Origin of the sequence: Paenibacillus tyrphae (assembly GCF_000722545.1) — a bacterium.
Taxonomy (GTDB): domain Bacteria; phylum Bacillota; class Bacilli; order Paenibacillales; family NBRC-103111; genus Paenibacillus_G; species Paenibacillus_G tyrfis.
Genome location: NZ_JNVM01000041.1, coordinates 115,344 through 159,285 on the forward strand (window position 1 = coordinate 115,344; position 43,942 = coordinate 159,285).

Consider the following 43,942-nt stretch of genomic DNA (forward strand, 5'->3'; position numbering starts at 1 on the left):
TAGAATCTTGCTTCAACAACGCAAACATCCGTTTGGGGCATGGGGAATCCCCGGAGGTCTCATGGAGTTAGGGGAAACCGCGGAGGATACGGCTCGTCGTGAACTGCTAGAGGAAGCGGGTATCACGATCGGGGAGCTAGAACTCATTGATGTGTTTTCGGGACCGCAAAATTTTATCAAGGCTCCGAATGGGGACGAATTTTATGTCGTAACCATTGCGTATTCAACCAGAAGCTTTACGGGTCAGCCTTTTATTAACGATGCGGAATCGTTGGATCTTAAATTTTTCGATCTTCAAGAGGTTCCCGAACTGGTTAAAAGCCATCGTGTCATACTCGAACGCTTTCTCGCAAAAAACAATACCTTATTGCGCTAGCCGCTACGTTCTGTCCATTCGTACTTTTGATTAAAACATAAATGACCCGCAGGAGGGCCACTTTTTTGAAGTGTTCCATCCTACGGGTCACCGTTCAGAGTTGAGGTTATTGTACTCCTATTAACCTCATGCGCCTTGACTTGCTATTTCTTCAATGGTGTTTCAGTTTTGTGTTCAATAACCTGTAATACTTTTGGTTCAACAGCTTTCATCATTTGTTCCTTGGCACGATTGCTTAGAGTTGCTCCATTTTGTTCACCTTGAAACTGCTTCTCAACCTGTGTTTTTGCAATCACATCAATCACTTGTTGTTTAGAGACATTTTTAGATGCTGCAACCTCCACAACAGATTTACCTTTTGCTAATTCTTGTTTTAAATCGGTCGGGCTCATTTTTAGTAACGAAAACAGCTTTTCATCGTTTAAAAAGTCATCAGCAAAATAATCAGGCTTGCCATTTTTGGAGAAATAACCTTCTACTTTATTGAATGAAGGTGTAGTCTCACCTCCGACCACCCCAACACTGATTGTATTGCCCTGAACAAATACCTGGTAGAACGGTGTTTTTGATCCCTTCTTGGTGTAATTCAACATAAACGTTTTTTGATCCGGGTTCTCCATTTGCTCCATAGCAACATCGTACTCTTTGAGGTGGCCATACATTTTATCAATGAGAGAATTTACCTTCGCCTTGATTTGCTGATCGGTTAAAGTAATGAGCGGCTTCTCCCTAGGCTCCCAATTCTCTTGAGTCAAGTCTTCAATCTCACCCATAATACCGTTGGTATGAAGGGTAATCTTTTTGCCGGTTCCTCCTTTTTCCTGCAGTACGATGCTTTGTTGGATCGTTTTCGTATTGGTTGAATTCGTGGAGTCTCCAAGGTAGCTTGCATCGATAATCTCAAACGATTTTGTTTCGGGAAGTGCGCTATACAGCTTCTCAAGCGTTGCTTTGCCAACCTCGTCCACCTTGACTTGTTCAGCAGTCATTGGTTTTCTAGTAAGCATGTCAATCAGGGGAGGGGCCGCAAATGCTGCGGTCGGAATCAAAATCGCAGCAGCAACTATTCCGCCAATTAATCGTTTTTTCATGGTTTTTTCGCTCCTTTTTCGTTGCAAATATTGAGAATACGATTGTTCTATTCGTTTGGAAATGGCCGGCGGGCACTCCATCGTTTCTGCCTCTTTGAGTAGATGTTCACGGATTTTTCGTTCAATAGGCATTGTTCTTTTCCATCCTTTCCATGGGGAGATTCCCTATGTTTTTTCGAAGCGCCTGGAGGCCAGCATGATATCTGGACTTGACTGTACCCAGCGGAATACCGAGCAATGTCGCGATTTCCTCAAGAGTATAGTCGTGAAAAAAGCGGAGGATAATCACTGTTCGCTGTTTGTCGGTCAGTTTTTGGATTGCCTGCGATATCTCTTGGTTCGTCCCCTCCATGATCACAGTGGGCTCATCCCAATGATGCTCTTCCCGAGAGAAGATACGGATGCGTTCAAAAATTCGGAATCTCCTCCAGCTCTTGACCCGAAATCTCTGCACCTGGCGGATGACCAAGCCGTGCAGCCAGAAGTGGAAAGGACGGTTCGTATCGTAGTTGGCAAGTGAGTTCCACATTTGCATATAGATTTCGTTCATGACATCTTCCCGATCCTGCTGATGATCCACCAGAAAGGAGACGGTCCGGTAAACGTCCCGATAGGTGGCATCATACATCGTTTGAAACGCCTGTTGATCACCATCTTTCATTTTTATGAGTAGGTGGTACATATATTCACTTTGCATTCAGAGGGCCCTCCTGAGTAAGCAGCTTACACCCTATATTGTCTCTGTATCGAAAAAAGGTTCGGTTCTTTATTTTTTTGCAAACGGCTGAGTGTCGGCGGCCATCGATCAGGAAGACTACAATCATTACGTCCACTACGAGAATAAAACAAAAGCCGGATTCCTTAGAGTAGGAAAACCCGGCTTTTTAACTATTTCGGTAATACACATTCAGTCTTTCTGGGCATTTTAGAATGGCTGCCGTCTATCTTTCCATTCGTCAACCTCTCGCGGATCGATCTCAAGAACTTCGCAAATATGCAAAGCTATGGTGACAGTTGGTATCGTAATGCCGTACTCAATGTTTTGATAGTGCTTCAATGATACATTTATGATCCGGCTTATTTTTTCTTGGGATAATTGCTTTTGTTTCCGCGCGTCGACTAATTTCATTTCAATGGTTTGAAGCTCCCTTATCGGCATTTATTCTTATGATAAACACTTTGAGAACCAAATAAAAGGGGGGGACTTTGGATAGATTCACCAAAGGTTAATTTTTTCGTGTTGATGCCCCTTTCGTAACCTCCATCCTATGCAAAAACAGCTAGATCTTTCAAGAGTGGCCGAAGGGTATAGAAGGATCGAGTTTTACTATATGTAAACAACAATCTTGTCATTTTAACAAATGTAATTTTTTTATTTTATTATTATGGAATATTGTGGTAATATTGTTTTATATTCTTAGGGGAGGTTGGTTTTTTCGTGCGGGTCGTTAATCGCTCTTTGCGTTGGGAAATTGAAGACCAAATGAAGCTGCATGGTTATAATATCAATCAATTGGCGGAGCTCTCTGGGATTAACACAGGTAATCTAAGCATGGCCTTGAATGGCATTTCCCGATCAATGACGATCAACCAACTGGATGCCCTGGCCAAAGTTTTCGGAAAGGTGCCCGGATGGTTGTATGAGCTGTACACGGAAGAATGTATCTCCGAAGATAAATTGTCCCGGCCGCGGTTAGTTCCGTATTTGGTACGATGTGCCGAGGTTGGTAGAAACGATTGTATTGATGCGGTCGTATCTAAAATTCTTGATAACCCAAAAAACGTGCAAATCATCTTTGCTGCGGCAGAGAAGCTATTCAATAAGGGAAAACATAAAGAATCGGAACGCTTTTATGAAATTGTTGTGGAGAACGTCAAAGACAGCTTTTCCGAAATGCTGGCGATGAGTCACTACCGGTTATTTACGGTCACGCAAGGTACGGATGCGGAGAAGAATTGGAAGGCTGTTATCCGGTTTGATCTGTTTCGAAACCGGTTGCCGGAGGGCTATCGTTTGGATGCGTTGTTTCAATTAGCGAGAGTTTGTTACTCGTTGAAAAAGTGGAGCGAGGTTGAAGAATATGCGGGCGAGCTGGTGGAGCTAAGTACTGTTCTATGCGGTGATGATGAGGTAGCGCCTAAACGGCATCCCGTGTATTATTACGGTAAGGGACTCTTGTATAAAGGAGCTGTGCTGGAAAGACGAGGGGTATATGATCGAGCGAAAGAATATGTGCTTAACTACATGAATTTAGAATGGCCAGATCCTCTCGATGAATCTGGCCAAAAAGAAGTGGAACAGTTTAAGATTTGGGGGAAAGCGAATTTATACACGCTTGAAGTATTGTCTGGAAACAAAGGCATTATTAATGAATATGCCGACTATCTAGCAGGCCTTAACCGGTTAAATGACGTTGTGGCCGGATTGAATGCTATCATTACGTCAGCGAATACATATGAGTACAATGTTGATCATGTGCTGGCGCGTTTTTCCGGCTCTATTGAACGTTTCGATTTATTTAATCATGATCCGATTCTTTCAGAACGACATCTTCGATACAGGTATCACAAAGCTATTTATGAGTTCAGGCATGGCCGAATTCGAGAGGGACTTGATGAGACATTACATTGTCTTTCCTTAGCCAACGATATGAAAAAGTATGAAGATGGTTTTCAATGTGTCACGTTATTTGAATCTTATCGAGAACGGGCCTCAGTTCAGCAATTGAAAATGTATCGGTCAGCCATGGGCGTGAGAGAGGAGGTGTATTTAGAATGAAGGCTTATTTCCTGGCCCTGGTTATCGCCTTGGGGCTATTTGGTACAGTCGGGTCTTTTGTGCCAGGTCCAAGTGCTGGCGCGGTAATCAAGCTGCTTGACCATGGAACAGAATAACATTTTGAATAATTAACACCCATACCTTGAGGCATTCTGCACAAAGCAGAATGCTTTTTTTATGTCAATAAAATTCTTCATAAACTCCATGCGCCCATTATTTGTAAGTTTGGAAAGTGAGCGAATAATTCGTTTTCTGGAAGGTAGTTAACCAACATGGCGGCCGATGTAGATTGTCCAAGTCGCCATGTTGGTCCAGATAGCTTAATTGAAATGTTCCAATACGATTTTGCCGATGGCTTGTCCGGATTCGATCTTGGCATGGGCAAGCTTCAAGTTCGCAGCGTTAATTGGCGACATTCGCTCAGTAACCGCGGTGCGAATTTTTCCCTCATCGACAAGCTCCGCTAACCGATTCAGCAAACGATGCTGTTCTTCGATGTCCTCGGTCTGAAAAGTCGACCTCGTAAACATCGTCTCCCAGACCACCGTAACACTCTTGCTCTTCAACAAGCCCAGTGCAATGGGTGCTTCATTTTCCACGATAAGACAGATTTTCCCTTGCGGTGAAATAACTTCCTTCATGTTGTTCCAATGTTGATCCGTATTGTTCATGCAGAAGATATAATCGACATGGTCGAAGCCGATCTTCTGCAATTGCGGGAGAAAGGGCTCGTAATGATTGATCACAAAATCCGCTCCCAGCTCCTTGACCCATTGAATCGATTCAGGTCGGGAAGCCGTTCCGATGACGGTAAGTCCAGCCAGCTTGGCAAGCTGCAAGGCGATAGACCCTACGCCTCCCGCGGCGCCGATCATCAGAATCGATTTGTTCCGGTTTGCTTCAGGATTCTGGGAAATGAGAAGCCGATCAAAAAGACTCTCCCAAGCCGTAATCGTTGTTAACGGCAAGGATGCGGCATTGGCAAAATCCAGTGTCGACGGCTTTCTTCCGACGATCCGCTCGTCCACCACATGAAATTCGCTGTTGCCTCCCGGCCGAATGAGGCTCCCTGCATAAAATACCCCATCTCCCGGCCGAAACAGCGTGCATTCCGGCCCGACTTGCACGACGACTCCAGCTACATCCCAACCAAGGATATACGGAGGCTCTCCAACTTTATTATCGTAGGCGCGTACGATCGGATCGGCCGGGTTGACCGAGATGGCTTTTACTTCAACGAGAATATCGCGTCCTTGTGGGGAAGGCTTGAGCACCTCAAGATCTAACAGACTCTCCGGATGTTCGATTGGCAGATACTTATAATAACCGACCGCTTTCATCGTTTCAGGCGTTTTACTCAAATCATATCATCCCTTCTTGTATTAATTCCTGCCAGCCATTTCATTATATTTTAATAAGTAATATACTAAAAGTATGCAAATAAATAATATTAAGTATCAGAAACCATACCTAGAAGGGATGTTCTACATGTTAAATCCAATAAAAAAATGTCCGGTTGAAACAACCTTGGGTGTTATCGGCGGAAAATGGAAGGGGGTCATTATTTATCATCTGCTGAGCGGGACCAAGCGGTTCAACGAGCTCCGAAGGATCTACCCCCAAGTCACTCACCATACCCTTACGCTCCAATTGAGAGATCTTGAACGAGAAGGGATTGTTTCACGAAAGATATATAATCAAGTACCGCCTAAGATAGAGTATTCGTTAACGGAGTTTGGGAGAACGCTGGAACCGATTATTTTGCTAATGAAAGAATGGGGAGATCAATACGAGGTAAGAGTAAATTCAAGTGATCATTTGGAAATGAATGCGGCTGAACAATCGGACTTATGAGGAGATGTAACCGAACTGTGATTGGGGTGCTTCCTATGGGGGGAGCATCCTTTTTCTTTTTCTCGGATCGCGCCTTATTAGCAATAATTCACTTAAAATAAACTATGTTTTAACTAATAAATGAAAAAGAGCATAAAATTACAAAATTGACATAAATCTACTACATTTGCTATATACACCTCCTGCTGCTAAAGCTATAATGCAAATAGAAAAAATTGGAGGGTGATTCCAAGGATGGAAAAGGTGTGGAATGTCGTATGGAAAAAAGATAACTACGCATTGGAGAAAGTAAGGTACAACAAGGCGCTGAAAAAATTTGATATATACGAAAACCTGGGAGTCAACTTTCATAAATATAAAAAAGTCGGAGATTTCGGGGCAGGCGGGGGCTATATGACGTTGGAATTGATCAACCGGTACCCCAGTATTGAAAGCGTGAGATTGTACGATTATTCGGAAGATGCGCTACTCAAGTCCAAGGAAAATCTGGCGAATTACAGCCGTGTCAGCTTTAAACAGCACGACTTGAACGCTCCGATGACAGATCATGCCGAACAACATGATTTTATTATGGCGTTCAGTGTGCTGGAGCATGTTCACAATTATGAGACAGGCTTGCAGACGTTGTTCGACCATTTGGAAAGCTCCGGGGAAGCCATCATGGTCTGGTCCCATGCGAATTCGATTTTTAAGTGGCAGCGTCAATGGTACGAGAAGCTAAACCTCTGGAACTATGGCTTTCAGAAGGAGATGTCCGTAAAGGAAATCTATGAATTTCTGGACGGCAAATTTGATGTGCTGTGCTGCAAAGTCGTTCCATGCGTCGGAGATAAGGGCGTCTGGACCTTGCTGGATAATGTGATCCACAAATTCAATAAACAGAGCGGCAGATATCTATTTCTTCACCTGAAGAAGAAGCACTAGGGGAATGCTTGATGCTCGCTTAAAAACGATAAGAAGGTGAAGGTCATGATGATCGACGACATGGAAATTCATTACAACCAATGCCCTGAGAGCTATCAGTATGTTTTGGTTGTTTTATATTATAAGGATCAATTTGTTTTCGTGAAAAACAAAAAAAGAAAGTGGGAATTTACAGGGGGGAAAAAGGAAGACGGCGAAACGATTCTGGAGGTTGCCAAGAGGGAAGCTTGGGAAGAAGCCGGAGCCGTGATCGAAAATATACAGGTGGTAGGCTACTATACATTAACCAACCATGAGAATGTGATTATTTCCGCCGCGGAAGTCTTGTATTTCGAGGATATTCCCGCATTCTCCGAAACGACGGAAGTCCGATTATCGACAACGCTGCCAAGCGAAGAGGAATTGTCGTTTACGGACGGAATTTACAAATCGATCTTCAGCCATATCAAGGAACATGGTTATGAAAGTTAAAGGCGTTCTACTCAGCGTTGCTTCTGTTCTGGTGATGAGCCTCTCGCCGCTGACCAATATGTTCTCTCTGTCGTCGATCGACCCGATGGTCGCCAGCTTTTACAGCAGTCTATTTTCCGCTTTATTCTGCCTATTGTTTTTAGGGGTCAGAAAAAAAAGCCTGACGTTCGTCAATGATAAAAGAATTTATCTGCTGGGGGTCACCAACTCCATCGGCGTCGTATGCCAATATTTCAGCTTGTTTATGCTGGGACCGATCGCTTTTGGCTTAATCGGCCGGTTTTATATTATTTTTTCGCTGGCCTTGGCCGTATTCATCCTCCGTGAGAAAATTAAATCGTCGAGTTATTTTCCGATCGTCATTTGTATCTTAGGTTCCTTTCTGGTTGTGAACACGGGATCGTCGAACAATAATATGATGGGGATTATGTTGGGGCTGCTGTATACCTTTTTGTTTGCGTTAACCAATTTGCTGGCGAAGAAACTGGTGGATCGGATCGATTCCTCTATTATTTTATTTTACAACCAGATTATTTCTACCTTATTGATCGGCGCGTTTATATGGATGACTCGGGGAGATTACAAAGTTTTTTTCGCCGGAGAAAGCTTGTTGTTCATTGTGATTGCGGCATTTTGCAGCGGTTTTCTTGGCATTATCTTGTTCTACGAAAGCATTAAATACATCAAATTTTCGGTAGCCAATCTGATCCGCTCGTTGAATCCTGTCATTGTTTTCGTGTATTCGTATCCTTTCTTCCCGATTGAGATTACGGCTAAATTTATCGCAGGCAGCGTGATGATTGTCGTTTCGGTCATCTGGTTGAACCTGAAGCAAGAGTAGCTAATGCCTTTCCAAAATGTGCTATGATATGGGGGAGCTCATATCTCACATGGAGGTGAAGCGGTTGAAATACGTTTACGGTATTTTAGCTGTACTCGGAATCATACTGCCCTATTCCCAGTTCATACCGTGGGTTGGCGAGCATGGTCCTAACCTTTCTATATTGATAGGAGAAGCAAGTCAGACCCGTATCGGCGCATTCGCATGGCTGGATGTCGCGGTTTCGGCAGCGGTCTTAATCGCCTTCATATGGTGTGAAGGGAGTCGCAAAGGAATGAAATGGTTATGGGTACCGATCCTTGGGACAATAACCGTTGGCGTTTCGTTGGGACTTCCGTTGTTTTTATTGCAACGAGAAATTCATCTGGAGAAAAAACGTGGATAAAAAAGCGAAAAAAATACTCATGAACACCTTCTGGTCATCCGGCGGTTGGAAGGATCGGCCGTATACCTTTGCCGGCGAGGATTTCCTTATGCCAAAAGCAAAGGGTTAATGTTCGATCCCATCACGATTACGCATGATGAATTGGTCGAACGGCTGCATCAATTGCATCAGACGGTGACCAAGGAACGGGTAGCCGCTGCGTTCCTGCACAGTCTGTCTACGAAAAAAGTTTATCTGCGAAGCGCCCTGTCGAGCTGGGCCCTGACGTCCCAGCTGCCTCGGCATACCTACGGACAGCGGAGTGCGGTGCGGCCGAATTATAGCAGCTGCGGAGATTGCAATTTCCATGGCCTCATGTCAGACCGGGATTGTGTCAATGCGGATTTGAACGTGCTGAATTTCGAGCGGGTCAAATGGGGAGGCGTCCGCTTGAGCCAGCTTCTGTATTGCTGGCTGGATCTCGAATTGTTCAGCAAGGAAGAAGAAGCGTTCGAGGTTACCGGTGAGGATGTTGCCATGCTCCACCGAATGACCGAAGCGATTCAGGACTGCGCTGAGCATGAAGGCGCTCGGCAGTTGGAGAAGCGCTGGAAGGATGCATTTCCTTCAAGCAAGCAGGAGCGGGATGTAGTGATGGAAATATGGGGATATGCCGGATTGCTGACCCAGCAGGATACGCCCCGCAAGCTCCGGGGAGGGAGTCACGATTTTAACTCCGTTGCGGGGTGGCAGGGAAGCGACCGGTACTCCCGGGAGGCGCTGGAATTTTACTTCGGCGCTTTTCTGTAAGCAGGGCCGATTTAGAGGCCAGGGGGGGCTTGCGCGTTCCCCTCGGCAATTTAGGAAAAGCCATTTATACGCCTCTGTATATCAGTTCAGCCCGTTTATTTTGGGTACTGATGATAGGGGCTTTTTTGTATGCGCCGGACTTGTTCAGAAATTGTTCAGATTTGTCACCTATAATATTGCTGGTGTCTCGTCATTTTGCACAATCAGACAAATAGCGAGAAGTTTCAACAAAGTTGGGACGATCGGATTAAACGTACGATAATAGCAAACCCGTTGAAAGATGGGGACGCAAAGCTTCAGGGGCTAATGAATTTGCCGAAGACGCAAATGCCGATGCCAGCCAGCTGCCGATACGACGGAAGCCTCCGTCTTTTAGCGAATTCTCGCTCTGGGATGGGGGCTTTTTCATTCCACTCTTTGTTCGTTTTAACGTACAATGGCTTGCCCGGGAGCCTTAGTTTGAAAAAGGGTGAGGTTTATTGCCGACAAACGCTTTCGGCTTCCTGAAATTCTTGCTGTTTTCTCACATATTCAATATATAAGGAGGATGAAAATGACGCCAACGAAGGAAAATCGGTTGTTTTGGAAAAAGAGGCTCGCCCTGCTACTCACTTTCGTTCTGGTGGCAAGCGGTCTGCCAGTCACGATGGCACCACAGACAGCGAAAGCAGCGACGGCCAATCCGGGAGGAGTAGACGGTACGGTATTATGGCTTCGGCCGGATGAAGGGATTGCCGCTGCGAGCGGACAAGCCGTGTCTGCTTGGATCGACCAAAGCGACAGCCAAAATACGGCGACACAAAGTACATACGCCAACCAGCCGACATACTGGAATAATGCCGATTATAATGTGAACTTTAACCCTATTTTAAGGTTTGACGGAAACGATCTGCTTAATCTGGATGTCAATAAACTGCCTACAGGAAAAACGCCAAGAACCATCGTTTCTGTTGCGGCAACAGAGGTAAACGACGGAAATCATTACATCATTTCATGGGGGCAAAATAACCAGTACAAACTTATGGGAATGATGCAAATTGGTACAGCGGGAGCTCTGACCGGCTATACGAACGAATTCATGAGCAGCAGCGGATTCTGGCAGCCGAAAATACCCAACGAGCTATTCGGTACTTATGATGGTGCGAACGGTGCCTTATATAGCAAAATGAAACAAATAGCCAAACAATCTAGATTGTGGGATACCGGTAATGTTGGAGCTGCTGTCGGGTCTATTTTAGGCGGCGGCCAGTATTGGACAGGAACGATCGGCGATTTAATTGTATTCAACCGTGTTCTTAGTGATAGTGAGCGTCAACGTATTAGCACTTACTTGGCGATCAAATATGGCTATACCATGGATAGCAGCGATTACTTAGCTTCCGATGGATCAAAGGTATGGAATGCGAGCGAGAACACAGGCTATCGCTTCAATATTGCCGGAATTAGCCGCGATGATAACGGCGCGTTGCTTCAAAAGCAAAGCCACAGTACAAATGCCGGCAAACAAGTGACTATCGGTTTAAATGAAATTGCAGAAATGAACTCAGTCAATAACTCAGTGTTTGACGCTGCCATGCAATATTTGGTTTGGGGAGACAATGGAAAAGCGTTAACGTTCAATAAGCAACTGGGCGCAACGAATCAATACTATGCCGAGCGTCTCTGGAAAGTACAGAACGCCGGAGCAGTCGGCAAAGTTCAAATTGCCATTCCGAAAGGCGCAATGCCACCTAACGCTTCACTGCTTGTAAGTGATAGCGATAGTGACTTTTCCAGTGCGGCGCAGCTTCCGTTAACGGAGATCACGTTGAATGGCGTGCCTCATTACGCTGCGAAGATGACGTTACATGACGGGCAGTATTTTACCTATGCTGCCAAAGCTCCATTATTAGAAAGTGCCGCGCTTGAACAAACGGTAGCGAACGGGAATCAAGTGACTCTTACATTCGACCAAGATGTGCAGGTGACGGATTTAACCGGCTTTACAATCAAAGTCGGTAATGATGTGGTAACGATAGGCCCTGGGGACTTCAAAATTGACCCTGCCAACGCCAAGAAGTTAATTCTCACTTTACCGGCTGGGTCAGATGTCTCCGGCAAATCAGTGAACGTATCCTATGATGGATTGGGTAACTTGAAAAGTCCATACGGTACTCCTGTCCATTCCTTTGCTATGGATGCTGTCGATTCGTTTGTCGCTGCTTTGAATATCACGCAGCCTAGTGTTAATCCAGTAACCGCTGGCAAGCCAACGATTGAAGGCACGGTCGAACCGGGCTCTGCGGTGAAGATAGTGATCAAAGATTCCAACGGCAATCCGATAACAGGCGCAGGTGGGGCTGCAGTTGTTGATGGCAACGGCAACTGGACTTTTACTCCCAATGCGGGCTTAACGGACGGTAAGTACACGATTGAAGCAACTGCCACAAAAGACAACAGAATAGCAACAAAAACAAAAGAGATCAACGTAGCCATAGCAGCACCGGCCTTAACCATCGCTGAACCAAGCGGCAATACGGTTTCCGTGTCCAAGCCTGAAATTAAAGGGACCACGGATGCAGGCGCAACCGTTACCGTTGCGATTAAGGACAAAGACGGCAACGTCGTAGGTACTCAAGCCGTTACAGTCAATCCGGACGGTACATGGAATTTCACGCCGGATAAAGATTTGGCCGATGGCAAGTATACGTTTGAAGTAACCGCAGCAAAAAACGGTAAGTCTACTCAAGTGACGAAGACGGTTACCGTAGACACTTCGCTGCCTGCATTAACGATCACCGAACCAAGCGGCAGCACGGTTTCTGTGCCGAAGCCGGAGTTCAAAGGAACAGCAGATGCCGGCGCGACTGTTACCGTTGCGATTAAGGACAAGGATGGCAACGTCGTAGGCACTCAAGCCGTTACTGTCAATCCGGACGGTACATGGAATTTCACGCCGGATTCCAATTTGGTTGATGGTAATTATACGTTTGAAGTAACCGCAACAAAAGACGGCAAATCTACTCAAGTGACGAAGACGGTTACCGTAGACACTTCGCTGCCTGCGTTAACCATCATCGAACCAAGCGGCAGTACAGTTTCCGTGTCCAAACCGGAATTTAAAGGAACCACGGATGTCGGAGCGATCGTTACCGTTGCGATTAAGGACAAAGACGGCAACGTCGTAGGTACGCCAACGGTCACAGTGAATGCATACGGCGTATGGAGCTTCACGCCGGATAAAGCTTTGGCGGATGGTAATTATACGATTGAAGTAACTTCAACCAAAGACGGCAAGTCTACTCAAGCGACGAAGACGGTGATCGTGGCGACCACGAACGATTCCAAGTTGGCAGGGTTACAGCTCAATAGCTGGAACGGAACGCCGATCGGGTTGTCGCCAGCGTTCGATGGAAGCACGACCAAGTATACGGCTTCCGTAACGAATAGCGTCTACAGCGTGACGGTAAGCTCGTTGCCGCTTGATCCAAACGCCAAGATTGAAGTCTCGGTCAATAATGGTCCTTGGCAGCAAGTTGCTAATGGTACGGCAAGCGGTAACTTGCCTTTAAATGTAGGAACGAACACGATTGTTGTAAAGGTTACGGACGCCAAAGGCCACGTAACGGAATATACGTTGACGATTACAAGGGAATCTAGCGACAGCGGAGACTCGGATAGCAGCAGCGGCGGAAGCACTACGACGCCTTCAACCTCTACAGGTTCGTCTTCGTCCGGAGGTTCGACAACACCGAATGGCTCGGGAATCGAAACCTCGGTGAACGGCAAAGACGATGCATTTGCAACAGGGAAAGAATCCACCTCGGGAGATCGCAAGGTGACTTCGGTTCAAGTGGATTTGGACAAGCTGAACAAAGCCTTATCGCAAGGGAACGGACAGAAGCTTGCGATTCATTCTTCGAAAGATGGCGATATGAAGGTAGACGGATTGACGGCAGGAACCGTAAAACAGCTTGCCGACAAAGGAACCAGCCTCGAAATCAGCAACCCGCTGGCGATCTACCCAGTTCCAGGCGGGAAAATGGATTTGAGCGCGGTGTCCAAGCAGTTGGGCAACGCGGCGCTCGGCGATATTGCCGTTCATATCGATATCGCCCGTGCTTCGGACACGTTGATTAATAACGCCAAGAACAAAGCGGCAGCGGAAGGCTACGAGCTGTTGGTCAATCCGGTCGATCTGGATATGACCTTCTCGCATGACGGCAAGATGGTAAGAGCGGGGCAATTGAGCGGATATGCGGCGAAGTACATCGCGTTGCCGGAAGGCATCGATCCGAACCGCATTACGACAGGCGTTATCGTTAATCCGGACGGCAGCGTGTTCCATGTGCCGACGGTTGTAACGAAAATCAACAGCCGTTATTATGCATTGATTAAAGACTTGCGCAGCAACGGCTCCTATTCGGTCATCTGGAATCCGCAAGATTTCGATGACGTAAAGAGCCATTGGGGCAAAGCGGACGTGAACAATATTGCGGCGAGACTCGACCTTGCCGGAACCGGGAACAATACGTTTTCGCCGGATCGCAACGTAACGCGCTCCGAGTTCTCGGAGATTGTCGTGGCCGGTCTCGGTTTGAAGCGTCAAAATGCACCGCAGAACAAGTTCCCTGACGTTTCGGATTCCGCTTGGTACCGCAGCCCCGTAGCGATTGCGAACGAGTTCGATATCGTCCGCGGCTACGAGGACGGCAACTTCTACGGCGACCGTCAAATCACGAGAGAGCAGGGCATGGCGATGATTGCCCGGGCTTACAAATTGATCGAGACGAAAACCGCACTGAGTCAGGAGCAGACGGATGCGCTGCTGGCGAAGTATGAAGATGCGAAAAAGGTATCTGCTTGGGCGAGAGAGGATATCGCTCTGATGATTGAGGCGGGAATCGTGCAAGGCAACGGGCCGCAGCTTCTGAGCCCGCAGTCGAATATGACACGCGCCGAAGTAACGGCATTGATCGCAAGATTGCTCAAGACCACCAATCTGATCGACAAGTAAGCAAGCTATCCTGATAACCATTGGCGACGATCCATGTCGTCGATGGTTGTTTTTTACTTAATGAGCAAAGCCGGTTCTGGAAACACCTTGCCAACGGCGGTAAAGTTCGCTAGTCTGGTAATGTAGCTAGGCAAAGCGGCGCTAGAGCATGTCAACGAAAAGAGGGAAAATATGGACAAAAACCTATTAGAGCAGCTAGACCTCTGGCATGAAGAAGATGAATTTGAACAAATCATCGCTCGGATTCTGGAAATTCCAGAACAGGACCGCGATTATGATGTAATCAGTCATTTGGCGAGAGCCATGAACAATCTGGAACGTTACGAGGAAGCGCTGCAGCAGCTTTTGACGATTGAGAAGCAAGGCGGGAACGACCCTTTGTGGCATTTCCGCGCGGGGTATGCCTACTACTATCTGGAACAATACGAGGACGCCGTAAGAGAATTCGAAATCGCGGATCAACTAGCCCCCAAGGACCGGGCCACGCTGTCGTTTTTAGTAGAGAGCCGTCATGGTCTCGCCGTAATGAACCGCAAACGAAAGCAGTCGCTGGCCCTACAGGCCCGGAACGAGCAAAGAAGAAAGCGCGGGGAGGGAAAAATTCCCTTTGAAGGGTTTGACTTGACGAGCTTTTGGAACGATAGCGACTACGCGTTAAAACATTATGTCAGCGAGCCGCCTACGGATGAGCTTATTGCTTCGATCGAACAAGAGCTCGGCTATACATTGCCGGCCTCTTACATTGCAATGATGAAATTGCATAACGGCGGGGAGCCAGTCAACACTTGCTTCCCTTCAGAGGAAGCAACGTCTTGGGCGGAAGACCATATTGCGATTATGGGAATCATGGGGATCGGGCGCGAAAAGCCTTATTCGCTCTGCGCAGAATTTGGCAGCCAGTTTATTATTGAAGAATGGGGCTATCCCGATATTGGCGTGGTCATTTGCGATTGCCCTTCGGCAGGTCACGATGTCGTGATGCTGGATTATCGGAAATGCGGCAGGCATGGAGAGCCTGAGGTGGTCCACGTCGATCAGTCATGCGATTATGCAATTACGTTTTTGGCCGAAAACTTCGAGGTCTTTGTCCGGAGCTTGGTGCATCGCGATGTCTATGATACCTCGGAGGAAGGGAAGTATGAGGCTTTGCGGAAGGTGGCCCATGAGGAATTTTCCCCACTGCTTTCGGAGCTGTGTGCCCGCGTCACCGAGGTCGACAACATGGAGGAGATCATCCGTGCGATTTGTACCCGAATTGTAGAGGAAAAAGGGTACTTTGCTTTCCATACGGACGAACTTTCGACGTTGATGTATGACCTGCAGTTTTGGCTGTACACCAAGTCTTACCCCGATACAAGCCGTGAACAATATTTGAAGGATTATAGCAAAATGATCGCTTTTAGCGGGTCGTTCAGCACGGGTGGGTATGCGCCCGGCTTTCTCGCGGACTGGCTGGACGATCGAATCCGGCAAAGCATGATTATCGGGACAAGCGATGCGCTTACATTCACGGATACGGCAACGAAGCAATTGCTGGAGAAGCTGAACGTATTCGCTTCTGCAACTTAAAATTCATCAAAGCCCTCCGGACCGAAATCTGCGCGGCGCCGGGGGGCTTCCATGCGAAACTCGAAGTGGCTGATTTAGGAAGTAAGGCTCACGAACTTCCAACGTGTATACCAATCCGTAATGTCAGGACTAATCGGCGTTTCCCAATCCCGTTCCATTTTCGTTCTCAAGAGCAAATATTGTTCTTCCACACCGATCCTGTCGCCAATCCCATCATAAAGCCTCATCAGCGAGAAATAGCTTTCCTCTTCGTCCGGAAGCAATTGTTGAATACGGAGATGGACTTGAATGGCTTTTTTCGGTTTTTTTTGTTGCTCGTAGAACTCACATAACTTTCGCATAAGGTATAACCACAGCAATCGAAACCGTTCCCGTTCATGTTCGGCCCATAGGTAATCGTATTTTCCCAGATAGTCCCCCTTGTACAAATTCAACACATGCTCATAGGCGTCAACTGTACCTGCATCCAGGACACCCAATTGCCTCATGGCGTATTCCCATTCCTCCGTGTCTACCCTGGCCTCCCCCAAGTCAAGCTTGTACCCCGCCTCCAAATTGCCGCTGTTTATGGAAATAGTATCCATGTCGGAGTTTTTCAAGGTTTGACGTACATAATAAATCGTTGTATAGAGATGCTGCGCTGCCTTAGCCTCTTCCAGCTCTGGCCACAGCAGTTCAAGCAAAACGCTTCGATTGATGGTTCGGTCCCGATGATGGAGCAAATAGGCAAACAATTCTTGCGCCTTGCTTGTACGCCATTTCACGTTCTGGGCGTCCATGCCGGGAAGCTTGTACTGGAGTTGATTAAAACAGCAAATCAAGGGCGAATTCGCGTCCTGTGTCTTCTTGGCCCCTTTGATTGCCAATTTCTCTTTTATCCGCTGGATCGTTTGGCGCAGACGGTCCTTGTGCAACGGCTTCATAATATAATCCAAGGCGTAAAGCTCGAAAGCTTGCACGGCATATTGGTCGTAACCGGTCACAAATACGATTTCGGTACCGGGAACGACCGTCTGGATCTGCTTCCCCAGATTCAGACCGTTAATTTCCGGCATATGGATATCAAGAAACACCACATCGGGGCGATGAGCCAATACGCCTGCCATGACCTCGGTGGAATCGGAATAGGTGGCAACGATCTCGACTTCGCTTGCTTCACGCTCAATCGCTTTTTTAAGTCCTATTAACGCCAAATGTTCATCGTCAACCAATATGGCTTTCACAGGAGCGTCCTCCTTGACAGTTGGTGCTTGTAATTGCTTTCACAATTCTTATATCGGCTTTCATGCGAATATATTGAACAGACCCAGGAGGAGTTGTCTAGGTTTTGTTTAGGTCGGGTTGGTAAACTAGTACGTAAGGGGAGATGTGGGATTTTAACGTATGTCATTCTCCTGCAAATGCCAGATCAAAGAGAGTGAAAAGGGGAGATAGGAGGTTTTGGTGGCACGCAAGAGTAAGTTTTATTGAAAGAAGTAGTTGATCATGCTGCTCACGTTCGTTATAACGAATAGTTTGCCTGCTTCATTCGCGGCACAGATAGCGAGAGCGGCCTTTTTGTCGTGTTCGCCCTGATTAAGCGTAAACAAAAGGAGATGATGAAATGTTGATTGCGAGTAAAGGAAAGACAAATTGGAAAAAACCGCTCAAGCTGCTGCTAATTGGCGCCTTGGCGGCAAGCTCATGGTCTGCGGCGTTAGCCCCGCATACAGCCAAAGCAGCGCCAGATCCCGTGAGTCCGGGCGGGGTAACCACCAATCCGCACCTATGGCTGCGTGCTGATAATGGTGTCACGGCGGCGGACGGTAAAGTAGCGGAATGGAAGGATCTGAGCGGTAATAACCGAGATTTCTCTCAAACGGATGTTACCAAACAACCTGTTTATAATGATGAAAGCAATCGGCTTAACTTTAATAAGGGAGTAACCTTTGACGGGGTCGATGATTTTTTATTAAATGCGAATGGCGTTCTAGGAAATGGTACCTACAATAATTTTAATGCGTTTGTAGTATCGGGTATAGGAAATAACACGAATTCTTTATTTTGGGAAGTGACGTCTAGCGGAGGCAGATTAAATGTTCATCTGCCTTGGGGTGGAAGCGTCTACTGGGATGCAGGGCTTCAAGGGACTGAGCGAGTGGCTACTCCGGAATCTGTGGCATTGGGAAAATATTATGTTTGGAACTTTAATTATGGAATTAACGGTTCCGGAGACGAAGGTCAATCCATTTATCGTGATGGGAAGCTGAGTGTTTCTCAGGCCAGCCGAACGAATCCTGTAAAAGGTACTAATAGTCAAATAACTCTTGGCTCACAGACCCAGACCGATAGCTTTTATAAAGGTCAAGTTGGCGAAGTAATTTTCTATTCGGCTCCGTTGACGGCAATCGACAGACAAAAAATCAACTCCTATTTAGCGGTAAAATACGGAATCTCTTTAAACAATGTGAATTATTTGGATTCCAAAGCTAACGTAATTTGGCAAGCGGATGCAAAATATAACAGCAACATTACAGGTATTGCCCGTGATGATGCCCAAGCTTTGTATCAGAAACAAAGTCGTTCCACTAATGATGCTTCCAAGCTGACCATTGGCCTTGGCTCATTTGCGGAAAAAAATGAAGAAGTTGTCGGAGTGCTTAACGATAAACAGTCCTTAATCTGGGGCGACAATGGTCAGTCTTTAGCGTTCAAGACGCCAATCGGTACGACGAAGAAAAACTATACGGACCGTATTTGGAAAGTGCAGAACACCAATAATGTCGATGTGGTACAGCTAACGATTGCAAAAAGTGCTGTCATTCCATCAGATGCAACCTTATTGGTAAGCAACAGTGAGACAGATTTCACGGGTGCAACGGAGTATGCCTTAACGGAAATTTCGTCGAACGGTGTTTCTTACTATACGACTGCAACGAAAGTTGCGCTGTCTGAAGGGCAATATTTCGCCTTCGCCGCTCCGGCGCCGGTACTAGAGAGCGCTGCGCTTGAGCAAATGGTAGCGAACCGGAATCAAATTATACTTAAATTCGATCAGGATTTGGATAGTTTGACGAATTTGAATGGCTTTGAAATTAAAGTCGGCAGCGATAAAGTAACGATTGGTGCGGGGGATTATAAGGTTGATCCAGCCGACCCGAAAAAGTTAATTCTCACTTTACCCAATGGAACGGATGTCACCGGTAAAACAGTGAGCGTATCCTATGATGGATCGGGTACCTTGAAAGGCAAAAACAGTGTACCTGCGAGAAATTTTACCGAGAATGCTAAAGATGCATTTGCGGCTTCATTGACAATCACTGCACCTAATGGTGATCCAGCGCAAGTAACCGAGGATAAGCCAACGATCGAAGGTAAAGTCGAAGTTGGTTCGACAGTGAAAGTAGAGATTAAGGATAAAAATGGTAAGCCGGTAACTGGTGCAGGCGGAACTGCAACGGTTGACGGGAATGGCAACTGGACGTTTACTCCGGGTGTGAATTTGACCGACGGCAGCTACACTATTGAAGTAACGGCTACAAAAGAGGGCAAGGCAGCAGCAAAGACGAAAGAGTTAAACGTGGCTACTCCAGCGCCAACGTTAAAAATCACGGAGCCATCCAGCGGGACCGTAACGGTATCCAAGCCTGTATTTAAAGGAACAGCAACGCCAGGCTCCAAGGTTACAGTCAACATCGCGGATGGGATTACAGGTACGGTTACAGCGGATACGTACGGTAACTGGAGTTATACGCCGCAAGTCAATATGCCTGATGGAAACTACACGATAAAAGTAACGGCTGAGAAAGACGGGAAGTCTTCGTCTCCCGAAACGATCAGCTTGAAAGTAGACACAGCCGTCGCGCCGGTATTGGAAATCACGGAGCCGGCCAGCGGGACTGTAACGATGTCCAAGCCTGTATTCAAGGGAACAGCAACGCCGGGCTCCAAGGTTATAGTCAACATCGCAGGTGGGATAACAGGGACGGTTACTGCCGACACGTATGGCAACTGGAGCTACACACCGGCAGCCAATTTGGCCGATGGCAACTACACGGTGAAAGTAACGGCTGAAAAAGACGGCAAGCTCTCGTCCCCCAAAACGATCGACTTGAAAGTAGACACAGCCGTTGCCCCGGCATTGGAAATCACGGAGCCGGCCAGCGGGGCCGTAACGGTGTCCAAGCCTGCATTCAAGGGAACAGCGACGCCAGGCTCTAAAGTTACGATCAACATTGCGGATGGGATTACAGGGACGGTCACGGCCGACACCTATGGCAACTGGAGTTATATCCCGGAAGTCAATTTGGCCGATGGGAAGTACAACGTTGAAGTAACGGCTATGAAGGATGGGAAGTCCAGCACCGTTAGCAAAGAACTGACGGTTAACACTGCAAATCATTCCTCCTTGACGGGACTGCAGCTCAATAGTTGGTCTGGAACGCCAATCGGATTATCGCCGGCGTTCAATGGAAGCACGACCAAGTATACGGCTTCCGTAACGAATAGCGTCTACAGCGTGACGGTAAGCTCGTTGCCGCTTGATCCGAACGCCAAGATTGAAGTCTCGGTTAATAATGGTCCTTGGCAGCAAGTTCCTAATGGCGCGGCAAGCGGTAATCTGCCTTTAAATGTAGGAACGAACACGATTGTTGTGAAGGTTACGGACGCCAAAGGCCATGTAACGGAGTATACGTTGACTATTACAAGGGAATCTAGCGACAGTGGAGACTCGGATAGCAGCAGCGGCGGAAGCACTACGACGCCTTCAACCTCTACTGGTTCGTCTTCGTCCGGAGCTTCGACAACACCGAATGGCTCGGGAATCGAAACCTCGGTGAACGGCAAAGACGATGCGTTTGCAACAGGGAAAGAATCCACCTCGGGAGATCGCAAGGTGACTTCGGTTCAAGTGGATTTGGACAAGCTGAACAAAGCCTTATCGCAAGGTAACGGACAGAAGCTTGCGATTCATTCATCGAAAGATGGCGATATGAAGGTAGACGGATTGACGGCAGGAGCTGTGAAGCAGCTTGCCGATAAGGGAGCAGGCCTCGAAATCGGCAACCCGCTGGCGATCTACCCGATCCCGGGCGGAAAAATGGATTTGAGCGCGGTGTCCAAGCAGTTGGGCAACGCGGCGCTCGGCGATATTGCCGTTCATATCGATATCGCACGTTCTTCTGACACGTTGATTACCAACGCCAAAAACAAAGCGACAGCGGAAGGCTATGAGCTGCTGGTCACTCCGGTCGATCTGGATATGACCTTCTCGCATGACGGCAAGATGGTAAGAGCGGGGCAATTGAACGGATACGCGGCGAAGTACATTGCGCTGCCGGAAGGCATCGATCCGAACCGCATTACGACAGGCGTGATCGTCAATCCGGACGGCAGCGTGTTCCATGTGCCGACGGTTGTAACGAAGATCAACAGCCGTTATTATGCATTGATTAAAGACTTGCGCAGCAACGGCTCCTATTCGGTCATCTGGAATCCGCAAGATTTCGATGACGTGAAGAGCCACTGGGGCAAAGCGGACGTGAACAATATTGCGGCGAGACTCGACCTTGCCGGAACCGGGAACAATACGTTTTCGCCGGATCGCAACGTAACGCGCTCCGAGTTCTCGGAGATTGTCGTGGCCGGTCTCGGTTTGAAACGTCAAAATGCACCGCAAAACAAGTTCCCTGACGTTTCGGATTCCGCTTGGTACCGCAGCTCCGTAGCGATTGCGAACGAGTTCGATATCGTCCGCGGCTACGAGGACGGTAACTTCTACGGCGACCGTCAAATCACGAGAGAGCAGGGCATGGCGATGATTGCCCGGGCTTACAAATTGATCGAGATGAAAGCCGTGTTGAGTCAGGAGCAGACCGATGCTCTACTGGCGAAATATGCAGATGCGAAAAAGGTATCTGCTTGGGCGAGAGAGGATATCGCTCTGATGATTGAAGCGGGAATCGTGCAAGGCAACGGACCGCAGCTCCTGAGCCCGCAGTCGAATATGACGCGCGCCGAAGTGACGGCATTGATCGCAAGATTACTCAAGACCACAAATCTGATCGATAAGTAAGCAAGCTACCCTGACAACCATTGGCGACGATCCATGTCGTCGATGGTTGTTCTTTTTACCGAATAACGAAAAATGCAGGGGAGCACGCTCCCCTGCATTTCGTTTGCTACTCGTCGAACGACGCTAACTTTTTAGCTCCGGAAAGGCTGTAAACCCCAAATTCATAGAAGGAGTATCCGTAATCCGTCGCTCTTTGAATGCCTTGGAATTTCACGTATCTGGCCTGGACCGGGTTAAAATGCACCGTTTGTTTCCCGTCCGTTGCCGTAATCATGCCGCCATTCGCCTGCGTCACGTTGGTCCAGTTCAGCTTATCGTTGGAAACAAGCAGCTGGAACGTTTTCGCCCGGGCGAGTTCCCAATCGATTCTCACCGTATCGATGTCCGTCGGTGCGCCGAGATCGACCTGGAACCACGTATTGTCCCTGTATTCGCTCGCCCATCTGGTAACAGGGGAGCCGTCCACCGCTTTCTCTGCGGCATAGCCGGGCTTATCGCCTTCTACCGAAGAGGCTTCGGCCTTTTTATTTTCCGCCAGATTGCCAATCAGGTAATAGACGCCTTCCTTGAGCGCATTGTACGCCGTATCCGTAATCATATGCTCTTCCTTCACACGATCCAGCCGGGCGTTAAATACTTTCAGAAAATCGATAAACTTTGTTGGATTGGACCCTTCGAGGTGGGTCATCATTTCCAGATCTTTGATGAGCGCACGAGCCGCTTTGGCATTCGTGATCTGGTTTTCCGCCGCGAAACGGTCGGCTAACTGCTTCATGGCTGCTGCGCTGGTGGACGCTTCGATCACATAAGTGATTTTCCGGGATTTGCCCGCCGCAATCACCGTAACGATCAGCTCATGTTTCCCAAGCTTGCCCGCCAGATTCATGACGGTTCCTGCCGTATAAGGCTTGCCGTCAAACGTAGCGGTGACCTTGGTCAGCCCGCTGCCGTCATTGTTTTTCGGTTTCCATGCAAACTGAACAGGCTCCGTATCCGGCGCGAGGACTTTGTTTTGAATCGTTTTCCCGTTCATTTGCACTTCGGCTTCCGGAGCGACGGCCGTGTTTTTGACATACGTGCCTTTGACGAATTGATACAGCCAGTCGTACAACACCCGGTTGGTCGGATCGGCGCTCACCGCCGTATTGTATACGGCATTGTTGCCTTGGTAATACGCTTTGAAGCCTTCCTGCATCAGGCCGGTTTCTACACCGCTGTTCAAATAATCGATATACCGGTCGCGGAATACGCTATCCGTCAGCATGCGATCGTCGAACTCCAGCTCGTTGGACATCCCGTACCGCTTGGCGGTGTTTGCGGCATCTTCCAGACGGTCATAGCCCATTTCTTCGAAGAAATAGTTCGGCTGGAAATTGACGGCATCAATGCCGACATCCTTCCACATAAAGCTCTTGTAAGCCAAGAAATGCGGAATCCAGAAAAACTTCAGACCGTTGTTATGAACCTTGGCACTCGTCGAACGAAGCAAATCCGGTCCCTTCGCGCTGGTGCTGATCTGCTCTTCCAGCCAGTACATGCCGGCAAGCTCCAGATTGGAGTATCGAGCCGCTTCCCACTTTTGCTTCACTTGATCGAGCCACCATTGGATCGCTTTTTCCCGATTGGCGAACGCTTTCGCTTCTCCGACCGTCGAAGCGTTAAAGCTTAAAGACTCTCCGTTCACGACGCCGAAATCGTTCAAGTACTCTCCCGGGTCCGGAATCATCAGGACGACCTTCTCCTTATAATCCGGCTGCCCCAGCTTGGCCCCGACCTCCTTGGTCGCTTCGTTAAGCTGTTGCATGTCGCCGGTTGTGGCGAAAGTCTTATTCAGATACCATTGCCAATCTTCCAGATTGGCTTTCCCGTCGTAGCCCCGGCCGGCCGGCGATGTAAGACCGAGAAACAGCACGCCGTCAAACAGCCGATCCACCGGTTGTCCGGCCTGATTCACATAGCTGATATTCGGAATGATCCGTTCTTTCGTCCAATCGCCCAGATTATCCTTGTAATGCCCGTTGTACAGCAGGCCCAAGTGGTTGATGCCGGCTGTCGCTTCTCCCGGCTTTAAGAAGCCCACTGGATCGGGAGGAACCGTTACCGCTCCTGCCACTTTTCCATCTGTGCCCCAAATCTCCACTTCATCGATGAGGCTCCACGCCCGGGTATGCATCGGGAAGGCGACTTTCACATAACGGGCGTAAACCATCCCCGTAACGGTTTTCTCGCTTTGGATGCCGTCCCGGCTTCCGTCCCATTCGAAGGTCTCTTGTCTTGGAGGACCGTCTCCCCAGAGAAGCTGGGTAGCCTTGTGTGAAAGCGCTCCCCAATTTTGGCTGTCGTCAGAGGCATACATCGACACCGACAACGGGACAAGAATCGAATTCGTCGGCCAATCCTGCAGGAAATGCGCTTTAACTTTCGAGATCGACTTTCGCTCGCCCAGATCGAACACGACCTCGCGCGTCTTCTTCTGCACATGTCCTACCCACGCCGGGTCCGACATATCCAATGAGCCATATTTTCCGTCGGTCAGCTTCCGGTTATTATCCGGATGGGCCGCTTCCGGCGCTTGCGACCATGTATAATTCAACCCTAAAGCAAGGTTACGTTCCTTAGGCTTCGCCTCTTCCGCTTGCACGGCGGAAATCTGTGATAACATCATGACGGCAGTCATGATGACGGCTGTCCATTTTATTTTCAATCCCATCAATCCCGCTCCTTCCAACGTTGAGTTAATGCAGCATCAAGCTCTAGATAGATCACGTTCGAATCCAGCATATAGGAGACGTTTGGTTCAAACTTTGGGTCCATTCATGCGGCAGAGCCTCCTTTCCTGACGATTCCTTCGCGGTCAACGCTTGACGCATGGAGGAATCTTCTTACTGTAAGAATAAGAAATTTGGGCATTTTTTCAAAGAGATAAGTTATGACTTTTGTATACAATTGTTTACTTGTTTCCTTCCGTACAAGGCACGGCCACGTCAAGAGGTGTATACGAAAGTAAAGAGTAGTATATGGTTGAAGGCGCGTCCCCTGCCTATACTTGAACTAAGCAGGTGGCGTTATCCATACTAAGGAAAGACAATCCGGAGGCTTGTAACATAAGTTGGAGGGGTAGCATGAAGAAGACAACGAAGACGCTTTCGTTCGCCGCATTGGCGATGAGCTTGGCGGTTACGGCATGCAGCAGCAACGCAAACGAATCGGAAAACAAAGCGGATAACGCAGCGTCCGGCCAAGGAAGCGGTGTGATCGAGGTTTCGACAGTTTCGCCAAGCGATCAATATCTGAAGTTCGACGAAGGCGAGAACTTTACCAAGAACGCCGTGTATGATGCGTACGAAAAAGACATCGGCGTCAAAGTGACCAACAAGTGGGTAGCCGATACGAGCCAATTCAAGGAAAAGGTCAAAATCACGATCGCATCCGGCGATCTTCCGGACTTTTTCCCGGTGAACGCGACGCAATTGAAAGAGCTGACCGAAGCCGATATGATCATGGACCTGACGGAAGTGTACAACAAGTATGCCACGGACGAAACGAAGAAGTATCTGACGATGGACGGCGGCATGCAGATGAAGACGGCCATGTTCGACAATAAACTGATGGCGATTCCGAACACCTATAATCCGTACAATTACCAGTTTCTGTATGTGCGTACGGACTGGCTGAAGAAGTTGAATTTGCCCGAGCCGAAGACGATGGCAGACATGATGACGATCGCCGAAGCTTTTAAAACCAAAGATCCCGGCGGTACGGGGAAGCCGTACGGACTCGCGATCAGCAAAAATCCTTTTAATATTGAAACCGGGGTCACGGGATTGCGGGCTTTCCTGAACGGATACCATGCCTATGAAAATATTTGGATCGAGGATGGCAAGGGCGGGCTGGTCAACAGCGATATTCAGCCGCAGGTGAAGCAAGCGCTGGCCGCATTGCAGGACATGTTCAAGAAAGGGTTGATCGATCCCGAATTTGCGGTGAAGGATGCGGAGAAAGAGGCTGAGCTCATCTACGGCAACGGCATCGGGATGGTCTATGGCGCATCGTGGACGCCGGCCCAGCTCGTCAAAGGGGCCGTGAAGGACGGAAAAGAAGTGCAGGAGTGGGGAGCGTTCCCGATTCCGACGGTGGATAGCAACCCGGCCTTATCGCAAATCGGGCTGGGCGTGGACGAATATTACGTCGTTTCCAAGAAAGCGAAGCATCCGGAGGGCGTCATCAAGCTGCTGAACCAATGGATCGCCGTCGACAACCACCCGACCGAAGAGCAGAAGGTGTACGAGTTCGGGAAAGACCGCAAAGAGAAGGGCAACAATTACTGGCTGATCAATCCGCTTCGCGTCGGCAAGCAGATCGACAACAACGGCGAGGTGCTGCCTAAAGCGATTGCCAATAAGGATACGGGTATTCTGGAGTCGAAGGACCAGAAAACGCGATATGAGCGTGCGATGAAGTACGTGAACGGCGATACGAGCATGTGGTGGGAATATCTGATTTCCGGTCCGAATGGCGTGTATTCGCTTATTCCGGCCATCCAGAAGAACAAGCAGTATCTGCAAAATAAATTTTATGGCGCGCCGACGCCGACTATGGCCGAAAGACAGGAAATCTTGCTCAAGAAGCGGGACGAGGTCTATTTTAAAATCATTATGAATCAAGTATCGGTCGATGAATTCGATAAATTCGTGGAAGAATGGAAGAAGCTTGGTGGCGATGCCATGACCAAAGAAGTGAACGAATGGTATAAAACGAAGAAATAACGGCTATCCGGGCGAATCGAGGGATCGGGCGTACACCGTCCCTCCCTCTTTTTTCATGGTACGGCAACAACATCTTTAGGCATACGCGAGGTGAATGGCGTGAATGGACTGACACGGATGTGGAGGCGGGAGTGGCCTCTGCATATGATGCTGATTCCGGGAATCGTGCTGGTGGTAATATTCAGCTATGTTCCCATGGCGGGCCTCATCATGGCCTTCCAGAAATATATCCCGAACAGAGGCTTGTTCGGCTCACCCTTCATCGGGATGAAAAACTTTCAGCTATTGATCGATTATCCCGATATCGGGCGTATTTTCTTCAATACCGTCTATATTGCCGTAATGAAAATTATTGCCGGTCTGGTCGTGCCGATCACGGTGGCCATCCTGCTGAACGAGCTGCGGAGAGAATGGATCAAACGGACGTTCCAGACGCTCGTCTACTTGCCCCACTTTTTATCGTGGGTGCTGTTAAGCGGGATCTTGGTCGACGTCTTGTCTCCATCGTCCGGCATTCTCAATCAATTTCTCGGGCTATTCGGTATCCAGCCTATCTTCTTCTTGGGAAGCAACGCCTGGTTTCCGTATGCGATGGTGCTGTCGGATGTATGGAAGGAATTCGGCTTCGGCACGATTGTGTATCTGGCGGCGCTAACCAACATCAACCCGTCGCTCTATGAAGCGGCGGAAATTGACGGCGCGGGGCGATGGAAGCAAACCTTCCATATCACGCTGCCCGGCATGATGCCGATCGTCATTCTGATGCTGACGCTGAATATCGGGAACGTCCTCAATGCCGGCTTCGAGCAAATCTTCAACCTGTACAGCCCGCCAGTCTATGAAAGCGCAGACATTATCGATACCTTCGTCTATCGCATGGGGGTGCAGCAGGCGCAGTTCGGCTTCGCCACGGCGGTAGGTCTGTTGAAATCCGTCGTATCGTTCCTCTTGATCGCTATTTCCTATGTACTCGCCTATCGCGTAGCGAATTACCGGATTTTCTAAGCTTCGTCCGTTATCAGAAAGGAGGCCTACCGTGGCGATAAAGACATCCTTGGGCCGCAAACTATTTATCGCGTGCAACTACATCTTCCTGGCGCTTCTGTCGTTCCTATGTCTGATGCCGATTATTCATATTTTGGCCATTTCGTTCAGCTCCGGCACTGCCGCCGCGGCCGGTAAGGTTACGCTGTGGCCGGTCGAGTTCACAACGGCCGCCTACAATAACGTGTTCGGCAAGCCTGAATATTTGCGGGCGTTCTGGGTATCGGTCCAGCGCGTCGTGCTGGGAACGACCCTCAGCATGTTTTTGACGATTCTTACGGCCTATCCATTGTCTAAGGAGCCTCGGCAATTCCGGCTGCGAACGTTTTACGCTTGGTTCTTCGTCTTTACGATTTTGTTCAGCGGTGGTCTGATCCCCACCTTTCTTACGATAAAATCGCTGAACTTGATCGACAGCATCTGGGCGTTGATCTTGCCGACAGCCGTTCCGGTATTCAATGTCATCCTGCTGCTGAATTTTTATCGCAATTTGCCGAAGGAGCTGGAGGAATCGTCGCGGATCGACGGCGCAGGCCATTTTACGACCTTATGGAAAATCTACGTGCCGCTCTCCTTGCCTGCCTTGGCCACGACGGGACTGTTCACGATGGTCGGCCATTGGAACAGCTGGTTTGACGGAATGCTGTATATGAATCATACTGAAAATTATCCGCTGCAAACGTTTTTACAGACGGTCATTATCAAGATGGATTTCCGCTTTATTAAAGCGGAGAATGCTGAGCTGATGCTTAAGCTGTCCGACCGCACGAGCAGAGCGGCGCAAATTTTCGTAGCGGCCTTTCCCATCCTGGTGGTGTATCCGTTCTTGCAGAAGCTGTTCATTAAAGGAATCGTCATGGGGAGTGTAAAAGGATAATAGCGAAGCGGTCTGCAGGCATTAGAGGAGAACATAAGATGAACGGCTTATTCTTTTTGCGTGATTCCTCGATATTCAAGAAGGTTATGGCCGCTTTTCTGGCGGCTTTGCTGCCGCTGATGGCGATTACTTGGACGATCAACGAGAAGGGCTCGGACAATATCCGCAGCGAGATCACGGAGTCGGTTCTGAATACGACACGGTTCTATATGGACTCGCTGGACAAGGAAGCGGATCGCATCAGCCGTTATTTGCCCAACTATGTGATGGATACGGACTTGATGGAGCTTGCGGCAACCGGCAATGACATGAGTCCGTATGAGCGGACGCGCAAAATATTGGATATTCAGCGGCGGCTTGAGCTGATGAAAAATTCAAGTCCTTTTATCGAAGAGGCGAAGGCCTATGTCCCGCTCCTCAAGCGCAGCATTCTCAGCAACGATTATGAGACCCGTCTGGACCCGGAGGAATATACGGCGATGCAGCAAAATGCGAAGTTGTACGAAGCGCCGTTCATTTACTGGAACGACCGGCTGTTCATTACGATGCCATATCCCGGAAATACAGTCCGAAGTCCGTTATATATTCTGGGGGTCGAGCTGTCGGCAGCCAAGATTAAGGAAACGCTCGCGCAAATCGGCCGGACGCGAGGCGGGCAGAGCGTCCTGCTGAATTTGGAGCTGGGCTGGAGCATGGAGACGGGGATGGACCCGGCGTTGCTTCAGCGAATGAAGTCTTTTGCCTTGGAGAAGCGGGAATTGCAATCCGAGGAAGGTCATGAAACGATCGTTCATGACCATAAAAGGTATCTTGTGGTGTATAAATATTCTAATCTCTGGAATTCCTATTCCATTACTTGCATCCCGGAAGAGATGGTTCTGGGCTCGCTGCAGATGTATCGGACGTTGTTCTGGTGGGCGTGCGCGCTGGCCGTTTGTATCGTGATGTTTTTTACTTATTTTCTATTGCGGTTTATTTACCGGCCATTGATGAAGCTGGTGCATTCCTTCCGCCGCGTTCAGCAGAACCGGCTGGAGCCGATCCTCATCGATCGCGGAGCGGATGAATTCGGGTATTTGTACCGGGCCTTCAATGACACGGTGCGGTCCTTGAAAACGTTGATCGAGGAAAACTACGAGCAGCAAATCCGGAATCAGCGTTCGGAGCTGAAGCGGCTGCAATCGCAGATTAATCCTCACTTTTTATATAATTGCTTTTTTGTATTGTGCCGGCTGATTAAATCCGAGAGCCAGAAGGAGAAAGCGTATCAATTTTGCTTATATATCGGGCAATACTTCCAGTTCATTACCCGTAACGACGAGGATGAAATCCCGCTTGAGCTGGAGGTGGAGCATTCCCGTACGTATGTCGAGATGCAAAGGATATGCTACGGGGAACGGATTCAGGTTTTGTTCGAGGGAGATGTCCCTGCGATAGACGTGCCGTGGCTTATTCTGCAGCCGATTATCGAGAATGCGTATAAGCATGCGTTGGGCAATATGCTCCAGCCCGGCGAACTGTGGGTGCATAGCGAGCGGAGGGACGGCGACTTCTTGCTCTATGTCGAAGATAACGGCCAAAGCATCACGGACGAGGAGATCGACCTGCTGCAGAAGAAGCTGCGCTATTCCTCGAACCGGATCGAGGAAACGACCGGCCTTATGAACGTCCATCGCAGGATTCAGCTGCGCTATGGAGAAGAATACGGCATTACCGTGTCCCGTTCGGAGCTGGGTGGGCTGCAAGTCATCATCAAACTGAGCGTAAGCTAAAGGGGGAACGGCATGTACCGACTGCTGATCGTGGATGATCTTCCCATTATCGTCGACGGCCTTCTTGAGCTATTCGAGCAAACCAGTCATCTGCCGCTTGAGGTGATGAGTGCTTATTCGGGCGAAGAAGCGCTTGAGGTGCTGTCCCATCACCGGATCGACATCGTCGTGTCCGACATTAAGATGCCCGGCATTGAAGGGATCGAGCTGCTGCGGGAAATCAAGTCGCAGTGGCCCGCCTGCAAGGTGATTTTTCTGACCGGCTATAACGATTTCCACTATGCCCGAAGCGCCATTACTTACGGCGGGTTCGATTACATTCTGAAGGTCGAAAGCGACGAAAAAATTATTCAATCCGTCGAACGGGCTATCGAGAAAATCGAAGAGGAACAGGATCAAGTGCAGATGATTGCGAGAGCGCAATCCAAGATGAGACAGGCCTTGCCCTCGCTGCAAAAGGAGTTCATGTGGGGACTCCTGCAAGGCAAGCAGGTCACAGGGGAGGAGCTCAAGCAGGCTTTTAAAGAAATCGATATTCCGCTCGATGCGACTATGCCGGTGTATTTGCTCATGGGAAGGGTCGATGCCTGGAAAGAGATGTTCACCATGCCGGATAAAGCGCTGCTCACCTATGCGCTGCAAAATATTTGCGACGAGTATTTGTCGGCACAGGTACGAAGCTTTTCCGTCGTCTTCGAGCTGTCCAAGATCGTCTGGATCATTCAGCCGAAAGCTTCCGACGAGCTGTCCGGTCATGCCGGCGGCCTGGATTGGATGAGAGCCCACCGGTATACGAGCGGTATTCTGGACAGCGTGCAGGAAACGTGCAAGAAGCTGCTGCGGCTGTCGGTCTCGTTCTTGCTGGGCAGCGAGGCGATCCCGTGGAACAGCCTGTCGGACCGGTTTCATTCGATCAAATACGGCCTGATGCAGGGACACGGGTTATTGCACGAGGTCATTATGACCGATAAGGACATGCAGAAGGCGGACTCTAACGATAAAGCGGAAAGCTACCATGACGGGTTCTTCCACGCTCGGGTACAATTGCTCATGACCTGTCTGGAGAACAATCACCGCGAGCAGTTCAACAAGCTGTTCGTCGAGCTGACCGCCATATGGAACGACCCGGACACGCCCTGTGAGCGGAAGAGCGAGCTGTACCATTCCCTCTCGTCCGTGTTTTTGTTCTATCTGTACAAATATCGGGACATTCGCGATCACGTCAATTTGCAGGTGGACCTCGACATTTTGTTCCGTTATGACGATTCGGCTTCCTGGCCGGGGCTGATCGAATATTATTGGAAAATCGCCGATTGCATCTTCGAATGGAACGCGCAGCGGGGCTTGCAGCTGCCGACGGAGGTGGTGAATAAGGTGCACCGCTATATCGAGGAGCATATCGCTACCGATATTTCGTTAACGGCTCTGGCGGATTACGTGGGCTTGAACCCGTCGTATTTATCCAGGCTGTATAAGCAAATGACCGGGATCGGGCTATCGAAATATGTGAACGATTACAAGAACGTGATCGCAAAAGACATGCTTCTGAACACCTCGATGAAAGTCAATGAAATCGCGGCCGCTCTGGGCTATAACTCGGCGCTTGCGTTTATTCGCTTCTTTAAGAAGCAGAACGAGACGACGCCGCAGGATTTTCGCACGGCGCGAAGCCCGATGCCTAGTTCGCATAGTTAAATGAAAAAAATCAAACCGTCTTGTTTCGATCGAGATGGCTTGATTTTTTTTAGTTTCGGAAGGAAAAGTTTTTTTAAACCAAACGATCAGTGTTCTTTACGAATGTTGCTGTGCTATAACTTAGATATGCTTTTGGTACATGCTGGTCCTGCCGACCGTAAAAAAGAAGCCTAAAATATAAGGAAGTGAACCTAATGACCAATCAACCAAGTCGAGAAAGTATGCCTTTATTTTCACAAACGATAACTGACTTTTGGCGGGCGCAATTTTTGAACGGAGACGTCCTCTATAGCGATGAAGTCTTTACTGTCGCCATCAACCCGGATCTGGACGAAGACAGTCGGGTCATGGTGCTGGAAACCGCTGACGGCCGGGTTATGGCGGTTCTGACGCCTGTGCTGGCCGATAAGGCAGGCCTTGATCAACGACAAGACCTGTCTGAGTCGATCTTTCGCCGGAAATTGAACGAAGCGGGAGTCACTCTGCATGGCGCGGACTATGTTTTTTATTTTTCAGAGGCTGAAAAGAACGTATTGCTGCAAGAACACCTGGAAGGTGACTTGCGCCAGTTAACAGAGCAAGATGAAGCGGTTTTCTCCGAGTTCGAGTCCTCCGCCTCGGAACAAGACTTGGATGATGCTTATGTGGAGTTGGGTCACTGGGCGGTGTTCGGTTCTTTTGAGCAAGACCGCCTGGTCAGCGCCGCCAGTATGTATCCCTGGGAGGATTCGCAAATTGCGGATCTCGGCGTGCTGACTCTGACGTCCTTTAGAGGAAAAGGTCACGCCCGCAAAGTGGTGCGTTCCATCTGCAAGCACGCCTATGATCAGGGATACGAACCCCAGTACCGATGCCAGCTCGATAACCAAGCGTCCGTGTCGCTGGCTAAAGCGGCGGGTTTGACGCTATTTGGAAAGTGGGATGTGGTTTCTCCCGACTCCACGGACTGAAAGCCCCTCACGCAGCCGACATAAAAATGCACCTACCCGGACATCCGGCATAGGTGCATTTTTTGTTAAATCTCGAACTTATTCATATATTTGTTCAATGTGGTGGAAAGCTGGTACAGACTCATTGATATAACGTCTGAGTTATTAGATATTATAAATCCTGATATCCTCACTGACAGTAGCTGTCAGTGAAGTTACTTATAATAAAAATATAGAACACGATCTTTAAGGAGGAGAACCAATGTCTACTTTCAAAATGGAGCATAAAAATCCGGAGGGTTTATTCTTCTCAAAAGCATTTAGTCAAGCGATTACCGTAAGTGGAAAGGCAAAAACAATTTATATAGGCGGACAAAATGCTATTAATTCAACAGGTGAACTGGTTGGAGCCGGTGATTTGGAATTGCAGACAAAGCAGGCGCTTAATAATATCGCAATTATTTTAGCTTCTGAAAATGCAAGTTTCGCCAATCTGGTTAAACTCAATATCTATTTAGTCCGTGGAAGCGACCCGCGAATTGGTTACAAAGCATTCCTAGAGGTGGCAGGTGAATTAGATAATCCACCTTTGGTCACCGTTCTATTTGTTTCGGAATTTGCGCGTCCATCTTGCCTTCTTGAAATAGATGGAATTGCTGTCATTGAAGATAAGGACTAAGTTTGTATCCATCATGTGTATACCCCGCAGTATGTATAGAGTCTTGATGCTGAACCCATTTGGTATGGGAAAAATTTCTTCCGCGGGAGATTAAACGAGTTTATGGCGCATGCTTATGCTTTAATGACATGGATATGTAGTACGTATCTTTTTCTACAATCAGTTCGGTATGGACTACGGCATAATTTATTCCTTCCATGGTGATTCCGTTTACCAGTTTGGACAGACGAAGATAATCCACCATGGTTTGGATGGGATCTATTTTGGGAGTGATACGGAGAACCGTACCATAAGTAACGGCAAGATTTTTGCATTAGAGAGCCTGTCCGTTGGCAATCATCTCCAGCTCTGTTGCAACTTGATCAAGGGGCTTGTGGGTAATAATTTCAAAAGTAGCTCCGGAACGCAATAGAGGCTCAACGGTTTTGACATAGTGGATAATCTCTTCACGCTCTTCGGAAGTTTTACCGTAATCGTTTGTCTTGCGGGAAGCCACACGTTCGAGGATGATTTCCAGAGGGGCGCTCAGCAGCACGATTGCATCGAATTTCGGGTAAAAATTCACCTGATTTGATACAGTGCCCGATATGAATAAAGCGCCTTCAGCGTGTTCCGCGAGCAGCTTCTCGATTCGATCCTCGCGCCATAACCACCCGGAACCATCCACATTCTCGCTCCACCCATCGTAATCCGTATCGACAACTCGATACCCTCTGCGAGCCAGTTCGTTCAGAACCGATGTTTTCCCTGTACCTGACATCCCTGTTACCAGAATGATCGCCTTATGTTTTGATGTCGAATGTGTAATTTCCATTACCAGTCACCCAATTTCTATGAAAAATGATTTGTCAATAATAGCATAGAGTAAGAGGGCTTAGGTGTCAAAATTTTCCGTTTCAGACAGCGCGGTGAACCGTACCATAAGTGACGGCGAAAAATTTGATTGGGGAAAGCACGGGGACTATTGTAATTATGCGGAATAGACCGGCTGTTCGCCCACCTGAAGCAGCTTCCGAAGGATGCGTTCCATGCGGAAGTGACGAAAATATTGAACAACGGGACTTTGATAATGACCGGTAGCTTCTAGGATAATTACTGGTTGTACCATTGCCTTTTCTTGTAGTTCCTGAATCACTCGAAGCAGGATCGACAAACCCTCCTGAGTATGTTCAAATTTAAAGATCGATCCATGAGGTTTGCTACGATCTAAAAAAGCTTGTCCATGACTCTCCGCCTTAGAAATATCTAGACCGATAACTGGATTCATTAAACCTCCCCCTTAATGAATTTGCCGGTACCCCCTAGACCTTCTTGTATTCCATAGCATCGCTTGTTATATGGGATCCGAGTCCAACCAGCCTCAAACATGGTAATAACAAGTAGGGGTGAACATTATAGCTGACGGGATCAGGTCCCACGGGCAGGTACGTTCGACCCGGCTACCTACTATCGTCGACCCTAAATGAAAAAGGATCAACCAGAAAGAACTGGTTGATCACATAATACGAACGGGCAGGATAGCGTAATATTTTGGTTGTAGTTATAATGTTTAATAGGGGCCATTTAATTGCTCCAATTCATCTGGAGTTTCCAATGACCTGTGTCGAAATATTCGAAAAGGGGCAAGTTGTGTGCAAAAGACTGAAAAAATTTACAACACTGCAGTAGAGGCAACTTTAGAGGTGATTGGTGGGAAATGGAAACCCGTTATTCTCTTTCATCTGACATTTGGTAAGAAACGTAATAATGAATTTAAGAGCTTGATTCCCGCAATTACTCAAAAGATGTTAACGCAGCACCTTCGGGAGCTTGAAGAAGAGGGCGTCATCTTACGTATTTCCTATAATCAGGTACCACCGAGAGTTGAGTATGAGTTGACAGACTACGGCTGGAGTCTAAAGGAAATCCTACATCTGATGTGCCGTTGGGGGGATTCGCATATAGAGAGAAAGTACGAGGGAAAGGCTACCGTTCTTAATCCAATGCTTACAGACGTAAATAACAGTTAAGAAACCGACCCAATATACAAGGTCGGCTTTCTTATTTTATACGGTAGTTTACGGGATGACTTTACGCTTGCGGAAATCGTCGAAGATGTTCATAAACATTGCTTCGGTATCGACGAATTCGTGAAAGCCTAAACGACGAGCCTTAGTTCCGTCGGCAAAAAAATCGTAATCCCATGCAAACACGAAATCGCCGAATTGCCAAGAGGATACATCTTTATAGGAATTCCGAGCAAGCCCATGCTTCTCAACCATTTTGTTCCAAAGCTGCTCCTTGTCTGCCATGACAACGTCCAGAGACATCTGCAACGGAGGCGCTGTTTCCACGCCAAAGTATTGAGCGATCTTCGGCCATAACTCATTCCAACGAAACAGATCGCCGTTCGTAATGTTGAATGCCTGATTCGCACAGCGCTCGTCAGTCGCCGCCCATACTGTTGCCTTTGCGAGAAGCCCAGCGTCTGTCATCTCCAAGAGGCTGTTGTAAGCTCCCGGCTTACCTGGAAACCGCAAAGGAATTCCAAGTTCCTTCGAAATTGAAGCGTAAATCGCTATGACCATTGCGAGGTTCATCGGATTTCCAAGCGAGAAGCCGCAGACTACAGAAGGACGGAGTGCCGACCAAGTCCAAGTCTTACCTTTTTGCCGTTGTTCTAAGAAATCTTGCTGATCAATATTGAACTCAGGAGGCATGTGGTTGGCGTCTGTCTCACGAGCAGGAGTTTTGAACGGACCGAGATGTGCGCCGTATACCTTGTATCCCTGCATCAGACTCACATGTTTCAAGCCCGACGCGATTGGTTCGATCACTTCTATGATATTCACTAACATGGCGAGATTCGGTGGAACAAGTTCAGCCCAAGTTGGACGGTCTTGGTAAGCAGCATAAAAAATGTGTGTTACCTCAGTTAAATTGCTTAACTTCTCGTGAAGCTCGTCTATATTGAGTAGATCCGCAGCCACATATCGAACACGGTTGCTAGATTCTCCACCGCGACGCGATACGCCGATTACGTCCCAATCAGGGAGAGTGATGAGGTGATCGATGAGGTTGCGACCTATAACACCATTTGCACCCACGACCAAGGCGACTTTGCGTGTTGTTGTAGATTCAATATTCATAGTGTGTCAGCTCCTTCTGTACTATTCTTTGTGCAACATTATTTTGCATCAACTAACCATACATAGGAAGTACGCACTTTAAAGTGACTTGAGCACTTTAAAGTAATTGAGGTATATTCAGACGAAAAGAAGTCAGTCAACTCCCTCTTTGCTTTCTTAATCATCATGGTGGATGGGTATACTCGGCGGCGCTAGCTTTTCAAAGGTAGATTAAGTTAACGAGCAGATTAATGGTATTTATGATATGGATCATCGCGCTATCAGTAACGGCAAGTTTTTCCCGCTGATATTTCTTTATGATTTTTGTTATTGTATAGTCATTGGATAAAGTGCCTTTGATAAAGGAGTCAGTTGTGAAATGCTAAAGATCAGTGCTTTTTCAAAGTTGAGTGGTATTTCCGTCAAGGCGTTAAGATTTTACGATAGCGTGAGGCTGCTTGAGCCCGCCGTTATAGATCCTAATAATGGCTATCGGTACTACACCCAGGAGCAGCTTCTGACCGCTAAGCGCATTACCGCCTTTAAGGAACATGGCTTCACGCTGGATCAAATAAAAACCTTTATGGAAGAGCACCCATTACCTGAAGTAAAACTAAAGTTAGCCGATAAGAAGAAAGAACTTGAGCGTTCCATCCTGGAAGCGCAGCAGCAGTTGAAAGAAATCGATAACAGGATTGCCCGTGTCGAAGAAGCGGATCAACGCCAACATGAAACACCGATAACCGTTCGTAACGTACAGCCTCAACTTACGGCTTCGATTCGTGATATCGTTCCGCGTACGCACCTATGTCTACTGCTTGACGAACTCACAAAGTACGTCAATTCGTATGGGGAGGACGAAGGACGAGATCTGACGATTTTATGGTATGATCATGGCGGCACGTACACAGATCAAGCCGATCTAGAGGTTGCAGTACCGCTGACAAAGGCTATTCCAAGCAACGAAAGAGTGAATGTCCGCTTACTTCCCGAGTTAAAAGCGGCCGCTTCCCTTGTACACCTCTGTAGTCCTTACGATGACTCTTGCCTTGCTGCGGATCAGTTAGCATCATGGATCTCGTCTCAAGGCTATGTCCGTTCCTATAAAGATCCGATCCGTGAAATCTATTTAACTTCGGACAAAGATATTTACGGAAAAATGCGCTTGGCCGAATTGTTGGTTCCTCTTGAGCTTGGTTAAGATCATTAGTGTCTCCATGCCTCCTTCCGGAGTTCATTTTTTCTCTGAAAATAGTTTTGTAATCCCTCTTGACTCTCCCCTTAACGGGAAGGTATACAGTAGCATTACACATCATAAGGGAGTGAGATCTATGAAACGATTGGAAGGAAAAATTGCACTAGTCACAGGCGGAAGTCGCGGTATCGGAAAAGGAATTGCGCTGCAACTGGCGCAAGAGGGCGCTCTGGTTATCGTTCACTATGGCAATCGCCGTGTTGCTGCAGAAGAAGTTGTCCGCACCATTGAAGCGCATGGAGGACAAGCTTTGGCTATAGGAGCAAATCTCGAAACCGTTGCTGGGGTAACGGATTTGGTTCAAACTATGAAGGAAGAGCTCCTTCGCCTAACTGGTCAGAACCAAATCGATATTCTCGTTAATAATGCCGGTATAGGAACTTCCAAAACATTAGAGGAAACTACGGAGGAAGAATTCGACGCGATATTTGCAGTGAATGTAAAAGCACCGTTTTTTCTCGTCCAGCAAACTTCACAGTTTCTGCGTGACGGAGGACGAGTTATCAACATCTCTTCAGGCGTTACACGAATTGCGTATCCCCATATCATGGCGTACAACTTGACGAAAGGTGCCATAAATACGTTTACCCTGCATCTTGCGAAACTATTAGGGTCCCGCGGCATTACAGTTAATGCCGTACTCCCTGGCATCGTCGATACGGACGTGAATGCGGAATGGCTGCATACGCCGGAAGGCCAACAGCATGCAGCCGAAATGTCTGCCCTAGGCAGGATTGGCGAAGCTTCGGATATTGCGGACATCGTGGCTTTCCTCTCGTCATCGGACGGCCGTTGGATTACCGGACAGATGGTTGATGCCACAGGCGGATCACACTTATAATTTCAATCAACAGCCCTTCCATGCAAGATGGATGGGCTGTTTTAATGTTTAATCTTCGTAAAACTTGCCGTTACTTATGGTAAAGTTCTTGATAGTTGAATACTACATATTGTTGAGCAGGCTACCACAGTCTGCTCGTTTATTGAACGGGCAATTTAAGTTAATGAATAAACCACAATGCTTGGCGGCAGAATAAAAGGTTGGGCAGATTCTTGAGAATAATATGCGGTTTAATACTTTTTTCAATGATTGATGAGAACCCACGTAGAAGAAATGTTTGTATTGCTTTTAGGGAATTGCTCTAACGGACAGCATTGTTAAAAAGATATCCTCTCTTTTTTTAATATGACATAACGTGACATATTTGCGGGAACCCGCGGCGGAGAAATCGTCTACGAAGGCGACTTTGCGGGCTTGCTCCGCGCGGATACCTTGACAGGACGGTACTTGAAGCAAAGTCTGCCCTTGAAAACTTCAACCAGGGTGCCTATGGACTGGATGACCGTCACCAGCGCCAATCGATACCGTCTTTATCTGTATGGCACTCAATAACGATTTTAATCTGCGTAGACTTGAGCGGTGTTTGTCGATTGCATGGGACAGTGAAACAACACCGGTTGCTGTTCTCACGAAATCGGATTTGTGTGATGCATATATTGGCCGATTGAGCTAACGGGGAACGATAGCGTGGAGCTGCCGTAAGGGCAGCTCCTCTTGATGTTTATTGAAGTAACGGGCAGAAGAGTGCTGTACGAGTACCAGCTCGGAAAACAAATCAAAGGTTGAGAGTTCGGTATCGGCAAAAAGTTCGGATAAAGGACTGAAAGCACCTAGTTCAAGCGCTCTTAGCTTGACAAAAACTGACCATTTGGTCTAATATAAAACCGGGAGGTCTAATTTATTATGCAGAAATCATTTACACGCACCCAAAGAGCCCGACGTGAGGACATACTCAGTGCCGCGATCATCGTCATCAATCGCGAAGGCTACGCTGCTGCATCAGTCGATAGAATCGCCAAGGAAGCAGAGACGAGTAAGAGCACCGTTCTGTATCATTTCAAGACGAAGGAAGCGATTTATGAAGAGGTGGTCATCACGCTCTATCAGACAGGTGCTGCCTTCATGACCGAACGAATCATGGCTGTCGAGACTTATCGCGATAAACTCTGCGCCTATTTGTCCTCTAATCTGCACTTCATCGCTGAACATGCCGCTCATGTCAACGCCGTTCACCGGATTATTGAGAATGGAGGACTCAAGAGCGACGGTACCGATGCGGTCACGCCTCTGGCAACGCTGTTGTCATCCGGCCAGAAAGCGGGCGAGTTCGGTTCCTTCGATCCCCTGGTGATGGCGCTAGCCATCCGTTCCGTGGTCGATGGAGCATCCTTCTACTTCACAACGCATCCTGATTTGGACTTCGAACACTACATCAACGAGGCCATACAGCTTTTCGACAAAGCTACGGCGCTCTCATAGCGCGGAAAGGAATTATATGCTGGACAAAAACTTGACTGCCAATCATCCGAATCCGCAGAAAGTGTCATCGGCTTTTCGTCTTGTCAGAAGGCTTATCGGCGCCTATCTCGTGATAAGCTGGTTTACCGTCGCGGCGATCATAGTTTTATCGCGCGTCGCTCCAGACCAAGTTAACTCGGAGGCTTGGGTACGCGGGATCATTGTTGCGATTACATCCGTCCTTACGTTCGTCTTCGCCAATCAGGCAGCCGCCGGCAAGCCGCGAGCATTGCTACGATTGCGCATCGTCGTGATAATCTTGCTCATCGCGTTCACCGCCGTGCTTTTCTTTCTGGCCTTGCCAGTCTGGATGAAAGTTGAACAGTTCATTTGTAGCGCACTGCTCCTGATGACTGCCATTCTCATCTTTCGCCCATCATGAGGTACAGAGAGGAAGGCCGGTCTGAGTCCACATGAAAATGTGACAAACCTGAATTATCATTTCCGCAAGGTATCGCCTTGAATGCCGGAGTGGTACTCTGAAGCGGTGCTCTCATTTACCGGGTTATGCGGCGGACTGTGTACGAGAATTGCTGAACTAACGAGGAACGATGGCACAAGTACATCAGAAGAAGGCTGCCGACAGCAAATGGCTCGGTAACCTTCTCGCTTAAGGGCAGTTTTGCACGGAGCGATGTATTGAGGACAGATGAGTTAGCGGCTATTTTTGATTCAGACGGTACAGTCATTGGCAAAAGCAGTAAAGACATGATCTTGAAAAAAGTACAAAACGCACTGTCGCAGACAATGCGTTTTTTTGAAGCTTACCCATCAATCCTTCAATTCTGCTAAGTCGAGCTGGCGAATCCGCGATTGATCGGCGATCATCTCGATCTCGGTGATCTTGCCATCCACAATCTTGAGCTCGAGTACGAAAAGCATTTGACCGCGAGGAGCAACGACTACGCCCACAGATCCGTTCACGAGCACTGGCCTTGCCCCCTGGGCACGACCAGCGAAGCCCTTGGCCACAGCTTCCGCACCGTGAACAACTTGCCATGCTGCGACCGGTGGAAATGCAGGGTCTTGTCGGAGCACAACATCGGGGTCTAATACCGCGAGAAGCTTCTCAAAATCTCTGGTACGCGATGCAGCTAGGAAAGCATCTACAAGCTCCCTTTTTCGCGTGAACTCCTCTGAATCCGCAGTCGCTTTCGCTCCCTGAACCCGACGGCGTGCACGGCTCGCAAGCTGTCTGGCTGCAACCTCGTTACGCCCTATAATCGGGGCGATCCGAGAAAGACAAGGCGAAAATATCGTTTACGCTAACGGGAGGATATTTTAGCAATTTATACAAAAGACATGACAGGGTGGTACAATAAAAAGTGTTAAAATTGGTTCTTCTACCAGTCCGCTCTTTTGCTTATTATTTGTTAAAAGATACAATTTTTGAGAGGAGAAAACCATATGTATATACCTACGCATTTTAAAATTACGGATATATCAATTGCCTACAAGATTATGAGAGAAAATAGTTTTGCTACTTTGTTTTCTCAACATGATGGGACACCATATGCTACCCATTTGCCATTAATTCTCGATAAAAATCATATGTACCTATTCGGGCATTTTGCTCGTCCAAATCCTCAATGGAAAGATATTAGGAATCAAATTGTGTTAGCAGTTTTTCATGGTCCTCATTGTTATATCTCTCCTTCTTGGTATGAGACGAATAAGGCAGCTCCAACATGGAACTATGTGACTGTTCACGTATACGGGGAAGTCGAACTTATAGATGACGAAAATGAGTTAATGGTTTCCTTTAATGATATGGTATTGAAGTACGAAACCCCTAATAGTTCCTACAGGTTGCAGGATGTAGACCCTGACTTTCTAAGTGATTTGAATAAAGGAGTTCAAGGCTTTAAAATGAAAATAAACAGAATAGAAGGGAAAGCAAAGTTAAGCCAAAATCATTCAATACAACGACAGGAATTGATTATTCAACAGCTAGAGAAAATCAAAAATACAGACGAGCAAAAAATCTCCTCTCTTATGAAACAAAATCTTAGGTCATTAAGCTAACGGATGACGATAGTTCAATAAAAACAGCGGCAGTCAGAGGGCATTATTTTTTGTCTGCCCGATATAAAAAAGGTGTCCCTCGGCCATTTTCATGGCTTTTTTATATTTCTCTAACTCAGCATTTAATCTAGCATTCTCTTCCAACAACTTTTGTACATCTGGTATGTCCTTGCGGAAACCCAGCCATCCAAATCGTCTCTTCCTTTATACTCCTTCAATTTTTCATGAATAACCCACCTAACGTGCCATTCTTCTGCAATATGGAATATGGATACATCTTCCATTGCGGATTGCTTAAACTCTTGGAACTTCTCATAGTCTGACATTACGACAAAGTCGTATGGTTTTTGTCTTAGTGCTTCAGCGGTTAAAACAAGAGCGAATCTTGGTTTTCCTAGTTCTCCGGCATAGTCATATTCCCAATGAGGATAATTCTTCGATTCATCGGGAAGCATTGTTCCATAGATTCCTCCGAGAATGAGGATATAATGGTAAATTAAGTAGGGCTTAAATTAACTATTGGGAGGTGAGACATAAATGGCACTTCTGAAGGAAAGTGAGAAGCGTCAGGAGCTCCAATTAATGCACGATGCAATATGGAAGGAGCTTGAAAATCGAGATGAGTTATTCGCCAGCAAATTTTTAAAAAAACAACTGGATGAGTTGATTGACGAGACACCAACACATCCTTACAATGTTGAACCACGTTTATCTACTAAAGCTATCTTGGTAGCTGCATTTACCGGAGTTCTTTTGTTGCTCCTAGTTGTTTGTTGGATTCTACAGTTGCCCTGAGAATCCAACAAACGCCGCAGATTGTTTTGGAGACACGTTAAATAAATTTCCGCAACGGGCAATTTTTCTCCCCGTGTAACAAATAAAAACGACCCTTGTTGGTAATATCCCTTCATGGTACCAACGTAAAAAAGACATCTGGTAACCTGTCACAAGAAAATAAACCATTAGACTGAATAAATAATTAGACTTCCAATGAAGTATTAAGATAAACGGGCAGAATAGCGTGGTGAACAAGTTTTTTTATCGTTAAGGCTGAGAAGACTCCCTCTTCGATAAGGGGGAGATGAATCAGCATCTCTTGTGTATGAATACGAACATATGTGCTATAATTATCATGAAATCACCAAAGGAGGTAGATGCTCGCATGTTGCATCATAAAGCTTTTCGCTTTCGCATCTACCCTACGGAGGAGCAAACGACGCTGATCCATCAGATGTTTGGATGCGCTCGCTTTGTCTTTAACCACTTCCTTGCGAGGTGGAAAGACACCTTCCAAGAAACAGGCA

General features: G+C 47.7%; 36 protein-coding genes, 2 pseudogenes and 1 riboswitch (1 of these 39 running past the window's edge). Of the genes and pseudogenes, 27 read left to right on the forward strand and 11 right to left on the reverse strand.

The features are described 5' to 3' along the window. Positions 1-376 carry the 3' portion of an NUDIX hydrolase gene (locus ET33_RS32175; protein ID WP_036692135.1) on the forward strand. Its footprint begins 89 nt before the window's first position, so only the last 376 of its 465 coding nucleotides appear in the window; its start codon lies beyond the left edge, outside the window; the stop codon is at positions 374-376. Between the two features lie 143 nt (positions 377-519). On the opposite strand, the gene ET33_RS32180 is transcribed toward ET33_RS32175, so the two are convergent. The 3 genes from ET33_RS32180 to ET33_RS32190 all read right to left on the reverse strand — a co-directional run bounded on the left by ET33_RS32180 (position 520) and on the right by ET33_RS32190 (position 2,626). Continuing rightward, the gene (locus ET33_RS32180) at positions 520-1,599 is read right to left on the reverse strand and encodes a hypothetical protein (protein ID WP_200879263.1); all 1,080 of its coding nucleotides are present in this window, start codon (positions 1,597-1,599) and stop codon (positions 520-522) included. Further along, on the reverse strand, positions 1,589-2,164 hold the full coding sequence (locus tag ET33_RS32185) for a sigma-70 family RNA polymerase sigma factor (protein ID WP_036692045.1): 576 nt from the start codon (positions 2,162-2,164) through the stop codon (positions 1,589-1,591). Before ET33_RS32185 ends, ET33_RS32180 begins: the two co-directional genes overlap by 11 nt. A gap of 228 nt (positions 2,165-2,392) precedes the next feature. After that, on the reverse strand, positions 2,393-2,626 hold the full coding sequence (locus ET33_RS32190) for a helix-turn-helix domain-containing protein (protein ID WP_327204075.1): 234 nt from the start codon (positions 2,624-2,626) through the stop codon (positions 2,393-2,395). A 279-nt stretch (positions 2,627-2,905) separates the two neighbouring features. On the opposite strand from ET33_RS32190, the gene ET33_RS32195 reads away from it, so the two are divergent. After that, positions 2,906-4,246, forward strand: coding sequence for a helix-turn-helix domain-containing protein (locus tag ET33_RS32195; RefSeq protein WP_036692050.1), 1,341 nt, complete (start codon positions 2,906-2,908; stop codon positions 4,244-4,246). A 320-nt stretch (positions 4,247-4,566) separates the two neighbouring features. On the opposite strand, the gene ET33_RS32200 is transcribed toward ET33_RS32195, so the two are convergent. Further along, positions 4,567-5,586 carry a zinc-binding alcohol dehydrogenase family protein gene (locus ET33_RS32200; protein ID WP_036692140.1) on the reverse strand — a complete coding sequence of 340 codons (1,020 nt, stop codon included), beginning with the start codon at positions 5,584-5,586 and terminating at the stop codon, positions 4,567-4,569. Positions 5,587-5,734: 148 nt separating this feature from the next. Here ET33_RS32200 and ET33_RS32205 point away from each other — a divergent pair, with 148 nt between their 5' ends. The 8 genes and pseudogenes from ET33_RS32205 to ET33_RS32240 all read left to right on the forward strand — a co-directional run bounded on the left by ET33_RS32205 (position 5,735) and on the right by ET33_RS32240 (position 16,075). Continuing rightward, positions 5,735-6,100: a winged helix-turn-helix transcriptional regulator gene (locus ET33_RS32205; RefSeq protein WP_036692053.1), complete on the forward strand. Its 366-nt coding sequence runs from the start codon at positions 5,735-5,737 to the stop codon at positions 6,098-6,100. Between the two features lie 234 nt (positions 6,101-6,334). Beyond that, positions 6,335-7,024, forward strand: a complete 690-nt coding sequence (locus tag ET33_RS32210) for a class I SAM-dependent methyltransferase (protein WP_036692058.1) — start codon at positions 6,335-6,337, stop codon at positions 7,022-7,024. Between the two features lie 45 nt (positions 7,025-7,069). Next, complete coding sequence (locus tag ET33_RS32215) at positions 7,070-7,495, forward strand: NUDIX domain-containing protein (RefSeq protein ID WP_036692061.1); 426 nt, start codon at positions 7,070-7,072, stop codon at positions 7,493-7,495. Further along, entirely contained in the window at positions 7,485-8,336 is an 852-nt protein-coding gene (locus ET33_RS32220) for a DMT family transporter (RefSeq protein WP_161783582.1), read from the forward strand. The genes ET33_RS32215 and ET33_RS32220 overlap by 11 nt, the downstream gene beginning before the upstream one ends. Positions 8,337-8,385: 49 nt before the next feature. Beyond that, on the forward strand, positions 8,386-8,721 hold the full coding sequence (locus ET33_RS32225) for a DUF2834 domain-containing protein (RefSeq protein ID WP_036692066.1): 336 nt from the start codon (positions 8,386-8,388) through the stop codon (positions 8,719-8,721). After that, positions 8,714-9,510, forward strand: a pseudogene (locus tag ET33_RS32230) (hypothetical protein). The gene ET33_RS32225 and the pseudogene ET33_RS32230 overlap by 8 nt, the downstream one beginning before the upstream one ends. Positions 9,511-9,763: 253 nt before the next feature. Further along, positions 9,764-9,862, forward strand: a riboswitch (cyclic di-GMP riboswitch). Between the two features lie 201 nt (positions 9,863-10,063). Further along, positions 10,064-14,506 carry an Ig-like domain-containing protein gene (locus ET33_RS32235; RefSeq protein WP_036692069.1) on the forward strand — a complete coding sequence of 1,481 codons (4,443 nt, stop codon included), beginning with the start codon at positions 10,064-10,066 and terminating at the stop codon, positions 14,504-14,506. 171 nt (positions 14,507-14,677) lie between these two features. Next, positions 14,678-16,075 (forward strand): SMI1/KNR4 family protein, encoded by a 1,398-nt coding sequence (locus ET33_RS32240; RefSeq protein WP_036692071.1) that lies wholly within the window; start codon positions 14,678-14,680, stop codon positions 16,073-16,075. Positions 16,076-16,149: 74 nt separating this feature from the next. On the opposite strand, the gene ET33_RS32245 is transcribed toward ET33_RS32240, so the two are convergent. Continuing rightward, positions 16,150-17,298 carry a response regulator gene (locus ET33_RS32245; protein ID WP_036692073.1) on the reverse strand — a complete coding sequence of 383 codons (1,149 nt, stop codon included), beginning with the start codon at positions 17,296-17,298 and terminating at the stop codon, positions 16,150-16,152. A gap of 380 nt (positions 17,299-17,678) precedes the next feature. Between ET33_RS32245 and ET33_RS32250 the strand changes: the two genes are divergently transcribed. Then, the gene (locus ET33_RS32250; RefSeq protein ID WP_081890598.1) at positions 17,679-22,130 is read left to right on the forward strand and encodes an Ig-like domain-containing protein; all 4,452 of its coding nucleotides are present in this window, start codon (positions 17,679-17,681) and stop codon (positions 22,128-22,130) included. A gap of 106 nt (positions 22,131-22,236) precedes the next feature. Here the strand turns inward: ET33_RS32250 and ET33_RS36830 are convergent, their stop codons facing one another. Then, complete coding sequence (locus tag ET33_RS36830; RefSeq protein ID WP_051775904.1) at positions 22,237-24,840, reverse strand: DUF4855 domain-containing protein; 2,604 nt, start codon at positions 24,838-24,840, stop codon at positions 22,237-22,239. 412 nt (positions 24,841-25,252) lie between these two features. On the opposite strand from ET33_RS36830, the gene ET33_RS32260 reads away from it, so the two are divergent. The 7 genes from ET33_RS32260 to ET33_RS32290 all read left to right on the forward strand — a co-directional run bounded on the left by ET33_RS32260 (position 25,253) and on the right by ET33_RS32290 (position 33,892). Continuing rightward, on the forward strand, positions 25,253-26,896 hold the full coding sequence (locus ET33_RS32260; RefSeq protein ID WP_036692079.1) for an extracellular solute-binding protein: 1,644 nt from the start codon (positions 25,253-25,255) through the stop codon (positions 26,894-26,896). Between the two features lie 144 nt (positions 26,897-27,040). Then, a complete protein-coding gene (locus tag ET33_RS32265; protein ID WP_036692083.1) occupies positions 27,041-27,901 on the forward strand; it encodes an ABC transporter permease in 861 nt (286 codons plus the stop codon). A 31-nt stretch (positions 27,902-27,932) separates the two neighbouring features. Beyond that, positions 27,933-28,817 (forward strand): carbohydrate ABC transporter permease, encoded by an 885-nt coding sequence (locus ET33_RS32270; protein ID WP_200879264.1) that lies wholly within the window; start codon positions 27,933-27,935, stop codon positions 28,815-28,817. Positions 28,818-28,855: 38 nt separating this feature from the next. Beyond that, the gene (locus ET33_RS32275) at positions 28,856-30,589 is read left to right on the forward strand and encodes a histidine kinase (protein ID WP_036692088.1); all 1,734 of its coding nucleotides are present in this window, start codon (positions 28,856-28,858) and stop codon (positions 30,587-30,589) included. Positions 30,590-30,601: 12 nt separating this feature from the next. Continuing rightward, positions 30,602-32,284 (forward strand): response regulator, encoded by a 1,683-nt coding sequence (locus ET33_RS32280; protein ID WP_036692091.1) that lies wholly within the window; start codon positions 30,602-30,604, stop codon positions 32,282-32,284. Between the two features lie 194 nt (positions 32,285-32,478). Next, positions 32,479-33,234: a GNAT family N-acetyltransferase gene (locus ET33_RS32285; RefSeq protein ID WP_200879265.1), complete on the forward strand. Its 756-nt coding sequence runs from the start codon at positions 32,479-32,481 to the stop codon at positions 33,232-33,234. 241 nt (positions 33,235-33,475) lie between these two features. After that, positions 33,476-33,892 carry a RidA family protein gene (locus tag ET33_RS32290; RefSeq protein ID WP_081890599.1) on the forward strand — a complete coding sequence of 139 codons (417 nt, stop codon included), beginning with the start codon at positions 33,476-33,478 and terminating at the stop codon, positions 33,890-33,892. Positions 33,893-34,205: 313 nt separating this feature from the next. On the opposite strand, the gene ET33_RS32295 is transcribed toward ET33_RS32290, so the two are convergent. Together ET33_RS32295 and ET33_RS32300 are read right to left on the reverse strand one after the other, a co-directional pair. After that, a complete protein-coding gene (locus ET33_RS32295; protein WP_088832249.1) occupies positions 34,206-34,706 on the reverse strand; it encodes an AAA family ATPase in 501 nt (166 codons plus the stop codon). A 156-nt stretch (positions 34,707-34,862) separates the two neighbouring features. Beyond that, the gene (locus ET33_RS32300) at positions 34,863-35,159 is read right to left on the reverse strand and encodes a transposase (protein ID WP_036692095.1); all 297 of its coding nucleotides are present in this window, start codon (positions 35,157-35,159) and stop codon (positions 34,863-34,865) included. Positions 35,160-35,523: 364 nt separating this feature from the next. Between ET33_RS32300 and ET33_RS32305 the strand changes: the two genes are divergently transcribed. Next, complete coding sequence (locus ET33_RS32305) at positions 35,524-35,901, forward strand: winged helix-turn-helix transcriptional regulator (protein WP_036692100.1); 378 nt, start codon at positions 35,524-35,526, stop codon at positions 35,899-35,901. 48 nt (positions 35,902-35,949) lie between these two features. Here the strand turns inward: ET33_RS32305 and ET33_RS32310 are convergent, their stop codons facing one another. Continuing rightward, entirely contained in the window at positions 35,950-37,020 is a 1,071-nt protein-coding gene (locus ET33_RS32310) for an SDR family oxidoreductase (protein ID WP_036692103.1), read from the reverse strand. Positions 37,021-37,378: 358 nt separating this feature from the next. Between ET33_RS32310 and ET33_RS32315 the strand changes: the two genes are divergently transcribed. From ET33_RS32315 to ET33_RS32330, 5 genes are all read left to right on the forward strand, one after another. Continuing rightward, complete coding sequence (locus tag ET33_RS32315; protein ID WP_036692108.1) at positions 37,379-38,200, forward strand: MerR family transcriptional regulator; 822 nt, start codon at positions 37,379-37,381, stop codon at positions 38,198-38,200. 130 nt (positions 38,201-38,330) lie between these two features. Beyond that, positions 38,331-39,095, forward strand: a complete 765-nt coding sequence (locus ET33_RS32320) for an SDR family oxidoreductase (protein WP_036692112.1) — start codon at positions 38,331-38,333, stop codon at positions 39,093-39,095. Between the two features lie 538 nt (positions 39,096-39,633). Next, positions 39,634-39,768, forward strand: coding sequence for a hypothetical protein (locus ET33_RS38080; protein ID WP_081890600.1), 135 nt, complete (start codon positions 39,634-39,636; stop codon positions 39,766-39,768). Between the two features lie 230 nt (positions 39,769-39,998). Beyond that, the gene (locus ET33_RS32325; RefSeq protein WP_036692116.1) at positions 39,999-40,574 is read left to right on the forward strand and encodes a TetR/AcrR family transcriptional regulator; all 576 of its coding nucleotides are present in this window, start codon (positions 39,999-40,001) and stop codon (positions 40,572-40,574) included. Positions 40,575-40,590: 16 nt separating this feature from the next. Beyond that, entirely contained in the window at positions 40,591-40,995 is a 405-nt protein-coding gene (locus ET33_RS32330; RefSeq protein ID WP_051775906.1) for a hypothetical protein, read from the forward strand. A gap of 389 nt (positions 40,996-41,384) precedes the next feature. Here the strand turns inward: ET33_RS32330 and ET33_RS40085 are convergent, their stop codons facing one another. Further along, positions 41,385-41,543, reverse strand: coding sequence for a hypothetical protein (locus tag ET33_RS40085; protein ID WP_235206876.1), 159 nt, complete (start codon positions 41,541-41,543; stop codon positions 41,385-41,387). A gap of 477 nt (positions 41,544-42,020) precedes the next feature. Between ET33_RS40085 and ET33_RS32340 the strand changes: the two genes are divergently transcribed. Further along, entirely contained in the window at positions 42,021-42,638 is a 618-nt protein-coding gene (locus ET33_RS32340; protein ID WP_036692120.1) for an FMN-binding negative transcriptional regulator, read from the forward strand. A 33-nt stretch (positions 42,639-42,671) separates the two neighbouring features. Here the strand turns inward: ET33_RS32340 and ET33_RS32345 are convergent. Next, a pseudogene (locus tag ET33_RS32345) lies at positions 42,672-43,126 on the reverse strand (hypothetical protein); the annotation flags it as partial. Positions 43,127-43,175: 49 nt separating this feature from the next. Between ET33_RS32345 and ET33_RS32350 the strand changes: the two are divergent. Continuing rightward, positions 43,176-43,433, forward strand: a complete 258-nt coding sequence (locus tag ET33_RS32350; protein ID WP_036692123.1) for a hypothetical protein — start codon at positions 43,176-43,178, stop codon at positions 43,431-43,433. A 367-nt stretch (positions 43,434-43,800) separates the two neighbouring features. Continuing rightward, positions 43,801-43,942 (forward strand): helix-turn-helix domain-containing protein (locus tag ET33_RS38085; protein ID WP_081890601.1); only part of this gene is annotated, 142 nt, incomplete at its 3' end.

Coding starts and splice junctions, on each gene's coding strand:
- ET33_RS32350 (WP_036692123.1), top strand. CDS start 43,176: ATGGCACTTCTGAAGGAAAGTGAGAAGCGTCAGGAGCTCCAATTAATG.
- ET33_RS32285 (WP_200879265.1), top strand. CDS start 32,479: ATGACCAATCAACCAAGTCGAGAAAGTATGCCTTTATTTTCACAAACG.
- ET33_RS32330 (WP_051775906.1), top strand. CDS start 40,591: ATGCTGGACAAAAACTTGACTGCCAATCATCCGAATCCGCAGAAAGTG.
- ET33_RS32340 (WP_036692120.1), top strand. CDS start 42,021: ATGTATATACCTACGCATTTTAAAATTACGGATATATCAATTGCCTAC.
- ET33_RS32215 (WP_036692061.1), top strand. CDS start 7,070: ATGATGATCGACGACATGGAAATTCATTACAACCAATGCCCTGAGAGC.
- ET33_RS32180 (WP_200879263.1), bottom strand. CDS start 1,599: ATGCCTATTGAACGAAAAATCCGTGAACATCTACTCAAAGAGGCAGAA.
- ET33_RS32235 (WP_036692069.1), top strand. CDS start 10,064: ATGACGCCAACGAAGGAAAATCGGTTGTTTTGGAAAAAGAGGCTCGCC.
- ET33_RS36830 (WP_051775904.1), bottom strand. CDS start 24,840: ATGGGATTGAAAATAAAATGGACAGCCGTCATCATGACTGCCGTCATG.
- ET33_RS32220 (WP_161783582.1), top strand. CDS start 7,485: ATGAAAGTTAAAGGCGTTCTACTCAGCGTTGCTTCTGTTCTGGTGATG.
- ET33_RS32210 (WP_036692058.1), top strand. CDS start 6,335: ATGGAAAAGGTGTGGAATGTCGTATGGAAAAAAGATAACTACGCATTG.
- ET33_RS32295 (WP_088832249.1), bottom strand. CDS start 34,706: ATGGAAATTACACATTCGACATCAAAACATAAGGCGATCATTCTGGTA.
- ET33_RS32265 (WP_036692083.1), top strand. CDS start 27,041: ATGATGCTGATTCCGGGAATCGTGCTGGTGGTAATATTCAGCTATGTT.
- ET33_RS32275 (WP_036692088.1), top strand. CDS start 28,856: ATGAACGGCTTATTCTTTTTGCGTGATTCCTCGATATTCAAGAAGGTT.
- ET33_RS32240 (WP_036692071.1), top strand. CDS start 14,678: ATGGACAAAAACCTATTAGAGCAGCTAGACCTCTGGCATGAAGAAGAT.
- ET33_RS32320 (WP_036692112.1), top strand. CDS start 38,331: ATGAAACGATTGGAAGGAAAAATTGCACTAGTCACAGGCGGAAGTCGC.
- ET33_RS32300 (WP_036692095.1), bottom strand. CDS start 35,159: ATGAATCCAGTTATCGGTCTAGATATTTCTAAGGCGGAGAGTCATGGA.
- ET33_RS32315 (WP_036692108.1), top strand. CDS start 37,379: ATGCTAAAGATCAGTGCTTTTTCAAAGTTGAGTGGTATTTCCGTCAAG.
- ET33_RS32205 (WP_036692053.1), top strand. CDS start 5,735: ATGTTAAATCCAATAAAAAAATGTCCGGTTGAAACAACCTTGGGTGTT.
- ET33_RS32225 (WP_036692066.1), top strand. CDS start 8,386: ATGGAGGTGAAGCGGTTGAAATACGTTTACGGTATTTTAGCTGTACTC.
- ET33_RS32310 (WP_036692103.1), bottom strand. CDS start 37,020: ATGAATATTGAATCTACAACAACACGCAAAGTCGCCTTGGTCGTGGGT.
- ET33_RS32280 (WP_036692091.1), top strand. CDS start 30,602: ATGTACCGACTGCTGATCGTGGATGATCTTCCCATTATCGTCGACGGC.
- ET33_RS38080 (WP_081890600.1), top strand. CDS start 39,634: ATGGCACTCAATAACGATTTTAATCTGCGTAGACTTGAGCGGTGTTTG.
- ET33_RS32200 (WP_036692140.1), bottom strand. CDS start 5,586: ATGAAAGCGGTCGGTTATTATAAGTATCTGCCAATCGAACATCCGGAG.
- ET33_RS32185 (WP_036692045.1), bottom strand. CDS start 2,164: ATGCAAAGTGAATATATGTACCACCTACTCATAAAAATGAAAGATGGT.
- ET33_RS32190 (WP_327204075.1), bottom strand. CDS start 2,626: ATGCCGATAAGGGAGCTTCAAACCATTGAAATGAAATTAGTCGACGCG.
- ET33_RS32250 (WP_081890598.1), top strand. CDS start 17,679: ATGTTGATTGCGAGTAAAGGAAAGACAAATTGGAAAAAACCGCTCAAG.
- ET33_RS32325 (WP_036692116.1), top strand. CDS start 39,999: ATGCAGAAATCATTTACACGCACCCAAAGAGCCCGACGTGAGGACATA.
- ET33_RS32290 (WP_081890599.1), top strand. CDS start 33,476: ATGTCTACTTTCAAAATGGAGCATAAAAATCCGGAGGGTTTATTCTTC.
- ET33_RS32260 (WP_036692079.1), top strand. CDS start 25,253: ATGAAGAAGACAACGAAGACGCTTTCGTTCGCCGCATTGGCGATGAGC.